Raw genomic sequence first — 55565 nt, forward strand, 5'->3', positions numbered from 1 at the left:
TGAACAAAACAAAAAACGGGCTGAATGCCCAAAGCTCAAAAGTTTAGCGCGGGGTGGAGCAGCCCGGTAGCTCGTCAGGCTCATAACCTGAAGGCCGCAGGTTCAAATCCTGCCCCCGCAACCAAATTATCTAATGAAATCAAATAGAAAGCCCGGCAAGAAATTGCTGGGCTTTCATCTTTTGAGTTTCGTGCGCCACCTGTGCGCCACCGTGAAATAAGTGGGGAAAAGACGATCGGCCGTTGAAGGCTGATCGCCCAATCGCATCAGTCTGACAAAGCCGCTAGCAATTGCAGCTCGGCATTTTCGGCGACAAGGGCGAGCGCCCGCAGGTAACTTTCCGCATCGGCAAGGCTGTCAATCAGATCAATCCCGATCTGCTCGTCCAGCTCCATCCGCCGTGCAGTCAAGCGGATTGCGTGGTCGCCTTGGCAGGCGATTAGGATCGCCGCCCGGATCGTCGGGGCGATCTCGGTAAGGCGGGGCATCGGATCGAAGCCGTTGAGGTTGAGGTCGAGGGGATGCTTTTGCATGGGTTTCTCCGTTGCATGTTGCGAACGGTCGCCCAAAATATACACAGATTGCTCTCACACAATTTGGAAATGATTGGATGCCAGTTGGAAATTTTCCGACGCCAGACACTACCCTTTCAGAATAGCGTCGCTGACATCGTCCAAAGCGCCGTCCCATTCCCTCGACTTCGTTTCCCATGTATCCGCAGCATCACCAACCGGCTGCGAAGTGATGGGGCGCTCAAGGCGTTCGAAAACATCGTATTGCGCGACGGGCATCATGGAGCCTACCCGTCCTCCTATGTAGAGAATTTCGCCAGATATGGCTTCCGCCACACGGGCAGCCTCTCGGATCGCGTTCGTGATCTTGTTGTTCGTCACCTGAATGTGGGAAATGGCCCCACGGCTTTGGCTGTTTCCAGCGTGCGCCACATAGGCATGGCTCCATTCCGCGATCTCTGTCGCTCCGCTGTTGAGTAGCCAGCCTTCAACTCTGGTGATTAGGGATTTCGGAAGTCGGTCAGTTCGGGAACGAATGGAGGCGGAAATTCCCAAAAGTCGGTCCAAGTGACGATGCATGCGCTCCGATGTTGAGTAAGCCTTCGGTCCAGTGGTATCGCCCCAATATACGACGCCCGGTTCTCTATCCTTCCAGCATTCCGCCGCCACAGCCTCGTAATCGTAAGGCAGGCCGTCAAAACAAACGAAGTTCTCTCGGGTTAGAAGGTGCCAATTTGCCTTGATGTCGGTGATCAATCGAGGTAGGGAAATCACGTCCCTTCGCCGGTCTATGAGCCGCCGCAAGGCCATCGCTTGCATTGTGACATGACCATTGACGAGCGTATCGCCAAGCATCGTTGTGTGTAGCGGCCCATCTGGGTTTTCTAGGGCAAGTTTGCTGATGGTGGCAAAAGTCACGTCTCGCCAAACGAGCGTATGGATGACGTTCCAGATCGCGTGCTCTTCATCATCATCGAGCCAATTGCTCCATTGCTTCCGCTTTTGGCGGAATGAATGGAGAGACTTCTTGTCGGTTACATCGCAGTCGCGAAGATCGTATTTATATCCGTTCATGCTGGAAGCATGGATAATTCGGGCAGCGGTGGCAAGCATGCTCACCGGGCTTTTGCACAATCATCCGGCACATGAACGTGCGGCTAATAGGCCGCGCGGGCATTGAGGGCGATGATGCAGAGATCACGATATCGCGCCATTGCTTTCGGGCTGGTGCTGACTGGATTGATCTTCATCGCCTTGAGCCCCTTGATGTCGCCCGCCTTCGCCATCGCGACGATCTCGGCAAGCTTCTTACGGAAGCGCGCATGTGTCGGTGCCGAGAAATCAGGTGCAGCGGGCATCTTGCCGTTCTGCGCGGCTTCGAGGATCGCAGCGCGCTTGCCGCCCTTCGGGGCATCGGCTTTTGCCTTCCGCTTCGCCTTCTCGGCTTGGCGTTTTGCAGGGGTCGTGCCACTGCGTGCAGCGTCGATCATGTCTTTCGGGACGAGAACGGTCATCTTGGCGGGCGTGATGCCGTAAATGAGACATGGCTTGCCGCCGTTCTGGGCGCTGATCTGGGCCGCGATCTCGGCAGCTTTCGCAAGCGTCGGGGCTTCGCGATTAATCTTTTCGAAAGAGCCATTCCGAACGTGCACGTTGAAGTGCGTGGCGGTGGCTATCTTTGCACGGTCGGCAATATCGGCGGGATGGGGTTTCTTTGGCATGGAATTTTCCTTTAGAAAGTGGTGTGTTATTCCCACAATCAAAAAGAGCAACACAGATTCGGTGTCCATGTAATGTCTACTTTTCTTAAGTTAGACATAGACAACTCTTCAATCTTTCGTAGTGAGGATTGAAGGCCGATGAATATGGCGATCAGGAGTAAGTGGTATGAAAATGACTGATATTGTTATTAAACGTTCAAATGAACTGATTGATCCCCAAGCTCAAATACTTGTCGATTTTCTGAAGGAAATGGGACTACCGTTCGAAAACATCATTGCTGATATAGGTCAGAGAAAAATTATAGGCGACAACATCTTTACATTGATTGGGGATCTCCCCGCTGAGGTGAAGAAGGACGCTCGTTATCTTTCTAAATTTGTGGTGGGGGCAGGATTTGGACTGTTCGATTACTCACTTAATGCCGTCTGGAACGAGGTGGTGATCAATCTTCGGAAGAAAGCGGTCGTATATGGCCTTGATATCTTTTTCGATGCGGCCGTGGGTGGCAGTAAGGCACGCGAGCATTATTCTACGGAAGACGATCTTCCTTCTATCAAGGATAGTGTCTTGCTCGACACAAGTCGAAAACTCGAACTGATTTCGGACACGACCTATAAGAAGCTGAAACATATTCTCGATATGCGCAACGATATCGGTATTTCACATCCGAATACCTACACTATCAATGCATACGAGCTACTTGGATATCTGCAAAACTGCATTCAGGACGTTTTGAATGACAATCCGACCGAAGCCGCGCTTCAGGTTCAGGCTTTTATCAAGAATCTGAAGACAACGACGGTCGTTGTCGACAATACTGCAAAACAATCAATTGAAAGAAAAATAACCGAGCTACCGACGCATCTTTGTGGCAGCCTAATGCGGACTGTTTTCGGGATATATGTCGCAGTCGAAACCGACCCAACTGTGCGGAAAAACATCTCGCTCATTGCACCCGCACTCTGGGCGGCTTGTGCAGACGAAGCCAAATACAAGCTAGGGATCGTGCTTGAAGGCTATAACGTCAACTTATTCAAAGATAAGCATACACTTGGTCAGCAGTTTTTTGATATAGTTGGTGGAAACGCATTCAGATCGCCTGGTGAGCGGGTCATCATTGTCGATGAGTTGATCACGGAGCTTCTTGACAAGCATAATGGATGGGACAACTTCCACCATGAACCGCCAATCGCAGCGCAACTTTATTCCTATGTGCCCGATCAGAATTCGATCTTCGACAATCTGGCCCAGCGCCTCTTCAAAGTCGTTCTGATATGCCGCATAGGTCGCGGCGTAAGCTATTGCGAAGGTGTTTCGCCGGGCGGGAGGAAATATTACGACAGCATCCTGGAGCTGGCAGGCGACAAATTCGCTCCTCACGCAATGGCGTCACTTAGCCACTACGAAATTAAAAACCAGTTGCACACCGCACTTTGCCGCAAGCACGCGAAGGTGGCATTGGAAATCGTGAAGAAAAATGTAATCAATGAGCGACTAATCGAGTGCCTTGAATATTTGATTGCTAATATCGAAACGAGTATGTCCTGCGTGGATAGTGGCGATTTTAAGAAGCTATCGACGGGCTACTTTAGCTGGTGACAGTCTGCAAGTAGACGCGTGCTTCGAGCACGTCGCCTTTGCTTTCTCGCCAGATACCGCGTTCAGCGCTGAGAACTTTTTTCTGCTTCTCAGCATACTGACCTTTGGAATATTGTATCTATATGTATAAAACATTGTGAGGAAAAGAAAAAGCCCGCCGTTTCAACTCGGCGAGCTTTTTTAGAAATGAAGCCCGCATGGACGGCTGCTTCTATTGCCATTATGCCTGATGTGTGACCTGTAAGCAAGAATTTAGAGAATTATCAACGAAAGCTGTGCTGTGGTGATCTGGCAACGAGCTGCGGTGTCTAACAATCTGCGGCGATATGATTCAAAACAGCCTCCGGGAAAGCGTAACAGGGAAAAGTTATGCGGAATGTAACGGAATGTAACGGAATGTGCGGTTTTTCAGCGAAAGCGTCACGCTGACCGTCACGGCCATGGCAAAATTGCAATTAAAGAAGCCCGCTTTGACCCGCCGTGATGCACCGCAATACAGCCCCGGTCAGCCAGACGGCGAAGGTGATACGGAATAGCGGTTATGTCGAGCGCCGTGGCATCGGCAAGCTGCCCCCGAGTTGCTTGGCACGTCAATCCGTCCGCCTTGGCGGCGATAGCGCTGGCGAGACGAAACAGGGTCGCTGAGATGGTGGGGTCGCGCCGAAGGCGGTCAAGCCAGCGATCTACCGTTGGGACTTCGGGGTCGGCTGCGGAAAGAGGTTCAGACGTGGCAGGAATGGCAGCGACGGCGATCATGGCAACTCCCGAATTGTGTGGATCGCTTATCAATAGCAGTTTCATCCCCGTGTTTACAGCAAAACAATGCTCCGCCGACGGAGGAAATGGCGGGTTTGCAGCGGTTTTACCCTAAATTCTCGCGTTGCCAGCCGACAGTCCTCCGGTGAAGGCGATCCCTTTCCCGCTGCGCTGCGCATGGCGTGCAGAAGCGTTTTTTATCTCCGGGGCGACGGTGAAGATCGCTGCCGCATTGCTGACATGCGAAATGCTTGTGGGCTTTCAGCGGACGGCAATTATCGCAGAAGCGGGGCGGCATTCCTGCTTTACGTTCATGTGGCATCAGCTTCCCGCAGATGCGGCAGACCGGACGGCGGTCGGCTTTTGCCGCTGCCTCCGTTTCCCGACAAGACGGACATTTCAGCGGCGTCCGGCCGGGAAGCGCTTGCCGCTCGAAAAAGACACCGCATCCCCTGCATTTTATCGTGATTAAGAGCATCAATGGGGCCGTTCCTATGTGGTTTCAATGGTTTGGAGGGGGCGATGAAACACAACCCAAGTGCGTTTTCCGAAAATGGAGAAACATCGAAATATCGGGGGGCAGCGCTCCCGCCTAGGGGATGGGGCTGATAAGGGTACCTATGAACCATTTCCAACCCCCGCTTGCCCCCTTGGGAACGAACCCCATCGTCAGCGCCTTGATGGGAATGGAACGACCACCGCATCACAAGCGTGATCGCTTGCGGGCTGGGCTGCCCGCAGCGCTGAGAGGATTTCGGAATGATTAAACCCACGTTCAATCAGGCCGATTGCCTCCGTTTCCCTGCCTTTGATAATGGGATCAGACAGGACAACTCGCGCAAGGCGAAGGGCGGATACCGCTCCCCTGCCATAGCCGTAGCCGTATATGAATGCCTCCCCGCCAAGACCACAGGGTTGTGAGCTTGCAATCATACCCGCTAGGTCGGTAAGTCCATTTTCACCCCATGGACTGTCGAGGGCCGCATCCACTCCCTGATCACCAATCTCAGCTATTATATCGACAAATGTTTGCGGTAAATCGCTCGCCATTGTCATTACCTCGCTGGCAGATCGGCATGGATGCCGCGCATGGATTGGTCAAGTTCTTTGAAGATGGCAGCCTTGATCGCCTTCGCAGCTGCCATCGGATCAGTGATCCCATGAACGTGAATGTCACCGATCTTGAACGATGCTCCGCTTCCCCCGCCTGCGTTCGGAACTATTCTACCTTGTGTGCTTGGCTGGAAAATTTCAGGGCCTTTCTCGCCGACAAGGAATGAACCTCCCGGCCAGACCGGCCCGCCTTTCGCACGATGTGCGCTCGGCATTGTGAGGCCTGCACTACCCGCGTTGTTCGCTGCCGCCCGGCTTGCTATGTCGGAGCCGCCACCTGACGCCCCACTATCGCCATAGCCGAACCATCCCTTTACCTTATTCACGGCTCCTACAGCCGCCCCTGCGATAGCATCACCGATCTGCGATCCGATACCCTTCGCCCACTCGACCAACCCGGCGAACACATCCTTGATCGCGGTGATCATCCGCATCGCAGCGTCGTAACCGGCCTGCTCCCATTCTGCCTTTTGCTCTTCTGAAAGAACTTCTCGACCGAAGAAACTGCCGATCCACTCGCCGAACGCTTTGAGTGCCGATGTCGCCTTATCCCAACCGGCAGCAATTGCGTCGCCGATCGGGGAAAGCCAGCTAAATAGAGGCTTTGCGGCCTCAATCGCGGGGGAAAGAACCTCTCCGATTGCGCGAGCAACGCCCGACAATACGGAAGTTATGCGATCCCAATACTTGTAAAGCGTCGCCCCCGCCGCTGCGACGGCAGCGACACCGACAGCGATCAATCCCCATGCAGGGGCCGAGACAGCCGCCAGCGCTGATCCTACGGCCGAGAGCGCCGATCCTATTAGAGAGACACCGGGGACAGCGCGCACCATCCCCATCAGCCCGGTCGTGATTGTCTGGAAGGTTGTGAGCTTGATCCCGCTCATTGCTCCAAGCGCTCGCTGTAGTCCGACCGCGCTGCTTGCAGCTGTTGCCGCAGCACCGCCGAACCGGGCGACGCCAAGAGCGCCCGAGATCATCGCACCGCGTAGATTAAGCCCGACGAACTGCAACCCGATCAGGCCGATGCGCAGCGCCGTCAGTCCGGCAACCGTGCCGACAACAGCCTGCGTCAAGCGCGGAAATCTGCCGACCAGATCGGCGATCTTCGTAGCGATCGGGGCGAATGCTTCGGCCGCATCCGCAAGTGCTGGGGTAAGCGCTTGACCGAGCGCGATAGCTATACCCTCGATCGCATTGGAGAGGCGGTTCACGGCATTCTGTGTTGTCTTCGATCTAACGGCGAATTCGCGCTGCACGCTGCCTGCGGTCTGCGCATCATCGCGGATCGCCTCGTAATTCTTACGCAAAAGCTCAAGATCATTGAGGATCGGGCCGAGGCCGCGTGCTTCCTCGCCAAAAATGCGGTTCATCAGCGAAACACGCTCGTGGGCGGGTGCCTTCTGGATGCGTTCCAGCACGTCAAGCCCGGCGCCAAAGGCATCTTTCTGCATATTCTTCGCGAGCTGCTCAGCGTCGATGTTTAGCTCTTCCAACGCCGCCCGCTGTGCCTTTGTCGCGCTTTTCCCTTTGGTCAGTGCGCGAGTGAAATTCAGGAAGGATGTTGCGGCCACGTCAGGCGTTGTGCCTGCCGAGATCATGGCCGAACCGAATGCGAGTGTTTCTTTCGCGCTGAGCCCGGCAGCCTTACCGAACGCGAGAGTGCGCCGGGCAAATTCCAGAAGATCGGGCGCCGAGGATGCAGTTGTATCCGCAAGGGTATTGATTTGATCGCCAAAAAGCTTGGTCTGATCGACCGTCCAGCCCATTGCAGTTTGCATCTTCGCCAGTGCTTCACCGGCGGCATCACCCGCCACGTCCCATGCAACAGCGGTCTGCAAAACCATTTCGGAATAGGCTTCAAGATCATCATTGCCGACGCCTGCCTGCGCCGCCGCCGCCATAGTCGCCGCCACTTCGGACTGTGCCCGGCCGGTTGCAGCGCTTACGCGCTTGACGGCCTGCTCGAAGCCTTTGAGGCCTCTGTCATCAACGCCGGTTACCTTGCGCAGGTCGGCGAGTGCTTCTTCCAGCTCGATCGTCGGGCGAAGGACGGCGCCAACGGCAGCTTTGAATGCGAAAAATCCAGCGGTTGCATCGACCATACGGCCGCGCGCAGCGTCGATCGCACTATTGTTTCGCTCTTGAGCTGCGGCTAGACGAGCAGTGACGCTGGCGCCGCCGGTTGCCGCCTTGTTGATGCCAAGGAGCGCGTCCGACACTTTGCGTGCCGGGGCGCTGACCTGATCGATCAGGCGAACAATGAGCGATGAAGTTAAGGTTTTCGCCATGTAATCCGCTCCTTACCCATGGATGACGATGCTCTTGCTGCGTTCGGCTTCGGCAAAAGCTTTCGCCCAGCCAGTGTCTTTGCCGCCGTCTGCACCGGTGTGAACCGTTCCAATTGATGAACCCATGCCACCGGTCGCGCTGATCGTGGTTCCCACTGGCTGACCGTTTGGCTCCCAACCACCTTCCGGCACTGCAACCATGTTCTCGCGTGCGGCCTTGTCGGCTTCGCGGAAACTGCCAATAGCCTTGGCGGCATCGGCTGGTGAGGCCTTACTAGAAATCAGGACGCTTGTAAGAAACGGCAGATCAGGAGCCATCGCACGAATTACCTTGGCACGATTAGATGCTGACATTTCTTGATTAGTCGGATCCGACGTGGCTGGTTCGTCAGGAGCCAGCTGTTTAGCTGCTAGCAAAGTTGGAGCAATAGCTGCGAGCTTACTGATAATCGCGTTGGCCGAGAGATCCGTTGTATTGAGCAGGTGCTGCGCTAGCGCGGGGTCGCAATCAAAATATCCAGAATGCAGCACATCTTGAAAGCGTTGGATCCCAGGAGGTGTTTTCATGTTCTAAACTCCTAAATGGATAACCCGCGCATGAGAGCGCGGCTTCGGTTGGTCAATTGGCGAGAATGTCGGTGAGCCCGACGTCAAAACGAGATCGCCAGCCCGGCGTTGTTTCGACAATTTCCAGCAGAGCACGCGGATCGCAATCGCGACGACGGGGAACAGACATACCAACCGCAGCGGCAGCGGTAATGACCGCCTCTTCACGACGATTTGCATCGAGTAGCTCGGCGGTCAGCCGGTCGATTTCAGCATCGCGCTGGGCCTCGGTCAGCGCTCCATCCGGCTCGATATCACCAACGAGGCTCAATGCCCGCTCCTTGATAATGTCCTGCATTGCCCAAACGATGGTCTCGGCCACGCGCGGTCCACGTGGCGAGTTGACGAAACCAAGGGCTGTGTCGAGCCTGAGCGGCGACGCTGCTCGGTTTGTGTAGCTGATGTTCGGGCGACCACGCTCGGCGATTTCGTCGATCTCCGCGATGATCGCCGAGCGAACCTCTGCAAGTGTGCACGGCGCGGCTTCAACGCGGTCGAGCGCATCCTCGATCTCGTCGATTTCATTGCGAACGCGGTCGATTTCCTTGAGGAATTCCCCCGATTTCGGCTTTGCTGGCGTCGGCGCATCAGTAAGCTTGACACCGGCACGCTTCGCTTCGCCGATCCAGCTGGCGGCGTTATCGACTACGGCGGCAATTGCTTGAAATGCTTCGGACGCCCGATCGAGGCGCGGCTTGATACGCTCTTCGATCTCGACTGTGATCTTCGCAACAGCCGGAGTGACCGCATCATCGTTTTCCGCCAAGCGCCTTTTCAAGTCATCGAGCGGCATCTTTTCAACGCCGGGCCGAACGGTCTGACCGGCAGTGCGGTCAGCGGCTTCGACGCGGTCGCGGCGCATGTAGGCGTCTTCTAAATCAGCGTTTGCGGCCTTCATCGCTGCGGCTGCGGCACTGCGCTGCTCGTCAAGCGCTACGGCCTTAGCGCGTGCTTTTTTCGGTAGAAAAGTCAAGTGGTCATCATGAAATACGGACATTTGTTGCTCCTTCGAAACATCGAGTGTTGAGCAACAATACCGCGAAAGACCCTGTAAAATCGCGCCGCGAATACCTTGAATTCCGCTTTTAGATAGCAGCGGGTCGGGGGTTAACCCCGTCCCGCTTTCTTGGTCATGTCGATCACCCACTTTCCGCCACGGCCGCCGATCTGGAAGCCGCTGTGATCTTTCTTCGCACAGGCAATTAGCGCGTCCTCAGATATCCGAAGATAGCTAGATGCTTCCTTCACAAACATGAAGCGAGGCTTTCCGTTTGGCATGATTTCTTCAAGATCAACCATAGCGGGATCGATCGGAGCGGGTGGTGGGATAAGGTCGAGCTGGCGGGGCGGCGTCGTGACGCCCGCCCGCCGAGCGAGCTCGGAAAGCGCGGCATTTGCAATCTCTGCCACTTTTTCGGTTGGAAGGCTGGTCAGGTTGCCTGTCATGCCTTCCCCCAAATAATCTGCTCGATCTTCGACCGATCGACGATCCGTTCCGGCTTGACCGTCTTCGGAATAACCGTCATGGCGCCATCAAGCACAGCGAGATACAATTCGCCGCCGAGGTCGTGCATCCTGACGACATCGCGCTCCCCAAGGCGTCCATTCTTATCGATCCAGAACATTCCGAGCGATGGCACATAGACTGGCTCCCCGAAATATGGTGCGGGTTCCGTCAAGCCAAATGAACCGGACGGCTTCTGACTTTCCTCATCGCTATAAACAGCAGCCGCGAGATCGTGGATACTCAAACCGGCAGAGCCGAGGACGCGAACAATTGCATTCGCCGTCGCGACAACTTCCCCGTCGATATCGGATGCGAGGCGCGGGATGGCTTTCGATATCTTCATTGCGAGAGACGGTTCGAGCATCATGCCGCTCCCCTTATCATTACCGCCACCCTACGCAGAATGGAGGCGCGCGCCGCAATGGCAGCGCGCCGTCTTTCTGTCTCTGTAAAGACAAGAGCACGGTCGAGCCCAGCCGGATCGAAGTCGATAATCAAAGCAGTTGATGTCTGGCGGCTGGCCATGTGGCCGCCGCCGACCACAGCCGATTTCGGGAAAGTCGCGTGATCAGGAGTATATACTATAGTGCTCATGCCAGTTTCCCGATCGATAACGAGGCTAATTTTCCCTGCCGTTAGCCAATTGCGGATGGTCTTTTCAGCCTTGTCATTCGCTTCGGCAAAAGCCGCAATGGCGTCCCTTTTTGCCTTCTCTGCTGCGCGCCTCTGGTCGATATTGTTGGCGCACTTCTGGCGCGCGCGCTCCGCATGCCTGCGTTTTCTTTCAGCTTTCTTAAAGGCGTCATACGCGTCATCGGTCAAATCGCAGGCCCCGACCATAGCCAGACCGTATTGCTGACGAAATTCAAGTGTGACGCCGAGAGTGCGGGCAACGTCTTGGCTTGTCATAGCGTGCGACTTGCTCGCAAGCTCTGCCAATCTGGCATGAGGGAAGCCCGGAAACACGTTGGACACGAACTGGCAAGCAAATTGCCTATCACCATTTTGCTCCCACAAAAGGCCAGACAGGAGGCAGCGAACGTAAGGCTCTGCCGCGTCCTCTGCCGCCGCCGGTGCTTCCGCAAAATGAACATTGACAACCGTCATAACATCATTCACGCGAAGGCGTGCTTGCTGCTTCGCCCGATATGCTGTCTTCGCGTCATCAATCCTGACTTCTGCCTCGTCACGATCCGCGAGCGCTTTTTTGATACGGGCCTTAGCCTTCTTGATGGCCTCAGCTCTCATCGCGGCCCTCCATCAGTTTAATGCGGATGATGCGGGCTTCGATGGCGGCTTTCAGATCGTCCACGTCACGACGGGCTTCTTCCCTGTCAACACGCCATGCGGCGAGCTGCGTCACACGTTTGTTGAGCCATCCTTGAACACCGGGCGAGCGACCGGCAATGATTGCACGGGCAGCACGATCAACTTCGCGATGATTGCGAGCAGACGGAAAAGGGAGGGGGCCGCCAGACGGCGGCACCCCCAATTCATAGTACATAATCCACGGATCGTGGAGTTCTTCGAGCGTGAACTTACGAGCGGCGGGCATGTCGTCACCTCGTTAAAGCCGGGAGAATGATCGCGACGGCATTAGCCACGACAAGTGGCCACGCGGTTAAAATGAATGCGCGACGCGCGATCGGATGGACTTTTTTCAGCATGGCTGTCATTATCGGCCTGCCTTTCTATTCGTGTGGTTTGGCATTGAGCCCGTCGCTCTTGCAGGAGCGGCGGGTTTTCCATTTTTGAATTCACTCATGAGGGCTTCGAGCTCCTGCCGAGCATCGGCCTTTGACTGGCGCTTCTTTGGTGGCGTCAGGCCGCGCGGCAGGCTCATGTCGGCGATGTTGTCGACCCCGTATCGGGACATGCGCTCAAGCGCCGAGCGTTTTGCGTGGTCAATTTTCGCCATTACGCGGCTCCCTTCCATGTATTGGTGCGGGAACGATTTGTGAGCCACGCATCGAGCGCAGTGCGGGCGTAGAGAACCTTGCGGGCACTCACCTGAATGAATTCAGGGCCGCCGCCGTAGCAGCGATATTTGGCAAGGGTGGACGGCGAGCTGCGCAGATAGACCGCTGCTTCGTCGCTCGTCAGCATTTCGAGCTTCTGTACGTGATCGGGATCGAGGTTTTTCGGCTTTGCCATTTGTTATTCTCCGCATTGTTGATGTATGTGCGGAGAATTGCGTGATTATTGTTTGTTGTTCTATACCAAGTTGCCCCCATGACTTTGCGGGGCAACTTTCCTATTTCTCGGAAAACCACTTCCTGATGCGCCCTTCTAAGAGGGCTGCGTCATCGTCATGCCCCGGCAATTTTGCGTCGCACCAAGTGGCGGTGGCCAGTGCTATCAGCGCTTCCTTCTGCCCGCGCAGCATCGTGGGAGAGCCGGTTATAACAAAAAATGCCTTGCGCATAGATTGCACAAAGCCCGCTTTCAGGTGGTTGCCGGTGTCGCCCGCAGAGGAAACGTTCCTGTCTTCGATGCCTTCGATATAGCTGTCGATCGACTTGAACAGCGCTTCCGCGTCCTTGAGCGCGGTGAAGTCCAGCGCGTCGACAAGATCAGGGTTGGTCGCACGAACGTTTTCAATCAGGCGAGCGTCTTCCCGGTTTTCGGCAAGGAAGCTCGCCAGGGCGTCTTGCAGCTTACGGGCTGCCTGTATCTTTCCGTCTCGGAAGGGGCGGTCGGCCTTGTTCATATAGATAGACGAGGCATAAGTGAACGCATCGCATGCCGCGTTGATAAGTTCTCCCCGAAGCGTCATGAGCCCGCCGTCAGCGACTTCTGGTCGCGACTTGTCTATCCATCCTCGCTTGTCCATGTCGGCGAGGATCGCATCAACTGCGAATTCTCCTGCCGGTGCATCTTCGCGCGGGAGGTTTCTGACAAATGTCCGAATATCCGGCAATTGTTCGCCCCGTGTTGGGCGGGCTGAAATTTCCTTCCGTGGCATCAGCGCGCCTCCCGCTTCATGGGGATGATTTCCCCGGCCTTGCCTTCGAGCGCGCTTGCGATGGTTCCGGCGGCCGCTTCGGCGGCGGCGCGGACGGGATCGGCGGCCAAATGAGCATATCGCTGTGTCGTCGCCGGGCTGGAATGGCCGAGCAAAGCGCCGACGATATAGAGCGACGATCCCCCCGAAACCGCCACGGACGCGTAGCTGTGCCTCAGATCGTGAATGCGCACGTCTACGAGCCCGGCCATCCGACGGATGCCCCGCCACGGCCGGTTTAGATCAGCTTTCGGGGTTTCAGGATCGGAAGACGGGAATACGTTGGGGCTGTCCGTCTTCGGCAAGCCAGACAGGATTTCCAGGGCAGGGGCCGGAAGGACGATATGCCGCTTGCCGGTCTTGCCGAAGACCGTCAGCAATCCGCGCCGCAGGTCGATGTCGGCCCACTTCGCGTGAAGGATTTCCCGAAGGCGCGCGCCTGAGAAGATCAAGAGCCGGAAGGCGGCGGCGGTACGCTGATCGATGATGGTGGGAGGGACGTTTTTCGGGACGTGTTTGAGTTTCTTGCCGTCGCGGGCAGGAGGCTCGTAGGGGATACCGGTCGTTTCGGCTACGCGGATCGCTTCGCCGAGCCGGGCAAGCTCTTCGGGCGACAGGAAGCGCTCCCGTTTGGTCTCCTTGAAGGCTTTCAGGCCACGAGCCGGGTTCGTCCCTTCGGGGACGTGACCAGCATCTGCGGCCGCCTTGTAGATCGAGCCGACGAATTCAAGGCAGCGGTTTGCAATCGTGGGGCTTTCCTTGCCGACCTTCGTGTGCAGCCGTTTGATTTCGTCACGGGCGATCAAATCGAGCTGTCGAGAGCCGATGGCTGGGCCGACATGCCGCTTGAGCAGCGATCGATAGTTTCTAATCGATCCTGGACGCAATACCGCCTGTTCGGGATGCTCCGTGGCGATCTCGTCCATTGCGTCAAGGTGACCGGTGGCAAATTTCGAGAATGTCGGAACCGACCGGCCTTTCGCCTTTGCTGCCGCAGGATCATCGCCGAGGCGGATGCCAGCGAGCAGGTTTTTCGCAGCCTCGCGTGCTGCTTCCGGCGTCATTTCCGCCGTTGTGCCTATGTTGTAGCGCCGTTTGAGAACATCCCGGCCGCCTGCGCCGGGCCGGTACTCGATGAAATAGGTCATTCGCCCTGTCGGTTCGACGCGAAGGGCAAAGCCCGTCAGAGCGGTGTCATAATAGACCACCCGCTTTTCGGTTGCAGGAATGGCGGCAATTCCTTGCCTCGTGATTTTAATCTTTGGCACCTTTTTCCCCCTGTTCGTGCACCACCGTGCGCCACATGTGCGCCACCGCGAGTGATATGACGTGGAATGATGTGGAACGTAAATAAGCGAAAAATCCCCTTAGATCAAATAGATACTGCATAATTCGGAAAGACGCGGAATAAGCCGGAGAGATATTAAATAAAGCTCATAACCTGAAGGCCGCAGGTTCAAATCCTGCCCCCGCAACCAAAAATAAAAGCTCAAGTTAAAAACTTGAGCTTTTTTTGTGCTCAAAATTATCAAAACAAACCTAAATAAAAACAAAACAAAAGCCCCGGGAAAATCTCGGGGCTTTTTTGTGTTTTAACACCGCCTAAAGAAAGGAAGTGGGAAGGATAGCTTCGTTAGGGGAGGCTCTATACTTCAACCCTAGAATAGTGATGGTTTGGTTGAGTGAAACCAAACTTTACGGCCGACTAATGACATTGCATTTTACGACGCATTATGCGGGCGATAAGTATGCCCATGAGCATTGAACCGACCAAAATATAAACATCTGTTTGCATGAGCCCTAATGCCGGGATTGAGCCACCAGGACAAAAGCCACCAATGCCCCAACCAATGCCGAAAATACCAGAGCCGACGATCAGAGGACGGTCAATCTGCTGCTTTAACGGTAAATGAAAGCTTATATCAAGCAGAGGTGCAGGACGCTTCAGGATAAAGAAATAACCGATTGAGGTAACAATCAAGGCGCCCCCCATGACGAATGCAAGGGATGGATCCCATGTGCCGGTAAAGTCAAAAAAGTTAAGCACTTTGGCCGGATTGATCATGCCTGAGAGAGCAATACCACTGCCGAAGATAAGGCCGATTATCAGAGTTGATAAAATGCGCGCCATTTAAAAGCCTCCCAAGATATGACGGATAATGAAGACGGTGATCGTTGTGGTCAGCATGAAGGTGACTGTTGCGGCAATGGAGCGAACAGAGAGCCGTGAGATGCCGCAAATACCGTGGCCAGATGTGCAGCCCGAACCAATTGTGATGCCAAAGCCCACCATCAGTCCACTGACAATCAGTGCAAAAACAGGAGCATTGCTTTCAAAGGCTGGTGTAAAGCCGAAGCTATAAAATAGAAAAGCCGGAGCAGCGATTGCACCAATAAGAAAGGCTGCACGCCAGCCCCAATCAGAGCTCAATGGGGGCAGAATACCGGCTAAAATACCACTGATACCAGCAATGCGGCCATGAAAATACATGAGCAGACAGGCGGCTAAGCCAATCAGCATACCCCCACCAAGCGATTGAAGCGGAGTAAAGTCGGTCATGATGGAGTGTCTCCAGTTTTGCAAAACAGGCCGTGCATGGTTTGTATGAAGGTCTCAATGCGTGGATCAGCAAGGCGATAGAAAACCTGTTTGCCCTCTTTGCGCCCTTCTATAAGCCCCGCTTGGCGTAGTTCAGCCAATTGTTGCGAAAGACCAGGCTGGCGAATATCCAGTAAATCTTCCAGTTCGCGAACCGAACGCTCGCCATCAACCAGTGCACAGGCGACCATGAGCCGGTCGGGATTGGACAGCTTTTTGAGAAAGGCTGAAGCTTCGGCCACATTTTCTTTCATAAAGGCGGCTTGTTTGGAAAGATCGTCTTGCATCATTTGCCCCATGCTGCGCCTGATAAAAGATCAAGCGGAATTTTGAGATAGCGCACCCCGTTAGCTTCTGGCTCCGGCAGTCGTCCACCATTCGTATTAACCTGCAATGCATGTAAAATCAGTTTTGGCATTGGCAGTGTTTTGTCGCGCTTTTCACGGGCCTCAATGAAATCTGCTTCGTTTAAATAGTGCGCCATGTGAATGTTACAGGCTTTTTGTTCAGCGACGGTTGATTGCCACAATGGTTCTCGTCCGCCAGCCTGATAATCATGACCGGTAAAAAGACGTGTTTCATCTGGCAAGGCCAGTATGGTTTGAATAGAATGCCAGAGAGCTTTGGCACTGCCACCGGGGAAATCAGCGCGTGCGGTGCCGCTATCAGGCATGAATAATGTGTCGTGAATGAAAGCGGCATCGCCGATCAGATAAGTAACGGAGGCGAGTGTATGCCCCGGAGAATGGATAACCTTTGCTTCTAAGTTACCAATTTTAAATGTTTCACTATGGCTAAACAGGTGATCCCATTGTGAACCATCAGCAGGGAAGTCCGGCCAGTTATAAAAGCCTTTCCAGAGTTCTTGCACTTCGCGCACTTTTTCACCGATGGCTGTTGGTGCGCCAGTTTTCTCTTTTAAGTAGGGTGCTGCGGAAAAGTGATCGGCATGGGGATGAGTGTCGAGTATCCATTCAACTGTATAATTATTTTTACGTATGAATTGCAAAAGCTCATCAGCATGATGGGTGGCAGTTTGGCCTGACTTTTCATCATAATCATAAACCGGATCAATGATGGCGCATTTTTTACTTGCCACATCGGCAACAACATATTGCACCGAACCGGTACGCGGATCGTAAAAACCTGTCACTTCCGGAATATGAGAATTCGTCGCCATCGGGCACCTCCTGAATGTCTTATATTTATTAAGTAACAATGATTGCAAAAAAATGCAATCGTTTATTTTAAACTATATGCGGTTTGTAAAATCCGTTCTAAAAGTGCATCAAGACAAAGATTGAGAAAAGAAGAAGAAATAGGGAGCGGATTATCCGCGGACATAATTTGTTATTTACGCTGGATGTGACGGTGCTGCCTGAATGGGTCGATTATAACGGCCATATGGCGGACTATGCTTATGGGCTGGTTTTCTCGGATGCAGGCAATGCCTATCTGGAGCACCATCATTTGGGCGCAACCTATTTAAAGGCGGAAAAGGCCACATTTTATACGCTCGAAAACCGCATCGGTTATTTTAAAGAATGCTATCAGGGCGATATGATCCATGTCAGCGTGCAATTGATTGGTCTTGATAAAAAGCGTGTGCATTTTTTGCTGGAAATGAAAAATATGCACGATGAATTATTGGCTTTGTCAGAGCAATGGCTGATGCATGTGAGCCAAGTCGCAGGTGCGCCAAAGGCGATGTCCATGAGCCAAGATGTTTTTAATTATCTAGCTCATGAGCTTGAGCGGCATAAAACTTTGTCGAAACCACGCTGGCTCAACCGCAGAATGGCTTTAAAAAGCAAATAATACTTTCTTGTCGCAGAGACATGCTATAGCGCCTTAAGCTTGAATAAGTCGGAGAAGATGTGACGTGAATTCGTTTGATGTTGTGATTATCGGAGCTGGTGCGGCTGGCATGATGTGCGCTATTGAGGCGGGCAAACGCGGACGCTCGGTGCTGGTGATTGATCATGCCAAACGCACGGGCGAGAAAATCCGTATCTCCGGCGGTGGTCGTTGCAACTTTACCAACCTGCACGCAAGCCCGAAGAATTTCATTTCACAAAATCCGCATTTTTGTAAATCGGCTCTCAGCCGCTATACGCAAAACCATTTTATCGCGATGATGGATCGTCACGCGATTGCCTATCATGAAAAAACGCTGGGTCAGCTTTTCTGTGATGGCTCAGCGCAACAAATTATTGATATGCTGCTGGATGAGATGAAACGCTTCTCAGTGCAATTGGCACTATCGACAAGCGTTGATGTTATTGAGAAAACCGATGCTGGTTTTCTGGTGAAGTTTGACGATGTGCAGATCAATTGCCGCTCGGTTGTGGTGGCAACGGGCGGTAAATCTATTCCCAAAATGGGCGCAACCGGCTTCGGTTATGATGTGGCGCGCCAATTTGGTTTGCGCTTGGTGGAAACGCGCCCGGGCTTAGTGCCTTTGACATTCGAACCGCATTTGTTGGAACGCTTGAAACCACTTGCCGGTGTGGCGCTGGATGCGAAAATCAGCTGTGGCAAGGTCAGTTTTGAAGAAGCTATGCTTTTCACCCATCGCGGCATTAGCGGGCCGTCTGTTTTGCAGATTTCGTCTTATTGGCGTGAAGGTGACGAGATTGCAATTTCAATGTTGCCGCATGTGGATGTGCTGGATGCTTTGAAACAGCAGCGGACGCAAAATGGCCGTCAGGAATTGCAAACAGCGCTTGCACAGCATCTACCGAAAAAACTGGCACAGACAATTGCCGAAGCGCAGGTAAAATTCGCCAAGCTGGCTGATATGCCGGACAAGGAGTTCCGGCGTATTGAGGCAGCGATTAATGACTGGCGCATTAAGCCAGCAGGCTCTGAAGGTTACCGTACTGCGGAAGTCACCCTTGGTGGTGTGGACACCCGCGATCTTGATTCCAAGACAATGGAAAGCAAGACAGTGAACGGGCTTTATTTCATTGGCGAAGTGGTGGACGTCACCGGTTGGCTCGGCGGCTATAATTTCCAGTGGGCATGGTCATCAGGCTGGTGCGCGGGGCAGGTTGTATAACTGCCCTTAAAAAATTTAGCGGTTCAGCTTTGAATAGCGTTTGATCAGGCGATCACGCTTGAGACGGGAGAGGCGCTGCAACCAAAAAATGCCGTTGAGCTGATCCACTTCATGCTGATGACAAACGGCGTGCAGCCCTTCAGTTTCTTCAAACTGTTCTTGGCCGTTGAGGTCTTGATAGCGCAGGCGAATTTTAGAGTGACGCTCCACATCATCCACCATGCCGGACATGGAAACGCTGCCTTCCTGATGGCGGATCATCTCTTCTGAGGCTTCAATGATTTCAGGATTGATATAAAATTTAGGCCCTGTTTCAGGCGAAAGCTCCAACACGACCACGCGGCTTAAAACACCAATATGTGGCGCGGTGATGCCGATGCCGGGTGCCGCGCGCATGGTTTCCAAAAGATCATTGCACAGCGTTTTTAAAGCTTCATCAAATTGCGTGACGGTTTCAGCTTTTTGTTGCAGGCGTGCATCCGGAAAGCGGACAATCGGGCGTATGGTCATGGTATTATTCTGTTTCTTGTTGTGGCGGCAGAAGTTTGGCTTTGACAAAAACGTCATAGCGCGTGCTTTTGCCTAAAATCTGATGCGAGAATTTACGGATATTTTCCATTGGCGCAGCCCGTAACGGCCATTTCAGCACCACGCGGTTTTGTGCATATTCCAATGCGACTTGCATCAGTTTCTCGGCATCCGGATCAGTGCCGACAATCTCGCGGATCTGGCGCATTTCTTTTTTAACCAATGCGGTATTGCCGCGCGGCGGATGCATAGGATCAACCAATACCACCTGGGGTTTGAGATCAGGCAGCACTTCGCTGGAATCTCCGTGAATAAGTGTCATGCGTGCAATGGTTTCCGCCAGACGTCCACCTTCATTGGCTGCACGCTGCATGCCTTCGGCAAGGAGATTGTGCATCTTTTCGGAGCGTTCAATCAGCGTGACATGTGCACCCAGTGATGCCAGCAAAAAGGCGTCACGCCCAAGACCGGCTGTCGCATCGACAATAAAGGGTGTGATATTGCCGGAAAGTCCTGCGGCCTTTGCCAAGGCCTGACCACGGCCTTCATTGGAGCGAAAGCGGTGACCGACCGCGCCACCGACAAAATCTACAATCAGATCATCATTTTCTGTATCTTGCGACATGGGGCAAATCTTTAAAAAGGGCAGGGCGCGCGGAAGGTGACCATGCCACCATCGGGATGCTGAAAGGTAATTTCTTCTGCATGCAGCATCAAGCGGTCGGCGCGGGTAAGTGCTTCGCCGGTCGCATAAAACGCATCACCCAAAATAACATGGCCGATGGCTTTCATATGAACGCGTAATTGATGGGTGCGGCCGGTAAGCGGTGACAATTGCAACCGTGTTGTATCGGCGCCGCGGGAAAGTACCTGCCAGCGTGATTGCGCAGGCTTGCCATTGGCGTGATCCACATGGTGGCAAGGCTTATTGTCAGGGTCGATACAGAGCGGCAGATCGACAAGGCCACTGTCTTCTTTGACGTTGCCCCAAACTTCCGCCACATAGAATTTCTGGGTGGAACGCTCGGCAAATTGATTGGCAATCAGCGCATGCGCTTTACGGTTTAAAGACATCAGCACAACGCCGGATGTGTCTTTATCCAGCCGGTGAATCATCAGCGCTTCAGGGAATTGTTTTTGCACGCGCGTTGCCAAACTATCTGACAAAGCCGGATGGCGGCCGGGCACAGATAAAAGTCCGCTTGGTTTATCCAGCACCAGAAAATCCCGCTCCTGATGTAAGATCGTGAGATAGGGCTCCAATGGCGGATGATAAGTCGGGGTTGGCATAGATAAAGCGCTCATGCGCCATGCCCTACCATGTTTTGGTGTGGGGCGAGAAGTCTCATTATCAAGACTGGCTCTGTTTGTTTGCGCTTCCGTCACAATTAAGCTCTTATAGATTGAATATATTAAGTTTTAAAATTGATGAGGGCTTTTAAGATATGTTTTATTTGAAATCCGGTTTTAAGATGGTTCTTATCGCTTTATCTTTCGTCGTTTTGACAATCGGAGGGGCTATGTCACAATCTAATGATACCAAACTTTTAAAAGCCGCAGCCGATAATGATCTGAGTACAATCAGCACATTGCTTAAGGCGGGCGTGAAGCCTGATATCCGCAATAATCAAGGGCAAACCGCATTGTTGGTAGCGACACACGCCAATCATGTGGAGGCAGCAAAGCTGTTGATTGATGCCGGTGCAGATGTGAATGTAAAAGATGACATCCACGACAGCCCCTATCTTTATGCCGGAGCACGCGGCCATTTGGACATTTTGAAAATGACCTTAGCTCATGGCGCTGATTTGAAAAGCACGAACCGCTATGGCGGCACGGCTTTAATTCCGGCAGCAGAGCGCGGGCATGTTGAGACGGTGAAAACCTTGATTGAGGCAGGCGTTGATGTGGATCACGTCAATAATCTGGGTTGGACAGCGCTGCTGGAAGCGGTGATCTTGGGCAATGGCGGTGCCAAGCACACAGCGATTGTCAAATTGCTGGTTGATGCTGGCGCTGATATTTCGATTGCGGATAAGGATGGGGTAACTGCATTGCAGCACGCTCAGGCGCGTGGATATCAGGATATTATCGCAATTTTGAAAAAATAGTTTTGAGGCATGTATCAGCAATGGCATGATGATGTGCTTGTCTCAAGTGAAGTGATGCTATGACAACTTGTTCCTGTGAAAGAGGAGAGTGTGAATGTCGAAATTGAATGTCGCTGTTCTGGTCGGAAGTCTGCGCAAAGAATCCTTTAGTTCGCAGGTTGCTAATGGCCTCAAAATTGTTGCACCTGATGATATGGCTTTAACGATTGTCGAGATCGGTGATCTGCCATTTTATAATCCTGATCTGGAGACCGACACACCACCGCAACCATGGGTGCGGTTCCGTGCTGAAATTGCCAAAGCTGATGTAGTGATTTTTGTCACGCCTGAATATAACCGGTCTGTTCCGGCCGCACTGAAAAACGCGTTGGATGTTGGCTCGCGCCCTTATGGAAAAAGCGTTTGGGGCGGCAAACCAGCAGCTGTTGTCAGCAGTTCACCGGGCAATATTTCAGGCTTTGGTGCCAATCACCATCTGCGCCAGTCACTGGTTTTTCTGGATATGCCAACCTTGCAACAGCCTGAAGCCTATCTGGCACAGGTGGATAAGCTCTTGGATACTAAGGCAGGTTTTGTGGCTGATACAGCCAAATTTATGGGAATGTTCATGAAGACATTCGACACATTTGCACGCAAAAATATTGGATAGTGCCAAGTTTGAATAGTTGTAAAAAAAGCCGGTTTTAACCGGCTTTTTGTTTTTATATAATTTATTTGATCTGTGCAGTGATGAAGTCTTTGACGATTTTCACAATGCCGCGTCCAAGCACGTCATCAAGAGCTGTAATAAATTCGTCAACATGCTGGCGCTTGCAGATAAGCGGTGGCTCCAAGCGAATGACGTTGCGGTTATATTCGGTGAAGGCTACGAGGACGCCGTGATCGCGTAAAAGATGCGCACCAATAAAGCCCGGCAGCGAGCCTTTCAGCTTATCATCCAGCATGGAAAGCAATGGCCGCAAAACCATCGGCATGGTTTGGGAAAAGTCATGGAACTCCAGTCCCACCATCATGCCCTTACCACGCACATCTTTTAAAAGAGCAGGGTAGCGCTGTTGCAGTTCGCGCAATTTCTCCAGCAGATAATCACCACTTTCGGCAGCATTATCAATGAGGTGTTCATCATAAAGAATATTGAGCGCTTCAATGGAGGTGACGCAAGCTTCGCCAATACCACCAAAGGTAGCCATGGCATGAATCATAGCTGTTTTTGGCGTGCCATAGGCTTTCATATAAATGTCACGGCGGGCGATCATGGCAGCCATGGCGGTTTTACCGCCGCCCAATGATTTTGCCAGCGCGGTTACATCCGGTATGACATCGTAATGTTCAAATGCGTAAAACTTGCCGGTACGACCAAGGCCGCATTGCACTTCATCGGCAACCCAGATGACGCCATATTGATCACAAAGCGCACGCAGTTTCTGCCAATATTCAGGCTCAGCCTGAATGATGCCGCCGCCACCTTGTACGGTTTCCAAAACAATGACGCCGATTTTCGGATCAGATTTGAAAAGCTCTTCAACGGCTTCAATATTACCGAAAGGAATTTTGACTGTATTGTCGACCAGTTCAAACTCGCCACGATAAAGCGCGCCATCTGTGACAGATAAAACGCCTTTGGTTTTGCCGTGGAAAGAATTTTCCGCATAAACAATTTTGGGCCGGTCAGGGCCTGCTGCGCGTTCAGCCACTTTGATTGCCGCTTCCATGGCTTCGGAACCCGATGAGCCTAAGAAAACCATATCAAGGTCGCCCGGCGAGCAGGCAGCGATGTCATAGGCTAAAGCGGTTGCATATTGCGACATGAAAGCAATGGCGATTTCATGGCGCTGTTCTTCCTGAAACTGGCGGCGGGCTTGCAAAATGCGCGGGTGGTTGTGGCCGAATGCCAAGGAACCGAAACCACCGAAAAAGTCGAGAATTTTACGACCGTTCTGATCGTAATAATACATGCCTTCGGCGCGCTCGATTTTAATTTTATGGAAGCCCAGAAGCTTCATGAAATGGAGCTGGCCGGGATTGAGATGGGCAGTGAACAATTCTGTCATCTGCGCAATGCCCATATCCTTGGCTTGCTCGACACTGAGCAAATCCGGCTTTGGTGTATAATTAGGCTTGGCCGATCCGGCGATATCATTCGTCATGGTAAAAATCCTTATGCAGCCTTTAAAGGCGCCTGATCATGAGGCAGTTTGCCGGATAGTTTGGTGCGATATTCGCTATAAGCAGCGATCAGCATGTCTTCGTCACGATATTGCGGCACCCAGCCAAGTTCGCGTTCGCCTTTGGAAACATCCAACACGCACATTTCGTCTGCGATGAGATATTGCTCCGGATCCATCAAAGGTTTGTTGAGCCAATCGAGGAAATCCAAGGTGCGTTTGACAGCCCATGCCGGTGTTGGCAGCAATATGGATTTGGAGCCTGCATGTTTGACCAGATCCCCCAACAGCTTGCGCACAGGCGGCGGATTAAGCGAACCTAAATTATAAACTTCATTCGGCACGCCGGCTTTATACGCGGCGTAAGCAGCGCTTGCACAATCAAACACGGAAATAAACTGATAAGGATTTTTGCCCGAACCAATCATCGGCACAGGAAGATTGTAATCGATCAGTTTGAAGAGCTTTTCAAGAATGCCCAGACGGCCTGGTCCGATAATGAGGCGAGGGCGGAAAAGTGTAATATTCATACCCTTTGTGCGCCATTCAGCCGCTAGTTCTTCGGTTTTAAGTTTTGACCAGCCATATTCGCCCAATGGCGCAACAGGATGCTCCTCTGTTTGCGGCCAGGAATAAGTGTGGCCATAGACCATGTCTGTGGTGAAATGTACCAAACGGGTGGCGCCAGCCGCAGCCATAGCTTTAATGATGTTTTCTGTGCCGTAATAATTGACCGGAAAGAAGAAATCATGACGTTTGGCACGAACTTGCAGCGGCGAGAGCATTTTGGCTGACAAGTTATAAACCATGTCGTCCGGCTGGATATTCAGCCGTGCAATCGCTTCCGGCTCGGTTACATCCGTATGAATGAACTGCGCTTTATCATAATGCGCTAGATCGCTTTTTACGATATCCGCGACAATGACCTCATGTCCGTCGGCGAGTAAAAGCGGTGCAAGATAACGACCGACGAACCCGTCGCCGCCAAAGATTATATGTCTCATTTTAAACTCCGCTCGTTACCTTTGTAGAAGTTTGCGATGTGGATGCTGATTGCTGGCTATTACCACTACCGCTTTGTGCGATCAAAATGGTGCCGATGCAGATGAAAATAATACCGGCAATTTTTAAAGTGCCTAAGTCTTCGTTGAATAGCCACCATGCTAGCAATGCGACCATCACATAAGCGAGGCTCAAGAACGGATAGGCAAAGGAAAGATCAACTTTTGAAAGCACATAAAGATGTGAAGCCATGGAAATGACAAAGGTTACAAGACCTGCAAAAACCCATGGATTGAAGACGATCTGAAAAATGCGTTGAATGAGTGTTTCGGCCGAAAAACTGATAGAACCAAGCGAAATCATGCCGTATTTGAGCAGCAATTGCGCAGCCGCATTGGTCATTACCGTGAATAAAATAAACGGTATATATTTCATGCTACCCCCAAAAAACATTGATCCGGCTAAAGCCGTCATGTTTAGTTATGTCCGGCTAAAGCCGTCCGGTACCAAAAATCAGAGCAGAAGGCCGGATCCCGTAAAGTTTCCAGTGTCTGCCATTGCGCAAAGCCTTGTTCAAAGCATGCGGCACTCATGTGATGGTCTTTGTATGGATTAACGCGACCGCCGGAATCTATGGTGATTGCGTCCAGACGGTCTAATAATTGCAGCGTTTTAATCCCCTTATTGGGAAAGTCCAGCGTCAAAGTATAGCCTGCTCGCGGAAATGATAAAATCCCGGGTGAAGAGATCGAACCAAACCGCTTGAGCACAGTCAGAAAGGAGGCCTGACCAGCTTCACTGGCCGCCTGCAATAAAGAGGCGATGCCTTTGCGCGCTGTTTCAAAAGGAATTACGCTTTGATGCTGAAACAGACCAGCGCGCCCGTAAAGCCGATTCCAGTGTTTTACGCCATCAAGCGGATAGAAAAAACTATCCATGCCGGTTAAATGCGGAGCACTGTTGCCACTTTTAGCTTTGAAATAAGCATAGTTAAAAGCTGTCAGGCTGAAACAGTTCAGCATGGAAAACGGCATTTCAAACGGGACGGATGGTAAAAATCCACGTTTTTTGACAGTAAAATTGCCATTGTCTGCATGGTTGCCGGCAATCAAGACACCGCGGCCGGTTTTTTTACCGCTAGCCAGCTGATCAAGCCATGCCACCGCATATTCATTTTCAGCATCATTGGCTTCAGCAATGTCAAAATAATGCTCCAAATTATTAAAAGGGGTGATCTTTTCAATAATGTCCAGAGAGCCGGTTTTCATCAGCCGGATACGAGCAGAAATAATGATACCTGTCAGTCCCATGCCGCCAATGGTTGCACGAAAAAGAGCTTCGTTTTCTGAAGATGAACATAGATAAATCTGACCATCAGAGCGCAACAGTTGAAGGCTTTCAACATGGCAGCCGAATGTGCCACGCAAGTGATGGTTTTTGCCGTGCACATCATTGGCGATAGCGCCACCAAGCGTGACGAATTTTGTACCCGGCGTGACAGCCAGAAAAAAACCGGATGGCGCGATGGCAGGTATGATTTCTTCCAGCGTTATGCCGCTTGCAGCTTCTAAAATGCCATTGTTGTGGTCAAAGTCGATGATGCGTGCATGATCGCGCATCGCAATCAGTAATCCCTGATCATTATGGCAACTGTCACCGTAGGAGCGCCCATTGCCGAAGGGCAACAGGCCTCCATCATTGCCGCCCATTGTTTCAGGCGACATGTTAAAGCGTTCAAATGGTAAAGAATTTCGCTTTTGTCGGTGAATGCGTCCAAAACTGTTGAAGTCTTGTTTCATTAGGGCATCCCAGCAATGAGGAAGCAAATGACACCGATAGAAATAACAAGCTGGCTGCGCCAGTCGGTGGCGAGAAAGACGACCGGGTCCTCATCCATTTCACCACGGTGTGCCAGAATCCAGATGCGGACGTTAAGATAAAGCACGATAGGGCCAAGAGGCCATAGAATCCATGGGTGCTGATAATTAATCAGAATACTGTCATTATTCATGTAAAGAGCAAGAACCAAAGCCGCGGTAAAGGCGGATGCAACACCACTTTGGCCGACAATATCGCGGTCTTCAGGACGATAGCCGCGGCCTGCCAGTTTGTCTTTGACCATCAAGGTTGAGTTGGCGAGTTCAACATAGCGTTTCACCAGTGCCAAAGACATGAAGAAGAACATGGAGAATGTCATTAACCAGAATGATTGCTCAATACCGGTTGCAGCCATGCCGCCCAGCAGGCGCAGGCTGTAAAGTCCTGCCAGACATATAACATCTACCAGCATTTTGCGTTTGATAAATAAGGAATAGGCAAATGTTGTCAGAACATAAATCCCAAGAACGGCTGCAAATTCCAGTGGCAGGGAAAAGCAGGTAATCGCCGCAATAAAAAGGAGAATTGTTGAGGTGATGAGGCCGCAAGGAATGGAAATGGCGCCACTTGCTAAAGGGCGGTTACGCTTTTTCAGATGTTTGCGGTCTGATGGCAGGTCGAGCAGATCATTGATAATATAAATGGCCGATGCGGCTGCAGAAAATGCTAAAAAAGCCGCGATGCTGGCTATAAAAAAAGGGCCGTTAAGAAGCTCATGTGCCAGAATGACCGGCACAAAGATCAGAATATTTTTCAACCATTGATGCACTCTGAGCATCTTCAGGAATGTCATCACAGACACTGTCGGAGCCGGAAATAATCTGGCCTGATGTTTCTTTTGATAGCGGGCGGCTGCTCTGTCTGGCGCTACGATAATTACTTGATTTGAAACTGCAAAAACGGCCAGATCATCACGACTGTTGCCTGCGTAATCAAAGCCTTTATCGCCATAATGTTTGACTAATAGCGCTGCCTTACGATGGGATGACACGTTATTGTGGATGTCGGTGGCAAAAACCTTATCAAAAATACCCAGATGTTCAGCCACAGCCAGCGCAAACTTTTGTGCGGACGCTGTAGCCAATACGAGTTTGTGCCCTGCTTGATGTTGATCCAGCAGGAAGTTCAAAAAATCTTGACGATAAGGGAGGGATGCAGCCTCCAGTGTAACCCGTTCGGCAATAGCGGTTTTTAAGAAAGCTTTGCCTTTAATAAGCCAGAAGGGAAGAACAAAAATATAAAATATGTTTTTGCTCAATAGCGCAAAAAGGCTTTCCCAAAGCAGGTCGGAAGCAATCAGGGTGCCATCCAGATCAACGACCAAAGGTACGCCTGTTTTAAAAGGCTGGCTTTCTACCACATCAATGTCCCCCAACACGAATTGTTAAATCCTTTACAGGCTTTCATGCAATTTATCTAGGCAAAAGATATGGTTTGAAGAGCTTGTATTGGTTGCATTGAAGATAAGCTCTTTTGAATTTAACTCATACTAAAGTTTAACAAGCGGTGCTGCTAATGAATATCGTACTGAAATTGCTTCTACTGCAAATTTTCAAATAACGGGAGAAGAAAGAGGAGTGGTGCATTCATCTTTTCACTGGAAAATGCATCGGGAAGTGATAGAGAGACGAAGACAGTGATGAGCGTGGGGGCTATCGAGGCATGCATAGAAATGAACGACTGATTGATACGGTTCTTCGCTTGCAGGAGGGTATGTGGTCAAACGAACTCGTGCATCGGCTTTCTAAGATCGCTGGGGCTTTGGCTATTTTGGTAGCGATGGCTACGACAGTGATCTACTCTGTAACCAAGCCGGATAATAATTGGGATATGATCCCCTACATAGCAACTGCTCTTGAGAACCGATACCCTGATCCTGTTGCACTTCATACAGAAACATGGCGTCAAGTCAGCGCAGTGACGGACGAACATGAGCTAAATGCGCTTCAAAATGGTGGAAATTATCGACAGTCGCAATGGGAAAGCCCTGAGAATTTTGCGTCACAACTACCGATGTATAATGTTAAAGCAGGTTATGTGCAGCTATTGCGGTTGATCGAGCCATATACAGGTTTGGTGTTGGGTGGGCACTTGATCAGTATAACCGCGGCTATTGTCGTCGGTGTCATTATTCTTGGGCTCCTTGCTTATTATAATGCGCTTCAGGCAGGATTATTGGTTGCACCGGCACTGCTGCTTGCAGGCTATGGGCCTATGACGTCTGCGGTATTTCCTGATATTGTTTTAGCTGCATTATCTTTTGCTGCAATTGCTGCATTTATACGTGAACGCGATTGGCTCGCAGCGCTTTTGCTGGTGCTGGCCTTTACGATCCGGCCTGATAATATCATTATGACTTTCGCACTATTGATTGCGGCAGTGCTCTTCGGCTGGCGTAAACTGCCGCTATTGGTCGCTTTCGTAGTCTCGGTGATTGCTGGTCTTTATATTTCGAAATCAGCCGGTCATATCGGCTGGTGGGCTCATCTCTATTTCACTTGTATTGAAATGCAGCCTTCACTAACCGGCTTCAAACCGGATTTTTCAATCATTCTGCTTATCAAAGCATATATTCGAGGTGTTTTACTGGCGCTGTATCTGGAAAGTTGGCCATCCATGCTGCTGGTATCACTGGTTGCGTGGGTTGGAATGGCAAAAGCGGGAATGAAAACACAAATCACCAGATTGAACGGTATAGCATTTGCCATGGTTATCGGAATGCTGGGTAAGTTTGTTTACTTCCCGATGCCCTATGATCGCTTCTTCTTCAATATGATTGTTATTCTGGTATTGGTACTGTCATTGGGGTGGGCGACCAATGCGAATGAGAAATTTTTGAAGAGATAAAAGAACAGCTTTTCACTTAAATCTTTATAGGCGACCGATTTTTATCGATCGCCTATTTTTATTATAAGCAAGCAGATTTTGATGATGTCTGGCAGGAAGGCCGCCAAAAGACACCACGATTATTTCACTGTTGCGGCAATGGCATTAACTGCCCGCAGTGATAAAGCTGCAATTGTAAGGGTCGGGTTTGCGGTCGCTGAGGTTGGGAAAGTTCCAGAACCTAATAAAAATAAATTGCGATGATTAAAGCTACGCAGATCCGCATCCACAACCGCACTTGCAGCATCTGTGCCCATACGCACTGTGCCAATAACATGTCCAGATCCTTTGATGTCCTTGGCATGATTGACATTTGTTGCTTTGAGGGCGGCAAACACTTCATTATGTGCTTTTTCTGCAGCGTCCAATCCTGCACGTGTATAGTCGGAATAATCATAATGAATGCGCGGCAGCGGCACGCCATTGGCATCGCGTTTATCCGGATCAAGTGTGACCCGGTTACTGGCTTCGGGGGATTGCTCCACAAGGGAAGCGAGGCGGATTTGTCGAGAGGTTTTATTTTTGATGGCAGCATCCAGCTCAGTTCCGCGCAAGCCTTGGCTTATTAATTCAGCAGCTGTCGATAATGGTGCACCTGTCGGCCAATTGTGACCGTCATTGCCGATTTCTATCCGGAAAGCGGCGTAGTTTTTGCGAAAATCACCATCACGAAGATTTTCTATTCCTGAAGTGGAAAGCGGACCACGATAAGGCCAGACCGGTTCCGGTGTTTCAGCCCAGCTTAGTTTGCTGGGGTGATCCATCAGATTACGGCCGACTTGGTCGGAGCTGTTAGCAATGCCATTTGCTGCTCCCTCCTGCGCAGAATTTAATAATAAGCGCGGCGTTTCGATTGCATGGGCGGCGACCACCACTACTTTGCCTTTTGCCGTGCCGGTGCTGCCGTCAGCACGGCGGAAATCAACTGAGGCAATCTGGCCGTCTTTGGCGAGGTTTAAGCGTGTCGCAGTGGTTTGTTCATAAATAATAGCACCTGCGGCTTCGGCTTGATCGAGATGAATTGTAGCATCATATTTCGCCTGAACCGGACAAACGGGAATGCAAGAACCGTTGCCACAGCATTCCGGACGGTCGTTTTTCGTGACAGAGTTCCGGCCCTGCGGGGTGGAGCGGACTTGATATTTTGACCCCTCCAGCGCTTTGGTGAAATATTTATCTAAATAGGTTTGCGGGATCATCGGCATTGGAAAACTGCCGGATCTCGGTGAGCCGAGATCATCGTCACTGTCACCGGAAACACCGATTTCTTGCTCAGCTGCCAGATAAAATGGTTCAAGTGCCGCATAATCGAACGGCCAGTCTACCGCATGGCCATAAAGAGATTTCATTTTAAAGTCAGCCGGCACATTCCGCAGTGTGGTGCCCAGCCAATGCCAAGTCGTTCCTCCCACCACTTTGATATAGGTGGACTTGAAATTTTCCGGCCCCATCTGCTGATAATAATCACCGATCCTGTGGGTTAATGGATGCGGTGCGGTAGGGTCGTTCGGATAAGCGGATTCAGGAACCTTGATGGTTGCATTCCAGAATGTTTCAACAGCATCGGAACGGTCGACGCGTTTGCCACTTTCCAGAAAGGCAACTTTGAGGCCTTTTTGCGCCAGTTTTGCACCGGCAAGTGCGCCGGCAATGCCACTCCCGATGATCAGAATATCAACCGAAATATCTTGGGTCATTGGGGAAATCCTTGCTTCTTGATTGGCGGGATTTGAATGAGTGATCTGCAAATCATGCTTCGGGCGGTTCAGCCCAATAGCCTACGGCACCGCCGCAATAGCCCATCGGCTTGGTGTAATCCATCGCTTGCCAGATGAGTGTGTCGGTATAATCCAAAACCTGCAAATCCTCCGGGGTAGGGGATTCGCCCGTATACCAAGCCGTTACAAGGGAGTTGGCTAAATCCTGATTTTTTTGGCCGCTTGCCAAATCAGCAAGCGCTTTTTCTTTGCCGAGGTCGGAATAGATTTTCAGCATTGCGGCCGCGTCATCTTTAGATAGGCCGGTTTGTCTCGTTTCCTTTTCAGAAAGGGCAAGGAATGCATTGACATCAAAGCCGGATGTGAGTGCCCATGCCGGCAGCGGCGCCAGTGAGAGCACGGAGGTTGCCGCAGTCGCTAATAAAAAACCTCTGCGTGTAAGAACTGAGGCTTGTGTTACCGTGGAGTTTGGCATGAGGCTGATCCTTGGCTGTGATGTTGTTTCGTGAGAGTACGCTTACATCTGAGACAAGGCAATAATTATGCTGTTTGTGTATTGTTTTAAGTCTTGAAATTTATCTTTTATATTAAGTTGTCCGAATATAATCGGGTTTTATAAAGTTATTACTTGATTAAAATGGAATAGTTTTTGATTTGTGAAATTTTATAAGGTGTGATTGTTGGCGGATATTCATATTGCTCTTCAAAAAAAGCATAATATGTCTTTTGCTTGTGGGGCGGCAAAGCGTGGCACATTCAAAATGTGAAGCTGCTAATATCTATATTGATTGTTTTTGATAAATATCTGGCGGAGAGAGAGGGATTTGAACCCCCGATGGAGTTGCCCCCATGCCGCATTTCGAGTGCGGGGACAACAAAATAGGTTGATAAAATTCGATTAGATCTCAAGTTAAATAGACTGCAGGAATAAAAAGGCGACTGATTACCTTACTCAGCGGCAATAGCATTGAAAGGGGAGTTATCTTCCTTGTCCTTTAAGGCGGCTTCGATTTTCGATAAAGTTGTCTCAACTGCGCCGGATAAGTGCCAAGCTAATACAGGAGGAACAGCGTTCCCGATCATTCTTTCGGTTTCTCGTAATCTGGCTTTAAAAATAAAGCTATCTGGAAAAGATTGAAAGCGAGCACTTTCACGCATTGAAACGCGTCGAGGTAAACTGTAATGGAAAGGATTATTTCCATGACATTCCGCCCGGACTGTAGGAGCGGGTTTATTTGGATCAAGAACCCGAGCTCCTTGGTCAGTGGTTTTCGCAGCTAAAGACCAAATGTGACTGAATTCTGGATCAATATCTAATTGACATAGATCATCAATAGCCGATTTTGATGAAATCCACTGATCTTTAGTGAATGTCTCTTTTGGTGGATCGAATTCTATCACATCATCAAGAACACCGACTATCAGAACCCGTTCTCTTCCTTGGGGGATGCCAAAATTCGCGGCATTATATAGTCTATATGATACTTTATAGCCAAGGCTTGAAAAGTCTGAAATTACTTTTTCTAGGGAATCTTTATTGTATTTAAACAATAATCCGCGGACATTCTCGGCTATGAACATCTTTGGCTTCATGTTATCAACGGCTTCTACCATTGCCCGGTAGAGACCAGATCTTGCACCTGCAACTCCAGCGCGTTTTCCATTGATTGATATATCTTGACATGGAAAGCCACCAATCAATACATCACACGTGCTTGGCATGCTATCGATGTGATCCCAGATATTTCCTATGTGAATATTATGTTGAAGGTTGTGCTTATAGGTTGCACAAGCATATGCGTTGAGATCATTCGCCCATATGATTTCGAATGGCCGTTTTTTATAAGCGACACCGAGGCTATTAAAACCGCCGAGGAAACCTAAATCCATACCGCCACAACCGCTAAACATCGAAACGACTTTATATTTTCTCATGAATTAAGCCCTTTGTCTGTGTTAATTTGTTGGCGAATATCCTCCTTGTAACGTGGTATGTGTGTCACTTCAATGATGCATTTTTAGCTTGTTCCTCTAAAAAGAGATAATCAGATGGTTTCCATCCATCATAATATTTTTCTGCATAATCATCGGCCATTTCAAGCCAGCGTAAAATACGTTTTTCCGGGCGAGGAATGTCATTTGTTTCCCAGTATTCCTTGAATAGTGCCTCCTCTAATTCGAATGCGGCAGTGCGCATTGCTTCCTCAATCGATTTGAGCGCATGCTGGACATATTTACCCCCTCGCACCTTTCCGGCAACACTACCTGCACTAAAAAGATCTCTAGCTTGAGGACAGAGAACTCCGCGATAAGCCATCATATAGACGACAGGATCTGTATATTTACGCTTATACTTCCGGCTATGCGCTACAATCTGGGGGCACATAAGAGCTGCTTCTGCACGAAGTTTGATTTTATCTTTATCCTCAAGATCCATGTAAACTTTAACGGCTAGAGACATGGATTGTTGTTGATCGTCGACTTCATTATCCTCTAACCACCAAAGCCGTTCGCCTGGTTTAAGGCGGGCACGGGCGTAAGTTCGAACGTGTTCCATCTTTTCATGCATATCTAGATGGCGGAATTGATCATAGGTAATACCTATCGTATCAAATAGATGGCGTTCATTATTGGGGTCTAGATTAATTTCAAAGCGTGGAACATGAGATGTTCTTACATGACAAATGGATGCGCCATAATCGGCTGTCCTAACTTCGGGTATTCCGCCCATCTTCCCATAAATTACATAAATTTTTTCAACGTCTAATGCGCGACGACCTTCTGATACTGAATTCGCTACGCAGCGCCAGTTATTACTTTCTGTCGCTTTGATTTCTGCTCCAAATTTTCCGATGACAATATCGGGGAAGCCTTGATCAATTTTCTCCATAGCATTTTCAAGATCGTAACTATGCAGCACGTTTGCAAAGGTGATTCTTGCAAAATTTTCAAATGCTGCTGGTTTATGATTTGCAGCCGATGCTTTTACGTCGGCATCAAGAATCTCTCTCACCTCATTTAGTATTTTTAAAAACAACTCTTCATTCATATAGGATAATCCATTTTAATAACTGGATTATCCTTCATCATTTTCTCCGATTCGGCCAGCTTATTAAAGGTTGACTATATAATTTAGTGAGCGGAAATTTAAGGCATGAAGTCTAGAAGTTTAATATGATGGCTAAGGCGTTTTATAAGTAAATTTAACAGAGTGTGCTTACAATAAAGAAATTGCAGGTGTAACAGCGCAGCGTCCTAAGTGTGATTAATTTGCAAATTTCTGCGTCTCAATAATAGCTGGCAGCTTGCCATACCATTGATCCGTGTCCTGAATGAAATAGGTCGCAGTCTTTAAATCTGCTCCCGGCGCAGACATGTTTAAGAAAAAATACTTTGCAAACCGGATCGATGATATTTGTAGTGTAAATTTTGAGAAAGAGAGGTGCAGGTTTTGGTCTCTTTGGGGCGTGAACCTCTATAGTTCACTCATCAGAATATAAGGAGCCGCCCCTAATGACGTGCCACCAATGGCTGCGCTTTCTAATTGGTGAGCTGATCATGTTGCTGTAAGAAAAATCATAAATCGAATAATATTTCACAGGCTTTAATTGCAGCAATTACTTCACATTTTAAAATGTGGTCTTGGTTCAAATTAAAATATAAAAATATTTAGTCCCGACAGATCACCTGTGGATAGGATATCTATCGTGATTGGCATCTAATCATGCTAAGATCTGTCAATGCCTGTGGCTGGGCTGCCAACATTTATTGAAATATAAAGACCTTTGCCAATGGTTCTTGGTCATACGCTTTTGGTGAAGGGGCGCAAAGCTACAGAGAACCCATGCGAAAGCGTGATGCCTCTCAAATGCACTGGAAACAAATAAGCATATTTAATCGTAGATTGATCTACGGCTAATTCCGCAGTTTTCTGTTCACTGCATCATTGAGTGATTTCAACGACCGTTCTGCATTGCTGCTTTTTGTCTGCTGGTAGAGATCAAGTAAGACATCTGTGCATTCTAAATCATACCGCGCTTCGCTTTCATAATGCTCTTCCAAATCACGATCAGCGGCTCTTAAATTGGCATTAGGAATTTTGCCGAGGATTTCCATCACGCGTGTTTTGTAATCAATATACTCACTGATCGGTTTGTTACAGATGACCGCTGCTCGTTTTAAAACTGCATACGGATAGAGTGCGAGCTTGAATGAGGTGTCTAAAGCGTCAGCCGATGCCGGTGTGATACTCAAAAAAAGTGCTGGAACGACAGCTGTAAGCATAAAACGGGACATTGGATTTTGGGCTCCCTAAGCAAAAATACGCTGCACAAAAGGGAACCCTTCTCCTACTGCTTGAATAGCTATTTTCAAATGACAGGAAGTCCTTGATTTTGATAGGCAGGCTTAAACGGTCAACAACTAAACCCATGCCGCACGAAAGGGTTCCTTTTCGTCAAGAGGGGAACGGGTATCTTCATCAAGGAATAGCTGAATATTTATTGCTAGTTATCCGGAATGAGTAAGATGAAGAAAATAGGATATGCCCGTGTTTCGACCAGCGACCAAAACCTTGATCTACAGCTCAGTGCGTTGAAGGCCGCAGGGTGCACGAAGGTTTATACCGATCAGGGCGTATCCGGTGCTGAATTTGAACGGGAAGGCCTCAGCAAGGTGCTAAAAGCGTTACAAGCCGGAGATATGCTGGTTGTATGGCGGTTAGATCGTCTTGGGCGGTCATTGGTTGATCTGGTTCGGCTGATATCTGAATTGGGTGAGCGCGAGGTGGAGTTTCATTCCTTAAGTGAAGCCATCGATACGTCCTCATCCGGTGGACGGCTGCTGTTTCACCTGCTTGCTGCGATGGCAGAGTTTGAACGGTCATTGATCAGTGAGCGCACCAAAGCCGGAATGGAAGCTGCCCGTGCACGAGGACAAAGGATCGGGCGTAAGCCTGCCATGACAGCTACACAGCTCCGGAGTGCCCGTATTGCTCTTAAGGATGGTTCTGCTTCTGTGGAGGCGCTCGCCGAGCGCTATAATTTGCATCCACGCACGTTAGTTAGAGCACTGAAGGATGTTGCGTAACAGGATACTGTTATTTGACTTGTAGCGGCTTGCTGACTCATTCCTTTGTGCGGCTTGATAGAAGTGCTGTCCGGAAGGCAGTGCGTGCAGGTGACTCTCTATGGCGTTTTCGGTCAATGTGTAGTTTGAGCCAACAATATTAAACGACCAGCGCCTCATTGAATGATGCACATGCTTGCTTTGGGAAACGGCTAGTTCGCTTGTAGTGCGGGACTGAAATCACTCGATTTACCCCGGAATGTCCCGCATGCACAGAAAGGATAATCTTGCGACCGAGAGCGCCTCTGGTTGAGGCATAGCGAGTCACTGGAGCGCTTACTGAGGTTCCGCGAGGGTTTGCTGTGCCGGAAGATTTTACTTGCCGGTGAGCATTTATGGAGTCTTTAAGTTTAAGCAGATTAACAACTTAAATTTTGGACGAATGTTAAGAAATCGTGCAAAATAATCCGGTGTCCGGTGTCCGGTGACAAAACTGCTATAATAATATGTGGCACCGTTTTTGCCCTTCTTCTGGATTTCAATCATTCATAAGATGAATATCTCGAAGGCTCTGGGTCGTATCCCCAAGTCACGCTATTAACGTCCAAGCTATCCTTTGTTGAGGTAGCAACGTCATGGTTCGAGACATGGAAGGAATAAAGCCCTTAATGCGACCCCGTGTGTAAATTCATGGACAGCTTATAGGCTCTGTCGCCCGTGCTCAGCACAAAAGGACATTAAAAGATTCGGGCTCTGTGTGGTCGCTTTTATAGCGTGGACCACATCCCGATATTTTCTATGAGTTGAGACGTATGCTCATAGAAAATGCAGCGGCAGCACTAAGTGCTGTTGCTAACCGATGGAGATACGAAAGTATCTCGGATACGGCATTATGGAAGGTAAATGGCATCCGCCTTCCGCGTGATTGACGCTAGTTGCTTTAGCTCTCTGTAGACGCAGATTTACATATTATCCTCCCTCCCTTGAAACGGTCGATTCATGATTATGTTTTGACTTTGGCTAATCTGCCAAGGCTTTATGCTTAAGTTTCAAGGGAGGGGGGATAGCTCTATTCCGCAGTAACAAGAAAGCTCAATTTGTAATGTATGATCTTACGTTTGAAAGAGGTGGTTAGTAAAAAAGAAAATAAGAAAGCACTACCCAAGCAGACGTATATAATGAGTGAGTAGGACAATCTTAGCTGTTTCTTAAAAATGTGTGCGTGAGTTTAGGTGATTTCTGTTCAAAAATCAGGTTTGGAGCTTTTTCTGTAAACTTACGGACAAGATAGCGACAACATTCTTCTTATTCCATATAAGAAGCTCATGGGCTATAACCGTGCCAGTTTGTAAAGCTTTAGCCCACTCTTGAGCTACTTTCGCACCTCTAAGTTTACACAATGGAAAGATAAGTTGCAGCTCAGGAGCGGTGCTTACGTTTCCGGATTGCTATGGCACCAGAAACCATCCCCTAAAATAAATCCGGATTTTTCTAGGACTTCGTGAATTCGTATAGTCGTCTGAAAACTCGTGAGGGTAGATTGAACTACCCTAAACGTGAGACGAGGCTGTCAGCGCTCAAGTGTGTGTATCGCTGCAGCATTGATAATGCTTTATGCCCGGAGATTGTGCTGACCTCCATCACGTTTAGACCAAGCTCAAAAAATCTGCTGACAGCTTCGTGACGTAGATCATGGAATTTGAGATCAACGATACCGGATCGCTTCAGAATACGTCGCCATGATTGTTCAAATGCTGAGATCGTCATGCCGAATGGCATAGATTGATCCATGCTGTCGGTATGGTGAAGTGACATGAGCGCTTCATATGCGCGGGTTGATAATGGAACTTCTCGGCTCGTTCCGTTTTTGGTCAGGGCTAATGAGATCACTCGGCGATTATGCGAGATGTCGCTCCATTTGAGTCCCAGAAGCTCACCACGGCGCATCCCGGTCTCAATGGCTACAATGATCAGCGCACGGAAGCATACGACTCTACCGTCATCACAGGCGGCTAATAGGCGCTGTTCTTCTGGTGGAGTAAGGCGTCGCGACCGAGCATTATTGATTATTGGACGCCGGATCATCTTAACGACGTTCTGGGCGAGGGGATAACCCCAATCACGCATGGCGACATCTAGAACGTGGCTAAGAATCGCAAGTTCACGGACGGCTGTAGCGGGTTTGACTGTCCGGAGGCGTTCATCACGGAATGATGCAATGTCTTGCTGCGACAGACCGACTAGCGTCCGGTAAGCGAGATCATGACGTTGAAGCACGCCAAGGCGCTGTATTTCTTGAATGGCACCTCGTTTGATCGGTGATACCTCTTCGGCGTATCGCTTCATTAATTCGCCGAGTGTGGTGCTATCGAGAATGCGCGTATCAGGTGCCGCGCCGAACTTGTCAACTTGGGTTTCCAGTTCACGTGCCCATTTCTCGGCTTCTGATTTACTGTCGAATGATTTACAGCGTGGTTTGATACCTCGTCTGCGCACCTGTGCTTGCCAACGTCCTCTGAGTTTGCGTATCGTTGCCATGTGATCTCCGGTAATGATTGAAGATCACGCGTAGGATGCCCCGCATGGGGAGCCAAGGATTATGCCGGCACGACGAGCGAAAGTGTATCATCTGCATCGTTTAAGTTGATATTATGCATTTGGCTGATCACGTTATAAATATAAACGACTCGTTATTAAGTGAGGTGATTATTTAAGTTTTGAATAGCGCGATTTTTTGTGCAGAAGTGTCTACATTGGTGGAGGACGATGGAGGTGGTCTTATGAGAGTTGATTTGTCTAATCGTGACATTACTAAGCTTTCAGAAAGGTTTTATGACGGTAGTAGTAAGCCGATAACCATTGTTAAGCCGAAGGACAAACCCTTGGAAATTGCTTGGTGGCAGAGCCACCCTAAAAAAGAGGGGGTAAATAGTGCAAGGCATCATGCCGCAATAAAGATGTATCTTGAAATTGCGCTGAGTGCTAAGTCAGGTAGACTTCTAGATAGCTTCCCAGCCCAGTTCGAATGCAGTGATAGAGTATATTTAAGGCCTGACAAGGGAGTTATTAAGAGCTTTCTTGATAAGAGGCTTGTGACGTCCCGCTTAATTGGTTCCCAGCTATTTTTCGACCTCACGGAGACGGGTAAGGCGTATGCACTAATTTCTGCAGAGAGCTATTTGAAAAGGTAAGTATGGGATAGTTTCTCACGCGAGCACTGCATGTATCTATGGCTGATGAGTATGCGGATAAATATTATGAATGATCTCTCAATATGTGTTGAGGCTCATGCGTAGGAAGCTCTGTATGGGGTGCCAAGAATTGAATCGGTTGTTTCTAAATACGATTATTTGCAAAAATCATTATTTAAAGATTTTACAACTTTCTGCAATTTAGGCGGGGACGATGGTTTTTTCAAAAGAGCTAATTAATGAAAGTCTAGGCTGTCTTAGTCAGCAATCTATAAAGCTTGATGAACGGCAAAAGTCATACTTGGCAGGATATCCAGCGCTTTTAGCGTTATTTAAGCAACTTAACTTCGATAAATATGAAGACGTCATAGCTGGAGCGTATGCTGCCTATGGATGGATGCCGACAATTTTAAAGCGCCCACCATCAAAGGAACAAGCGCATGAGCTAAGGGAATTCATTAGATCAGCGATGGTTTCCGAAAAAAGTGTCAGTTTGACGGATTCTATATCTTGTTTGAAATCAATTAATAATTCTGTCGTCGGCACGAGTAAGTTTCTACATTTTTGTTGCCCAGATGTTTTTCCTATTTGGGACTCAAATATTGCGAATGTGTTTGGTTTACGTTCATATCATCACAATCGAGTGCAGACATATGTAGATTATGTAAGCGCCATGCGTGAATGGTGTGATGATGAATATGCTTTTCCTGCAAGCTACGTTGAGGTTTTGGTTTCTAACGGTGTCGAGAATAGTTGGACAAAAATTAGAAAGTTAGAGTTTGCGTTGTATTTGTTGGGGGCGACTGTCGGCAAGGCAATTAAAGGTTAAGCGCCTCTAACGAGCCTCTACATCTGAAACTGTTAGTGGGGAGCCTAGTTTAGTGATATTGAGATTGTATTGGTTGTAGTTAAACATATGCTTTAACTAGATATCTGGCGGAGAGAGAGGGATTTGAACCCCCGATGGAGTTGCCCCCATGCCGCATTTCGAGTGCGGTGCTTTCAACCACTCAGCCATCTCTCCGCAAATCAAGCCGCTTTACCGCTTGAAATACACAATCATTTCAGCGTCTGACGCTTTTAATATCGTGTGGCTCGCTGAATAGCGGGGAACGACGAATTAGACAAGACCTATTTTGCATAGAAAAGGTGAATTTTCTTGACTCTTGTGCAAAATACAACCTATATGCAGCTAACTTGGGCGCAGGTCTTATTGCGCCTATTGTTTTGTTTGGGAAAAATCAGACTTTTTATGATTCTGATTGCTTTCAAATTAATCTTCAAATGTCACGACTGACAAAAAGACAACCCATGTGGGCAACCCCGTGAGAGTTGGTCCGAACACCGAAAGGCAAAAAAATGTTCGCAGTCATTAAAACTGGTGGTAAGCAGTATCGCGTTGCTGCCAATGATCTGATCAAGATCGAAAAAGTTGCTGGCGAAGCCGGTGACACAGTAGAATTCACAGAAATTTTGATGGTTGGCTCCACCATTGGTGCACCAACTGTTGAAGGTGCAGTTGTAACTGCTGAAGTTGTTGAGCAGGGTCGCGCACGCAAGGTTATTGCGTTTAAGAAGCGTCGTCGTCAGAACTCGAAGCGTACACGCGGTCATCGTCAGGAACAGACTACAATTCGTATTTCTGAAATCCTCACCGGTGGCGCAAAGCCAGCTAAAGCTAAAGCAGCGCCTAAGAAGGCAGCAGCTAAAGCAGAAGCAGCTGAATAAGTAACGGATTAAAGGAGAACTCCCATGGCACACAAAAAAGCTGGCGGTTCGTCGCGTAACGGTCGCGATTCAGAATCCAAACGCCTTGGCCTGAAAAAATTCGGTGGCGAGCAGGTTGTTGCTGGCAACATCATTGCACGTCAACGTGGCACCAAATGGCATCCGGGCGTAAACGTCGGTATGGGTAAAGACCATACCCTCTTTGCACTCGTAAACGGTTCCGTGTCTTTCCGCGCGAAAGCCAACGGCCGTATGTTCGTGTCGGTTAATCCGATTGCGGAAGCTGCTGAGTAAGCCGGTACGCTCAAATATAAGCACCGGCGTCCCATCGGACCCGGTGTAAAGGCAAGCTGCCAATAGATCGAAAAGGGAAGATGGGACACCATCTTCCCTTTTTGTTTTTGGAGCTTGAAAGAAATGGTTACTGAACCACCTTTAGATGAAGAATGTTTGTCGGTTGCAGCTCGGGCTTATGCCGATAGTGAAATGACGGACTTCCCTGGCCTGGAATGTCCGACGCTGGTTACTGAACGGCTGCTGTTAAGAACGCCACATGATGAAGATGTGGATGCAATTGCCCATCTCGCCAATAATCCGCGTATTGCTGAAATGCTTACCCGTATGCCGCATCCATATGATGTGGCGGCGGCGCAAGATTTTATAAAACGCGTGCGATCTGGCGAAATGGGCAATTGCATCTACGCGATTACGCAAATGGATACCGGTGTGTTTATGGGAAGCTGCGGCATCCATCCCTCCAAACATGGGGAAGGGCTGGAAATCGGCTATTGGCTTGGCGAGCCTTATTGGGGGCAGGGCTATGCGACAGAGGCCGCACAGGCGCTGATCGATCTGGCTTTTCGTGCCACCAATATTGATGAGCTTTATATCACTTGCCGCACTATCAATGAAGGTTCGCGTAATGTGATCCGTAAATCCGGCTTTTCGTTTTTAATGTATGGAACCGACGATTCTTTATACAGCGGCACCGTCGATGTGGAGCGCTACAGCCTGCATCGGGATCGCTGGATCGAGATGCGTTATCAGGCATAAAACGCGTGTTTACTTGGTGTGACGGTATCAGCCGTCACACCATGAAAACCAACATATTCATTGATAAACAGGTTAAGTCGGGAACATGACAGAAGAAAACAAAACAACAGAAGCAGACGCATTACAGGCACAGCGCGAGCGGATTACCGTGCGCATTCTATGTCCGAATGATGTGCAAAATTATAAAGCAGTGCGTATTCATGCTTTGCAGCATTCGCCGCTAACCTTTGGCTCCAGCTATGCGGAAGAAAGCGCCTACGGCGACGAGGTTTTTGCACATCGTATCCGTCATGAAGGTGGTAATGCGGTTTATGGTGCTTTTGATGGCGATACTTTGCTGGGCACTGCTGGTGTGTTTGTACATGAGAGATCGTCGGAAAAGCACCGTGGTACATTGTGGGGCGTTTATGTTATGCCACAAGCGCGTGGTTTGGGGCTTGGCAGCATCCTGGTTGATCACGTCATTAAATATGCTGAAAAGCATGTTGTTGTGCTGGATGCCAAAGTGGTGGCAAGCAACGACTATGCCAGACAGATTTACCATGATTTGGGCTTTGAAAAATACGGGCTGGAAAAGAAGTCATTTTGCATAGAAGGTCAGTTTCAGGATCAGGAATTGATTTTTATCGACTTCAGCAGCCCGGAATGGCGCTCAAAAGACAATTAAATGGCAGTTTGCAGCATGGAATGCATGCTGCTTATTTGCACAGACGCGGTTTTGCTGTAATTGCCAGAGCCGACAGAAGAGGTATTACAGATGAAATTTCTTGATCAGGCTAAGATTTACATTCGTTCCGGCAACGGCGGCGCTGGCTCGGTATCCTTTCGCCGTGAGAAATTTCTGGAATTCGGCGGCCCTGATGGCGGCGACGGCGGTCGCGGCGGTGATGTCTGGGCAGAAGTCGTTGATGGCCTCAACACGCTGATCGACTATCGTTATATGCAGCATTTCCGCGCCAAAACCGGTATGCACGGTATGGGTCGCAATATGACCGGCGGTAAGGGTGATGACATTATCCTTAAAGTTCCGGTTGGCACCCAGATTTTCGAAGAAGATAATGAAACCCTCATTTGCGATCTGACCGAAATTGGTCAGCGCTATCGCCTTGCCAAAGGCGGTAATGGTGGTTTTGGTAATCTGCATTTCAAAACCTCGACCAATCAGGCACCACGCCGTGCCAATCCGGGTCAGGATGGTTTGGAGCGCACCATCTGGCTGCGTTTGAAACTGATTGCGGATGCTGGTCTTGTTGGTCTGCCAAATGCCGGTAAATCAACTTTTCTGGCAAGTGTTACCGCTGCCAAGCCTAAAATTGCCGATTATCCGTTCACCACTCTGCATCCGAACTTAGGCGTTGCCCGTGTGGATGCGCGTGAATTTGTTATTGCGGATATTCCGGGTCTGATTGAAGGGGCGAGTGAAGGCATTGGCCTTGGTGATCGCTTCTTAGGCCATGTTGAGCGCACCCGCGTTTTGCTGCATCTGGTTTCTGCACAGGAAGAAAATGTCGCTAAAGCTTACACCACCATCCGCAATGAGCTGGAAGCTTATGGCGGCGGCTTGGATGAGAAGCTGGAAATTGTGGCACTTTCACAGATCGACACGCTTGATCCGGAAATCCGTCAGCAAAAAGCGGCTGAGCTTCAAAAAGTGTGCGGCAGAGTGCCCATGCAGATTTCTGCGGTCAGCCGCGAAGGCATTGAAGGTGTCTTGCGCCAACTGATCAGCATTGTCGAAACCAGCCGCAAGGCTGAAAAAGGTATTGTCGAAGACGACGACCTATAAAAACCCAAAACATATAAGAGCCAAAAAACATAAGAGAATGACATGGGCGGGAATGGCGAGAAGGGTCTGGCGGCTCTCAATCAATATAAGCGGATTGTTGTAAAAATCGGTTCTGCTTTATTGGTTGATCGGGCGACCGGTTTGAAGCGCGAGTGGCTGGATAGTCTGGGGCAGGATATCGCCGCTTTATCAGCGCAAGGGGTTGAGGTTCTGGTGGTGTCTTCTGGTGCGATTGCATTGGGGCGCACTATTTTGAAACTGCCCAAAAAGGCGCTGAAGCTGGAAGAAAGTCAGGCAGCCGCTGCTGCCGGTCAGATTGCTCTTGCTAAAGCCTATGCCGATGTGCTGGGCGCGCATGATATTCAGGCGGGTCAGGTTCTGCTCACGCTCTCTGACACAGAAGAGCGTCGCCGCTATCTGAATGCGCGCGCTACCATCGAGACGCTTCTGAAGCTGAAGGCGATCCCGATCATCAACGAAAATGATACGGTTGCCACCAGTGAAATCCGCTATGGTGATAATGATCGTTTGGCGGCACGTGTTGCAACGATGATTGGTGCGGATCTTCTGATCCTGCTTTCTGATATTGATGGTCTTTATTCGGCTCCGCCACACAAAGACCCGAATGCGGAATTTTTGCCGCTTATTGAAAATATCACCCCTGAAATTGAAGCCATGGCAGGGGCTGCGGCTTCTGAATTGTCGCGTGGCGGCATGAAGACGAAGCTTGATGCCGGCAAGATTGCCAATGCTGCCGGTACGGCGATGATTATCACTTCCGGTGCGCGGCTTAATCCGCTGGCAGCAATTGATCGCGGTGAACGTGCCAGTCTGTTCAAGCCGTCTTTGCAACCGGTTAATGCCTGGAAAACATGGATTTCCGGTAATCTGGAACCGGCTGGCCGTCTTTATGTTGATGCCGGTGCTGCGGCTGCACTTAAAAAGGGTAAGTCTTTGTTGCCTGCCGGTGTCACCCGCGTGGAAGGCCAATTCCAGCGTGGCGATACGGTTGCTGTGATGAATGATGGCGGTATTGAAATTGCCCGCGGTCTGATTGCCTATGATGTGCATGACGCGCTTTTGGTGGCAGGCCATAAAAGTGATGAGATCAGTGCGTTGTTGGGCTATGATGGCCGTGCAGCGATGGTGCATCGCAATGATCTGGTGGTGCGTGGGAGCAAATCTGCCTGAGTTGAGAAAAGGCAGACTAAAAGAGGGCTATGGGAATGCTTGATAAAGTCGGGGCTGATATGACAGTTGCACAGGTGATGGCAGAGATTGGTAAGCGCGCACGAGCCGCTGCTGCCCCATTAAGCATCGCTCCGGCAGAGCAGAAGAACAAAGCCCTGTTGGCGATGGCCGACTCAATCATTGCACAAAGTGCAGCGATTTTAGAAGCGAACAAAATTGATGTCGCCAATGCGGAAAGCGCTGGTACTGCCGCTTCTTTCATTGATCGTCTGAAACTTGATGAAGGCCGCTTGAACGGCATTGCCGATGCCATTCGCGCTATTGCCGGTTTGAAAGATCCGGTTGGTGATGTGATTGCTGCGTGGGATCGCCCGAACGGTTTGAACATTGAACGCGTTCGCACCCCGCTTGGGGTGATCGGCGTGATTTATGAAAGCCGCCCGAATGTAACCGCTGATGCAGGGGCGTTATGCCTTAAAGCCGGTAATGCGGTTGTTTTGCGTGGTGGTTCAGATTCAGCCCATTCATCGCGCGCTATTCATGCAGCTCTTGTAAGCGGCTTGGAAAGTGCCGGCCTGCCACGCGATGCTATTCAGATTGTGCCGACCACAGATCGTGCTGCCGTTGGTGAAATGCTGAAAGGCCTGAATGGCAATATTGATGTGATTGTGCCGCGTGGTGGCAAAAGCTTGGTAGAGCGCGTGCAAAATGAAGCGCGTGTGCCGGTTTTTGCTCATCTTGAAGGCATCTGCCATGTGTATATTGATGCCTCTGCCGAACTGGATATGGCGGTTAATGTGGTTGTGAACGCCAAAATGCGCCGCACCGGTATTTGCGGCGCGGCAGAAACTTTGCTGGTTGACCGTAAAGTGGCAGACAGCCATCTGGTGCCAATCTTAGAAGCCTTGAGCGCTAAGGGATGTGAAATCCGCGGTGATGCTGATGTGGTTGCCCGCTTTGCAAATGCCAAGTCTGCGAGTGATGCCGATTGGTCAACCGAATATCTGGATGCGATTCTTTCGGTGAAGCTTGTTGATGGTGTGGGGGATGCGATTGGCCATATCGGGCAATATTCATCCCATCACACTGAAGCAATTATTGCGCAGGACGAGAAAGCCGTTGAGCGTTTCTTTAATGAGATCGATTCAGCCATTCTTGTGCATAATGCCTCGACCCAATTTGCCGATGGCGGCGAGTTTGGCATGGGCGGCGAAATCGGCATTGCCACGGGCAAAATGCATGCGCGCGGGCCGGTGGGTGTTGAGCAGCTAACCTCGTTTAAATATCGCGTCCACGGCAACGGCCAGACGCGAGCTTAACGGCTAAGTCCCCGATGGTGAACGCCTCCGGATTTTCCACGCTGAAAGAACTTTATCCTGATGTGAGCCTGTGTGATTTGCGCATGCCGCATGTGGAAAAGGGCATGAGCGTGGGATTATTCGGCGGTTCGTTCAATCCACCGCATGCCGGACATGTGCTGGTCGCGGAAATTGCATTGCGTCGCTTAAAGCTTGATCAGCTCTGGTGGATGGTGACGCCCGGAAGCCCGCTTAAAAATGCGCGTGATTTGGCACCGTTAAAAGATCGCTTGCGTGCGAGTCGTCAATTGGCCCGTGATCCGCGCATAAAAATAACCGCATTAGAGGCGGCGCATAAAGTGCGCTTTACCGCCGACACATTGGCGCTGATTAAAGCCGCCAATCCGCATGTCAATTTTGTCTGGATTATGGGGGCGGATAATCTGGGGCAGTTTCACCGCTGGGATCGCTGGCGTCAGATTGCTGATCAGTTTCCAATCGCTGTGATTGATCGCCCCAATGCGAGCCTCACATCACTGACATCGCGGATGGCACAAACTTATGCGCCTTTCCGGTTGAATGAACGGGATGCAGCAAGCCTTGCCAAACGCCCCGCACCCGCATGGGTGTTTTTACACGGGCCCCGTTCCAGACTTTCTTCCACAACTTTACGTGAGCAATAAAAAACCGGCACAGTTGGTCTGCGCCGGTATTTTTATTGCAGTCGCTTAAAAGCTAAAGCAAAGGCTATTAAGCGATCGACTGGCCGGTTTTTGCCCAGTCAGCCAGAAATGTTTCCAGGCCTTTGTCGGTCAGCGGATGCTTGACCAGAGCTTTCAGGGTTGCTGGTGGTGCAGTGACCACGTCAGCGCCGATGAGAGCTGCTTCTTTAACGTGGTTTACGGTGCGAACCGATGCCGCCAGAATTTGGGTGTTGAAATCATAATTGTCGAAGATCGAACGGATTTCAGCAATCAGTTCCATACCGTTGAGGCCGATATCATCAATACGGCCGATGAACGGGGAAACATAAGTGGCACCGGCCTTTGCAGCCAGCAGCGCCTGATTGGCGGAGAAGCAAAGGGTCACGTTGGTCTGGTGGCCGTCTGAAGTCAGCGCCTTACAAGCTTTCAAACCATCAAGGGTCAGCGGCAGCTTGATGCAGATATTGTCTGCGATCTTAGCAATAACAGCTGCTTCTTTCATGATGGTTGCATAGTCGGTTGCTGCAACTTCAGCTGAAACCGGACCATCAACAATGCTGCAGATTTCTTTGGTGACTTCAAGAATATCGCGGCCTGATTTAAGAATCAGCGACGGGTTGGTTGTAACACCGTCAACCAGACCTAAATCATTCAGTTCACGGATATCATTGACATCGGCGGTATCTACGAAGAATTTCATAACAGGTTTCCTTCATCCGGATGGGAGCTTTTATAAGCATATTGCGCAAAGGTGACTTTTCTTTAACGCAAAGCCGCGCCAAGGTCACGCTCATGATGCAAGATTCGTTTTTTTCTCCAGACCAAGGCCAAGATCAGGCACCGCACAAGCAGGCTAGGATCGTGCCGGTGCTGGTGCCTTTGCCGTCTGAACGGCCTTATTCCTATTTGGTTCCCGATGGCATGTCGGTGCAGCCGGGCTCTGTGGTGCGTGTGCCGCTGGGGCCAAGACTGGTGCCTGGCATTGTTGTTGACGGCGCAGTGGACAAGGTTGATCCGAAAAAACTGAAAAGCATCGCTGAGGTTTTTGACTGCCCATTGATCCATCCTGACATCATCAAATTTATGCTGTGGGCCGCTGATTATACGCTGTCACCTCCGGGCATGGTGGCGCGGATGATTTTGCGCGTTCCGACTGCCTTTGATCCGGAACCGCCGATTGCGGGCTTGCGTTATACAGGCGGTGAGCCGGAACGCTTAACCTCAGCGCGTTTAAGGGTGCTGGAACATGCGGGCAATGGCTTGGCATGGACACGCACCGGCCTTGCCCATGTGGCTGGCGTTTCCGCAACGGTTATTGATGGTTTGAAGGCGCAAGGGCTGTTTGAGGATGTTTTCATTCCGGCTCCGCCTGTTGTAGCGCCGCCTGATACTAATTTTGCCCGTGCCTCGCTTTCCGAAGATCAGCGTGATGCAGCTGACAGACTGGTGGAAGCGATTGATGCTAAACGCTTTTCTGTCTCTCTGATCGACGGTGTGACGGGCTCGGGTAAAACGGAAGTTTATTTTGAGGCGGTGGCACGCGCCTTGGAGCAGGGGCGGCAAGTGCTGATCCTGCTGCCGGAAATTGCGCTGACACAGCAGTTTCTGGATCGCTTCCATGACCGATTCGGCTCGAAACCTGCCGAATGGCACTCAGACCTTGCGCCGCGCAGCCGTGAGCGTGTGTGGCGGCAAGTGGCAGAAGGCACAGTGAAGATTGTCGCCGGTGCGCGTTCAGCGCTGTTTTTGCCGTTTCAGGATTTGGGCCTGATCGTTGTCGATGAAGAACATGATCCGGCCTATAAACAGGAAGACCGCGTTTTTTATAATGCGCGGGATATGGCGGTGGTGCGCGGCCATATTGGCGGCTTTCCGGTGGTGCTTGCCTCTGCAACACCGTCGATTGAAAGTCAGGTGAATGCCGATCAGGGGCGTTATACGCGAATCAAACTCTATAGCCGTTATGCGGATGCGGCTCTGCCGACGCTTAAAACCATCGACATGCGGCGTTCACCGCCGCCACCCGGTCGCTTTTTGTCGCCTGCTTTAACGGAAGTGATGGGCAAAACCATTGAACGTGGCGAGCAGGCGCTGCTTTTCCTTAATCGTCGTGGTTATGCGCCTCTGACATTATGTCGCGTCTGCGGTCATCGCTTCCAATGCCCGAGCTGTTCAAGCTGGCTGGTCGAGCACCGCTTCCGCGGCCAGTTGATGTGCCACCAGTGCGGCTATCATGAGCCGGTGCCGGAAGCTTGTCCGGAATGCGGTACGCTTGACCATCTGGTCGCTTGCGGTCCGGGTGTGGAGCGCATTGCTGAAGAGGCCGAAGCGCTCTTTCCGAAAGCGCGAATCATTGTGCTTTCTTCCGATATGGCAGGGGGCGTTAAACGCTTACGGTTAGAGCTGGAGGCAATTTCCAAGGGCGAAGCCGATATTGTGATCGGCACGCAATTGGTCGCTAAGGGGCATAACTTCCCCAATATGACGCTTGTGGGCGTGGTGGATGCCGATCTGGGGCTTGCCAATGGGGATCCGCGCGCGGCTGAACGCACCTTCCAATTGCTTAATCAGGTGACAGGGCGTGCAGGGCGAACGGGTAAGAAAAGTCTCGGACTTTTGCAGACTTATCAACCGGATCATCCGGTGATGCAGGCAATAATCAGTGGAGATGTGGAAGCTTTTTACGAGCGCGAGATTGATGAACGTGAACGAAATGGTCTGCCGCCGTTTGGTCGTTTGGCTTCATTGATTATTTCTGGCGAGAACCGTGTGGAAGCAGAGAATCACGCGCGCGCTTTAAGGCGTGCTGCGCCGCATTCGTCTGAATTGTCTGTTATGGGGCCGGCTGAAGCGCCTTTGGCCTTTGTGCGTGGCCGTTATCGCTATCGTTTGTTGATCCATGGCAGCAAGCGTGCCGACATTCAGGCCTATATGAGGGCATTGCTAGAAAGAGCGCCAAAGATTAAAGGAAACCTGCGGGTGCAGGTCGATATTGATCCGCAGAGTTTTTTATAAAGTATCGGACAGTAACAATCAGCTTTTCGATGCTACTTTATGCTTATTGAGAAAAGTCAGACAGGGATATCAAAATGGAGTTCTATCTGCCGTCAAGTAACGGGGAATGGATGGCATGGACAAGTGCCCTCATTACCTCATTATTCGGGCTGGTAATGTTTTTTGCGCCCGCCTTTACGCTGAAATTACTGCGTCTGGATTTGTCGGGTGGCCGTAAGGAGGGCTTGGCAACAATCCGGTCAACGATGGCCGGGTTTTATTTAGGGGTAGGACTTGGCTGTTTAATCTTCGCACAGCCGTTTTTATGGCTTGTAATCGGCGCCGCTTGGGGCTTTACATTATTTGGTCGTTTTATTTCAATTATGTCGGACAAAACCAGTTCAATCTATAATTGGAGTTTTGCGATTCTAGAGTTTTTCTTGGCTGCCGGACCGCTGCTTTTTGCCTTCGGTTTGGTGCAATAAAGGTAGTTTGTAAGCATTGAGCTGCAAAATATACCAAAATTGCTGCCAAGGTTATAGAAAAGTGGGGTATTCGCGTGTTGCGAGTCCCGCTGGTCTATGCTAGACGGCATTCAAAATTCAGTGCGGCTACTTATGTAGTCAAAGGTTTCTCCGGAAACATTCAATCAGATCGTAATTTGGCTAAACAAAAAGCCAAAATTATGATTGCAACGTAGAGAGCTGGTATTTCGTGACAGAAACGTCTTCGCTCATTTCAGGTGTCGCTCAGCGTTATGCAGGATCGTTATTCGATTTGGCACTCGACACCAATTCCGTTGCCGCTGTGGAAAAAGATCTTGGTCGCTTTGAAGCACTTCTGGAAGGAAGTGAAGATCTGCGCCGTTTGATTAACAGTCCGGTATTTACCTCTGAAGATCAGCTGCGCGCTATTTCCAATGTCGCCGATAAGGCAGGCATCAAGGGGCTGGTCGGAAATCTGTTGCGTGTTGTGGCACGCAATCGTCGTTTATTCGTGATGCCGGGCATTATTGCAGCTTTCCGCAATATTGCTGCTGAGCATCGCGGTGAAGTTTCTGCTGATGTTGTGTCTGCTTACGAGCTGACCACCGCACAGCAAAATGAATTGAAGGCAACGCTGAAGAGTGTTGCCGGCAAGGACGTGGCAATCAATGTCACTGTCGATCCGTCGATTCTCGGCGGGCTTATCGTCAAGATGGGTTCGCGCCAGATTGACACTTCTCTTCGCACTAAACTATCTTCTCTCAAGCTTGCACTGAAAGAGGTCGGCTGATGGACATCCGCGCCGCGGAAATTTCCGCAATCCTGAAAGAGCAAATCAAGAACTTTGGCAAGGAGGCTGAGGTCTCCGAAGTCGGTCAGGTTCTGTCCGTCGGTGACGGTATTGCACGCGTCTACGGTCTGGACAATGTTCAGGCCGGTGAAATGGTCGAATTCCCTGGTGGCATTCGCGGCATGGCGCTCAACCTTGAAAGCGACAATGTCGGTGTTGTTATCTTCGGATCCGACCGTGACATCAAGGAAGGCGATACTGTTAAGCGTACGGGCGCGATCGTTGACGTACCGGTTGGTCCGGGTCTTCTTGGTCGTGTTGTTGACGCTCTTGGTAATCCAATCGATGGTAAAGGTCCGATTGTTGCGACCGAACGCCGTCGTGTTGACGTTAAAGCTCCTGGTATCATCCCGCGTAAGTCGGTGCATGAGCCAATGTCGACCGGTCTGAAGGCGATTGACGCCCTTATCCCTGTTGGTCGTGGTCAGCGCGAGCTGGTCATTGGTGACCGTCAGACAGGTAAAACCGCTATCATTCTCGACAGCTTCCTTAACCAGAAGCCGATCCATGATAATGGTCCGGACAAAGATAAACTGTTCTGCATTTACGTAGCTGTTGGTCAGAAGCGTTCAACTGTTGCCCAGTTTGTTAAAGTTCTCGAAGAACGCGGCGCACTGGAATATTCGGTTGTGATCGCAGCGACTGCTTCTGATCCTGCACCGATGCAGTTCCTTGCACCATTTGCAGGTTGCGCTATCGGTGAATATTTCCGTGACAACGGCCAGCACGCTCTGATCGGTTATGATGACCTTTCCAAGCAGGCTGTTGCTTACCGTCAGATGTCCCTGTTGCTGCGTCGTCCTCCGGGCCGTGAAGCATATCCTGGTGACGTTTTCTATCTGCACTCACGTCTGCTTGAGCGCGCTGCAAAGCTGAATGATGAAAACGGTGCCGGTTCTTTGACTGCTCTGCCAGTTATTGAAACACAGGGTAACGACGTTTCTGCCTTTATTCCGACCAACGTGATTTCGATTACTGATGGTCAGATCTTCTTGGAAACGAACCTGTTCTACCAGGGTATCCGTCCTGCTGTGAACGTAGGTCTGTCTGTTTCCCGCGTTGGTTCTGCGGCCCAGGTCAAAGCGATGAAACAGGTTGCCGGCTCCATTAAAGGTGAGCTCGCACAGTACCGCGAAATGGCAGCATTCGCCCAGTTCGGTTCCGATCTTGATGCTGCAACCCAGCGTCTTTTGAACCGTGGTGCACGTCTGACCGAACTTCTGAAGCAGCCGCAGTTCTCGCCGCTGAAAACAGAAGAACAGGTTGCAGTGATTTATGCCGGTGTTAACGGCTATCTCGATGCAATTGCTGTTAATCAGGTTGGCAAATTCGAACAGGGTCTTCTGTCCTCACTGCGCACCGAGCACAAAGATGTGCTTGAAGCGATCCGTGATGAGAAAGCTCTTACCGATGACATCAAGGCAAAGCTCAAGGCAGCGGTTGACGCTTACGCCAAGTCCTTTGCTTGAACTTTGTGACGGGATGAACGGATGCCTTCACTAAAGGATCTGAGAAACCGTATCGCCTCGGTCAAGGCGACGCAGAAAATTACCAAAGCGATGCAAATGGTCGCTGCGGCTAAACTGCGCCGTGCCCAGGAAGCAGCGGAAGCAGCCCGCCCTTACTCACAGCGTATGAGTGCCGTTTTGGCAAACATTGCTGAGAATGTAAGCGGTGATGATGCTCCGCAGCTGATGACCGGAACCGGAAAGGACGACGTGCATTTGCTCGTCGTCGCTACGGCGGAACGAGGCCTTTGCGGTGGCTTTAACTCACAGATCGCACGTCATGCGCGCGATCATGCAAGAAAGCTCCTTAGCCAGGGCAAAACGGTCAAGATTTTGACAGTGGGTAAAAAAGGCGCGGATATTCTGCGTCGTGAATTTGCTGCCAACATTATCGACCATGTCAATCTGCGCGAAGTCAAACAGCTTGCTTTCATCCATGCGGACGATATCGGCCACAAGGTCATCAAGCTGTTTGAAGAAGGTGCGTTTGACGTTTGCACACTGTTCTATTCTGAATTCAAGTCGGTCATCGCTCAGGTGCCAACTGCATTGCAGCTCATTCCGGCCTCTGCGCCGCAGAGCAGCGAAGCGACCGGTTCCGATGGCGCGATTTATGAATACGAACCTGATCCTGCGGCTATCCTCAGCACGCTGATCCCGCGTAATATTTCGGTCCAGATTTTCCGTGCATTGCTGGAAAATGTGGCGGGCGAAATGGGCGCGAAGATGAGTGCTATGGATAATGCGACGCGTAATGCCGGTGATATGATCAACAAATTGTCGATCACATATAACCGTCAGCGTCAGGCCCAGATCACTAAGGAACTGATCGAAATCATTTCGGGCGCGGAAGCGCTCTAATCGGAAGGTAAGGATCGATGGCTAAAGCAGCGACCCCGAAAACTACCGCCGCAGCAAAGGCGGCGCCGGAAGATAAGGCGGCCAAGGCTCCGGCTAAGGCTTCTGCCAAGTCTACCGCAACGAAAGCAGCCGCCACTGGTGCTGTCGGACGTATCAAGCAGGTGATTGGTGCGGTTGTTGACGTTCAGTTCGAAGATGGTCAGCTGCCGCTGATTCTCAACGCGCTGGAAACAGATAACCTCGGTGCCCGTCTCGTGCTTGAAGTTGCACAGCACTTGGGCGAAAACACTGTTCGTACCATTGCGATGGACTCGACAGAAGGTCTCGTCCGCGGACAGCAGGTAACCGACACCGGTGCACCTATTATGGTTCCGGTTGGTGAAGAAACACTCGGCCGTATCATGAACGTGATCGGTGAGCCTGTTGACGAAGCCGGCCCGATTAAAACAGTTGCACGTCGTGCAATTCACCAGGAAGCGCCTGAATATATCGAACAGTCGACAGAATCCGAGATTCTCGTCACCGGTATTAAGGTTGTTGACCTGTTGGCGCCATACGCCAAGGGTGGTAAAATTGGTCTCTTCGGTGGTGCCGGCGTTGGTAAAACCGTTCTGATCATGGAATTGATCAACAACGTGGCTAAAGCCCACGGTGGTTACTCTGTATTCGCTGGTGTTGGTGAGCGTACCCGTGAAGGGAACGACCTTTACCACGAAATGATCGAATCCGGCGTGAACAAGATGGGTGGCGGTGAAGGTTCCAAAGCTGCACTCGTTTACGGTCAGATGAACGAACCACCGGGTGCTCGTGCACGTGTTGCTCTCTCCGGTTTGACAATTGCGGAAAACTTCCGTGATGAAGGTCAGGACGTTCTGTTCTTCGTGGACAACATCTTCCGCTTCACACAGGCTGGTTCCGAAGTGTCGGCGCTGTTGGGTCGTATTCCTTCTGCTGTTGGTTATCAGCCAACACTGGCAACTGACATGGGTCAGATGCAGGAACGCATTACCACAACAACCAAGGGTTCGATTACCTCCGTTCAGGCGATTTACGTCCCTGCGGATGACTTGACCGACCCTGCACCGGCAACATCCTTTGCGCATTTGGATGCAACGACCGTTCTTAACCGTTCGATCGCTGAAAAGGGTATTTACCCTGCTGTTGATCCGCTCGATTCAACTTCCCGTATGCTTGACCCAATGATCGTTGGTGAAGAGCATTATGAAGTTGCTCGTCAGGTTCAGTCCATCCTGCAGCGCTACAAGTCCCTTCAGGACATCATCGCCATTCTTGGTATGGATGAATTGTCTGAAGAAGATAAGCTGACCGTTGCGCGCGCTCGTAAGATCGAACGCTTCCTCAGCCAGCCATTCTTCGTGGCTGAAATCTTCACCGGTTCTCCTGGTAAGCTGGTTGATCTTGCTGACACCATCAAAGGCTTTAAAGGCCTTTGCGCAGGTGATTACGATCACCTCCCAGAACCTGCTTTCTATATGGTCGGATCTATTGAAGAAGCGATCGAAAAAGCAGAGCGTATGGCAGCAGAAGCAGCCTAATAAGTTGAAGTCCCGGCAGGTAGCGACCTGCTGGGACTTCCAGTCTGTTTAGCAATCTGAGTGAGAACCCATGTCTGTAGCTTTCCAATTCGAACTGGTGTCGCCTGAGCGACTTCTGCTTTCGACGCAGGTAACGGAAGTCGTCATTCCGGGCAGCGAAGGCTATTTGACCGCGCTTGCCGGACATTCACCGTTGATGACAACAATCATGCCAGGCATTGTCAGTGTTAAAACA

At 50.3% G+C, this 55565-nt stretch carries 60 protein-coding genes and 2 tRNA genes (1 of these 62 running past the window's edge); 27 read left to right on the forward strand and 35 right to left on the reverse strand.

Annotated elements, in window-relative coordinates:
• The first annotated feature begins 47 nt into the window (after positions 1–47).
• Positions 48–124 (forward strand) — tRNA-Met (locus ABDZ76_RS12385).
• 142 nt (positions 125–266) lie between these two features.
• Here ABDZ76_RS12385 and ABDZ76_RS12390 read toward each other — a convergent pair.
• The 3 genes from ABDZ76_RS12390 to ABDZ76_RS12400 form a co-directional block, all read right to left on the reverse strand.
• Complete coding sequence (locus ABDZ76_RS12390; protein WP_343805958.1) at positions 267–533, reverse strand: hypothetical protein; 267 nt, start codon at positions 531–533, stop codon at positions 267–269.
• A 108-nt stretch (positions 534–641) separates the two neighbouring features.
• Positions 642–1625: a hypothetical protein gene (locus ABDZ76_RS12395; protein WP_343805960.1), complete on the reverse strand. Its 984-nt coding sequence runs from the start codon at positions 1623–1625 to the stop codon at positions 642–644.
• A 44-nt stretch (positions 1626–1669) separates the two neighbouring features.
• Complete coding sequence (locus ABDZ76_RS12400) at positions 1670–2233, reverse strand: hypothetical protein (RefSeq protein WP_343805962.1); 564 nt, start codon at positions 2231–2233, stop codon at positions 1670–1672.
• A 166-nt stretch (positions 2234–2399) separates the two neighbouring features.
• On the opposite strand from ABDZ76_RS12400, the gene ABDZ76_RS12405 reads away from it, so the two are divergent.
• The 3 genes from ABDZ76_RS12405 to ABDZ76_RS12415 all read left to right on the forward strand — a co-directional run bounded on the left by ABDZ76_RS12405 (position 2400) and on the right by ABDZ76_RS12415 (position 5061).
• Positions 2400–3833 (forward strand): hypothetical protein, encoded by a 1434-nt coding sequence (locus ABDZ76_RS12405; RefSeq protein WP_343805964.1) that lies wholly within the window; start codon positions 2400–2402, stop codon positions 3831–3833.
• Positions 3834–4231: 398 nt separating this feature from the next.
• The gene (locus ABDZ76_RS12410; RefSeq protein ID WP_343805965.1) at positions 4232–4369 is read left to right on the forward strand and encodes a hypothetical protein; all 138 of its coding nucleotides are present in this window, start codon (positions 4232–4234) and stop codon (positions 4367–4369) included.
• Positions 4370–4734: 365 nt separating this feature from the next.
• The gene (locus tag ABDZ76_RS12415; RefSeq protein ID WP_343805967.1) at positions 4735–5061 is read left to right on the forward strand and encodes a hypothetical protein; all 327 of its coding nucleotides are present in this window, start codon (positions 4735–4737) and stop codon (positions 5059–5061) included.
• Positions 5062–5258: 197 nt separating this feature from the next.
• Here ABDZ76_RS12415 and ABDZ76_RS12420 read toward each other — a convergent pair whose 3' ends face one another.
• The 16 genes from ABDZ76_RS12420 to ABDZ76_RS12495 form a co-directional block, all read right to left on the reverse strand.
• Positions 5259–5639, reverse strand: a complete 381-nt coding sequence (locus ABDZ76_RS12420; RefSeq protein WP_343805969.1) for a hypothetical protein — start codon at positions 5637–5639, stop codon at positions 5259–5261.
• Positions 5640–5644: 5 nt separating this feature from the next.
• Positions 5645–7993, reverse strand: coding sequence for a phage tail tape measure protein (locus ABDZ76_RS12425; RefSeq protein ID WP_343805971.1), 2349 nt, complete (start codon positions 7991–7993; stop codon positions 5645–5647).
• Positions 7994–8005: 12 nt separating this feature from the next.
• Entirely contained in the window at positions 8006–8524 is a 519-nt protein-coding gene (locus tag ABDZ76_RS12430; RefSeq protein ID WP_343805973.1) for a hypothetical protein, read from the reverse strand.
• An 88-nt stretch (positions 8525–8612) separates the two neighbouring features.
• A complete protein-coding gene (locus ABDZ76_RS12435; protein ID WP_343805975.1) occupies positions 8613–9596 on the reverse strand; it encodes a hypothetical protein in 984 nt (327 codons plus the stop codon).
• Between the two features lie 110 nt (positions 9597–9706).
• Positions 9707–10045, reverse strand: a complete 339-nt coding sequence (locus ABDZ76_RS12440) for a hypothetical protein (protein WP_343805977.1) — start codon at positions 10043–10045, stop codon at positions 9707–9709.
• Positions 10042–10473 carry a hypothetical protein gene (locus ABDZ76_RS12445; RefSeq protein ID WP_343805979.1) on the reverse strand — a complete coding sequence of 144 codons (432 nt, stop codon included), beginning with the start codon at positions 10471–10473 and terminating at the stop codon, positions 10042–10044. The genes ABDZ76_RS12440 and ABDZ76_RS12445 overlap by 4 nt, the downstream gene beginning before the upstream one ends.
• Positions 10470–11354: a hypothetical protein gene (locus ABDZ76_RS12450; protein WP_343805981.1), complete on the reverse strand. Its 885-nt coding sequence runs from the start codon at positions 11352–11354 to the stop codon at positions 10470–10472. Before ABDZ76_RS12450 ends, ABDZ76_RS12445 begins: the two co-directional genes overlap by 4 nt.
• Complete coding sequence (locus tag ABDZ76_RS12455; protein WP_343805983.1) at positions 11344–11661, reverse strand: hypothetical protein; 318 nt, start codon at positions 11659–11661, stop codon at positions 11344–11346. The genes ABDZ76_RS12450 and ABDZ76_RS12455 overlap by 11 nt, the downstream gene beginning before the upstream one ends.
• Positions 11662–11781: 120 nt before the next feature.
• Complete coding sequence (locus ABDZ76_RS12460; protein ID WP_343805985.1) at positions 11782–12024, reverse strand: hypothetical protein; 243 nt, start codon at positions 12022–12024, stop codon at positions 11782–11784.
• On the reverse strand, positions 12024–12260 hold the full coding sequence (locus ABDZ76_RS12465; RefSeq protein WP_343805987.1) for a helix-turn-helix transcriptional regulator: 237 nt from the start codon (positions 12258–12260) through the stop codon (positions 12024–12026). Before ABDZ76_RS12465 ends, ABDZ76_RS12460 begins: the two co-directional genes overlap by 1 nt.
• A 100-nt stretch (positions 12261–12360) precedes the next feature.
• The gene (locus ABDZ76_RS12470; protein WP_343805989.1) at positions 12361–13071 is read right to left on the reverse strand and encodes a hypothetical protein; all 711 of its coding nucleotides are present in this window, start codon (positions 13069–13071) and stop codon (positions 12361–12363) included.
• The gene (locus ABDZ76_RS12475) at positions 13071–14378 is read right to left on the reverse strand and encodes a tyrosine-type recombinase/integrase (protein ID WP_343805991.1); all 1308 of its coding nucleotides are present in this window, start codon (positions 14376–14378) and stop codon (positions 13071–13073) included. The genes ABDZ76_RS12470 and ABDZ76_RS12475 overlap by 1 nt, the downstream gene beginning before the upstream one ends.
• 437 nt (positions 14379–14815) lie before the next feature.
• A complete protein-coding gene (locus ABDZ76_RS12480) occupies positions 14816–15241 on the reverse strand; it encodes a DUF6691 family protein (protein WP_343805993.1) in 426 nt (141 codons plus the stop codon).
• On the reverse strand, positions 15242–15670 hold the full coding sequence (locus tag ABDZ76_RS12485; RefSeq protein WP_343805995.1) for a YeeE/YedE family protein: 429 nt from the start codon (positions 15668–15670) through the stop codon (positions 15242–15244).
• Positions 15667–15996 (reverse strand): ArsR/SmtB family transcription factor, encoded by a 330-nt coding sequence (locus ABDZ76_RS12490; protein WP_343806260.1) that lies wholly within the window; start codon positions 15994–15996, stop codon positions 15667–15669. The genes ABDZ76_RS12485 and ABDZ76_RS12490 overlap by 4 nt, the downstream gene beginning before the upstream one ends.
• Complete coding sequence (locus tag ABDZ76_RS12495) at positions 15996–16889, reverse strand: MBL fold metallo-hydrolase (protein ID WP_343805997.1); 894 nt, start codon at positions 16887–16889, stop codon at positions 15996–15998. The genes ABDZ76_RS12490 and ABDZ76_RS12495 overlap by 1 nt, the downstream gene beginning before the upstream one ends.
• Positions 16890–17056: 167 nt before the next feature.
• Here ABDZ76_RS12495 and ABDZ76_RS12500 point away from each other — a divergent pair, with 167 nt between their 5' ends.
• Positions 17057–17527: a thioesterase family protein gene (locus tag ABDZ76_RS12500; RefSeq protein WP_343805999.1), complete on the forward strand. Its 471-nt coding sequence runs from the start codon at positions 17057–17059 to the stop codon at positions 17525–17527.
• Positions 17528–17591: 64 nt separating this feature from the next.
• Positions 17592–18770 (forward strand): BaiN/RdsA family NAD(P)/FAD-dependent oxidoreductase, encoded by a 1179-nt coding sequence (locus ABDZ76_RS12505; RefSeq protein WP_343806001.1) that lies wholly within the window; start codon positions 17592–17594, stop codon positions 18768–18770.
• Positions 18771–18785: 15 nt separating this feature from the next.
• On the opposite strand, the gene ABDZ76_RS12510 is transcribed toward ABDZ76_RS12505, so the two are convergent.
• From ABDZ76_RS12510 to ABDZ76_RS12520, 3 genes are read right to left on the reverse strand one after another with little or no spacing between them, the layout of a single operon-like run.
• Positions 18786–19280 carry a peptide deformylase gene (locus tag ABDZ76_RS12510; RefSeq protein WP_343806003.1) on the reverse strand — a complete coding sequence of 165 codons (495 nt, stop codon included), beginning with the start codon at positions 19278–19280 and terminating at the stop codon, positions 18786–18788.
• A 4-nt stretch (positions 19281–19284) separates the two neighbouring features.
• A complete protein-coding gene (locus tag ABDZ76_RS12515; RefSeq protein ID WP_343806005.1) occupies positions 19285–19923 on the reverse strand; it encodes a class I SAM-dependent methyltransferase in 639 nt (212 codons plus the stop codon).
• A gap of 11 nt (positions 19924–19934) precedes the next feature.
• Positions 19935–20603, reverse strand: coding sequence for a pseudouridine synthase (locus ABDZ76_RS12520; RefSeq protein WP_343806007.1), 669 nt, complete (start codon positions 20601–20603; stop codon positions 19935–19937).
• 215 nt (positions 20604–20818) lie between these two features.
• On the opposite strand from ABDZ76_RS12520, the gene ABDZ76_RS12525 reads away from it, so the two are divergent.
• Both ABDZ76_RS12525 and ABDZ76_RS12530 read left to right on the forward strand, forming a co-directional pair.
• On the forward strand, positions 20819–21409 hold the full coding sequence (locus tag ABDZ76_RS12525; RefSeq protein ID WP_343806009.1) for an ankyrin repeat domain-containing protein: 591 nt from the start codon (positions 20819–20821) through the stop codon (positions 21407–21409).
• A 94-nt stretch (positions 21410–21503) separates the two neighbouring features.
• Positions 21504–22058, forward strand: a complete 555-nt coding sequence (locus ABDZ76_RS12530) for an NADPH-dependent FMN reductase (protein ID WP_343806011.1) — start codon at positions 21504–21506, stop codon at positions 22056–22058.
• A gap of 61 nt (positions 22059–22119) precedes the next feature.
• On the opposite strand, the gene ABDZ76_RS12535 is transcribed toward ABDZ76_RS12530, so the two are convergent.
• The 5 genes from ABDZ76_RS12535 to ABDZ76_RS12555 are packed head-to-tail and all read right to left on the reverse strand — an operon-like array spanning position 22120 to position 27829.
• The gene (locus ABDZ76_RS12535) at positions 22120–23556 is read right to left on the reverse strand and encodes an aspartate aminotransferase family protein (RefSeq protein WP_343806013.1); all 1437 of its coding nucleotides are present in this window, start codon (positions 23554–23556) and stop codon (positions 22120–22122) included.
• Between the two features lie 11 nt (positions 23557–23567).
• Positions 23568–24578, reverse strand: a complete 1011-nt coding sequence (locus ABDZ76_RS12540; RefSeq protein WP_343806015.1) for an NAD-dependent epimerase/dehydratase family protein — start codon at positions 24576–24578, stop codon at positions 23568–23570.
• A 1-nt stretch (position 24579) separates the two neighbouring features.
• Positions 24580–25011 carry an EamA family transporter gene (locus ABDZ76_RS12545; RefSeq protein ID WP_343806017.1) on the reverse strand — a complete coding sequence of 144 codons (432 nt, stop codon included), beginning with the start codon at positions 25009–25011 and terminating at the stop codon, positions 24580–24582.
• A gap of 41 nt (positions 25012–25052) precedes the next feature.
• Positions 25053–26375, reverse strand: coding sequence for an FAD-binding oxidoreductase (locus ABDZ76_RS12550; protein WP_343806020.1), 1323 nt, complete (start codon positions 26373–26375; stop codon positions 25053–25055).
• Positions 26375–27829, reverse strand: a complete 1455-nt coding sequence (locus ABDZ76_RS12555; protein ID WP_343806262.1) for a UbiA family prenyltransferase — start codon at positions 27827–27829, stop codon at positions 26375–26377. The genes ABDZ76_RS12550 and ABDZ76_RS12555 overlap by 1 nt, the downstream gene beginning before the upstream one ends.
• A gap of 287 nt (positions 27830–28116) precedes the next feature.
• On the opposite strand from ABDZ76_RS12555, the gene ABDZ76_RS12560 reads away from it, so the two are divergent.
• Positions 28117–29301 (forward strand): hypothetical protein, encoded by a 1185-nt coding sequence (locus ABDZ76_RS12560; RefSeq protein ID WP_343806022.1) that lies wholly within the window; start codon positions 28117–28119, stop codon positions 29299–29301.
• 119 nt (positions 29302–29420) lie between these two features.
• On the opposite strand, the gene ABDZ76_RS12565 is transcribed toward ABDZ76_RS12560, so the two are convergent.
• From ABDZ76_RS12565 to ABDZ76_RS12585, 5 genes are all read right to left on the reverse strand, one after another.
• Entirely contained in the window at positions 29421–31037 is a 1617-nt protein-coding gene (locus ABDZ76_RS12565) for a GMC family oxidoreductase (RefSeq protein WP_343806024.1), read from the reverse strand.
• Positions 31038–31089: 52 nt separating this feature from the next.
• Positions 31090–31533 (reverse strand): sugar dehydrogenase complex small subunit, encoded by a 444-nt coding sequence (locus tag ABDZ76_RS12570; protein WP_343806026.1) that lies wholly within the window; start codon positions 31531–31533, stop codon positions 31090–31092.
• A 473-nt stretch (positions 31534–32006) separates the two neighbouring features.
• A complete protein-coding gene (locus tag ABDZ76_RS12575; protein WP_343806028.1) occupies positions 32007–32993 on the reverse strand; it encodes a DNA cytosine methyltransferase in 987 nt (328 codons plus the stop codon).
• Between the two features lie 64 nt (positions 32994–33057).
• Positions 33058–34107: a hypothetical protein gene (locus ABDZ76_RS12580; RefSeq protein ID WP_343806030.1), complete on the reverse strand. Its 1050-nt coding sequence runs from the start codon at positions 34105–34107 to the stop codon at positions 33058–33060.
• 866 nt (positions 34108–34973) lie between these two features.
• Complete coding sequence (locus ABDZ76_RS12585; RefSeq protein ID WP_343806032.1) at positions 34974–35354, reverse strand: hypothetical protein; 381 nt, start codon at positions 35352–35354, stop codon at positions 34974–34976.
• Positions 35355–35585: 231 nt separating this feature from the next.
• Here ABDZ76_RS12585 and ABDZ76_RS12590 point away from each other — a divergent pair, with 231 nt between their 5' ends.
• Positions 35586–36146, forward strand: coding sequence for a recombinase family protein (locus ABDZ76_RS12590; RefSeq protein ID WP_343806034.1), 561 nt, complete (start codon positions 35586–35588; stop codon positions 36144–36146).
• Between the two features lie 1524 nt (positions 36147–37670).
• Here ABDZ76_RS12590 and ABDZ76_RS12595 read toward each other — a convergent pair.
• Positions 37671–38663, reverse strand: a complete 993-nt coding sequence (locus ABDZ76_RS12595) for a site-specific integrase (RefSeq protein ID WP_343806036.1) — start codon at positions 38661–38663, stop codon at positions 37671–37673.
• 242 nt (positions 38664–38905) lie between these two features.
• On the opposite strand from ABDZ76_RS12595, the gene ABDZ76_RS12600 reads away from it, so the two are divergent.
• Positions 38906–39316, forward strand: a complete 411-nt coding sequence (locus tag ABDZ76_RS12600; protein WP_343806038.1) for a hypothetical protein — start codon at positions 38906–38908, stop codon at positions 39314–39316.
• Positions 39317–39530: 214 nt separating this feature from the next.
• Entirely contained in the window at positions 39531–40145 is a 615-nt protein-coding gene (locus ABDZ76_RS12605; RefSeq protein ID WP_343806040.1) for a hypothetical protein, read from the forward strand.
• A 105-nt stretch (positions 40146–40250) separates the two neighbouring features.
• On the opposite strand, the gene ABDZ76_RS12610 is transcribed toward ABDZ76_RS12605, so the two are convergent.
• Positions 40251–40340 (reverse strand) — tRNA-Ser (locus ABDZ76_RS12610).
• A 335-nt stretch (positions 40341–40675) separates the two neighbouring features.
• On the opposite strand from ABDZ76_RS12610, the gene rplU reads away from it, so the two are divergent.
• From rplU to ABDZ76_RS12650, 8 genes are all read left to right on the forward strand, one after another.
• A complete protein-coding gene (rplU, locus tag ABDZ76_RS12615) occupies positions 40676–41044 on the forward strand; it encodes a 50S ribosomal protein L21 (RefSeq protein ID WP_184222627.1) in 369 nt (122 codons plus the stop codon).
• Positions 41045–41068: 24 nt separating this feature from the next.
• Positions 41069–41338 (forward strand): 50S ribosomal protein L27, encoded by a 270-nt coding sequence (rpmA, locus tag ABDZ76_RS12620; RefSeq protein ID WP_343806043.1) that lies wholly within the window; start codon positions 41069–41071, stop codon positions 41336–41338.
• A 123-nt stretch (positions 41339–41461) separates the two neighbouring features.
• Positions 41462–42097 carry a GNAT family N-acetyltransferase gene (locus tag ABDZ76_RS12625; protein ID WP_374844629.1) on the forward strand — a complete coding sequence of 212 codons (636 nt, stop codon included), beginning with the start codon at positions 41462–41464 and terminating at the stop codon, positions 42095–42097.
• 85 nt (positions 42098–42182) lie between these two features.
• Positions 42183–42764, forward strand: coding sequence for a GNAT family N-acetyltransferase (locus ABDZ76_RS12630; RefSeq protein WP_343806045.1), 582 nt, complete (start codon positions 42183–42185; stop codon positions 42762–42764).
• 90 nt (positions 42765–42854) lie between these two features.
• Positions 42855–43883, forward strand: coding sequence for a GTPase ObgE (gene obgE / locus ABDZ76_RS12635; protein WP_343806047.1), 1029 nt, complete (start codon positions 42855–42857; stop codon positions 43881–43883).
• Positions 43884–43925: 42 nt separating this feature from the next.
• A complete protein-coding gene (gene proB / locus ABDZ76_RS12640) occupies positions 43926–45074 on the forward strand; it encodes a glutamate 5-kinase (protein ID WP_343806049.1) in 1149 nt (382 codons plus the stop codon).
• Between the two features lie 35 nt (positions 45075–45109).
• Positions 45110–46393 (forward strand): glutamate-5-semialdehyde dehydrogenase, encoded by a 1284-nt coding sequence (locus ABDZ76_RS12645; RefSeq protein WP_343806051.1) that lies wholly within the window; start codon positions 45110–45112, stop codon positions 46391–46393.
• A 14-nt stretch (positions 46394–46407) separates the two neighbouring features.
• The gene (locus tag ABDZ76_RS12650; RefSeq protein ID WP_374844630.1) at positions 46408–47055 is read left to right on the forward strand and encodes a nicotinate-nucleotide adenylyltransferase; all 648 of its coding nucleotides are present in this window, start codon (positions 46408–46410) and stop codon (positions 47053–47055) included.
• Positions 47056–47122: 67 nt separating this feature from the next.
• Here ABDZ76_RS12650 and fsa read toward each other — a convergent pair whose 3' ends face one another.
• A complete protein-coding gene (gene fsa / locus ABDZ76_RS12655) occupies positions 47123–47776 on the reverse strand; it encodes a fructose-6-phosphate aldolase (protein ID WP_184222613.1) in 654 nt (217 codons plus the stop codon).
• 95 nt (positions 47777–47871) lie between these two features.
• Here fsa and ABDZ76_RS12660 point away from each other — a divergent pair, with 95 nt between their 5' ends.
• The 7 genes from ABDZ76_RS12660 to ABDZ76_RS12690 form a co-directional block, all read left to right on the forward strand.
• The gene (locus ABDZ76_RS12660; protein WP_343806268.1) at positions 47872–50091 is read left to right on the forward strand and encodes a primosomal protein N'; all 2220 of its coding nucleotides are present in this window, start codon (positions 47872–47874) and stop codon (positions 50089–50091) included.
• Positions 50092–50165: 74 nt separating this feature from the next.
• Positions 50166–50555, forward strand: coding sequence for an AGROH133_08824 family phage infection protein (locus ABDZ76_RS12665; protein WP_343806054.1), 390 nt, complete (start codon positions 50166–50168; stop codon positions 50553–50555).
• 229 nt (positions 50556–50784) lie between these two features.
• A complete protein-coding gene (locus tag ABDZ76_RS12670) occupies positions 50785–51345 on the forward strand; it encodes a F0F1 ATP synthase subunit delta (protein ID WP_343806056.1) in 561 nt (186 codons plus the stop codon).
• On the forward strand, positions 51345–52874 hold the full coding sequence (atpA, locus tag ABDZ76_RS12675; RefSeq protein WP_184222605.1) for a F0F1 ATP synthase subunit alpha: 1530 nt from the start codon (positions 51345–51347) through the stop codon (positions 52872–52874). The genes ABDZ76_RS12670 and atpA overlap by 1 nt, the downstream gene beginning before the upstream one ends.
• A 21-nt stretch (positions 52875–52895) precedes the next feature.
• Positions 52896–53774: a F0F1 ATP synthase subunit gamma gene (locus ABDZ76_RS12680; RefSeq protein WP_343806059.1), complete on the forward strand. Its 879-nt coding sequence runs from the start codon at positions 52896–52898 to the stop codon at positions 53772–53774.
• 17 nt (positions 53775–53791) lie between these two features.
• Positions 53792–55330 (forward strand): F0F1 ATP synthase subunit beta, encoded by a 1539-nt coding sequence (atpD, locus tag ABDZ76_RS12685; RefSeq protein ID WP_343806062.1) that lies wholly within the window; start codon positions 53792–53794, stop codon positions 55328–55330.
• A gap of 70 nt (positions 55331–55400) precedes the next feature.
• A protein-coding gene (locus ABDZ76_RS12690; RefSeq protein ID WP_343806064.1) for a F0F1 ATP synthase subunit epsilon crosses the window boundary here: on the forward strand, positions 55401–55565 show its start. Its footprint extends 243 nt past the window's final position; the window shows 165 of its 408 coding nt (coding positions 1–165); its start codon is at positions 55401–55403; the stop codon falls past the right edge of the window.

This window comes from Paenochrobactrum glaciei, from assembly GCF_039522165.1.
GTDB classification, from domain to species: Bacteria; Pseudomonadota; Alphaproteobacteria; order Rhizobiales; family Rhizobiaceae; genus Paenochrobactrum; species Paenochrobactrum glaciei.

Excerpts from the sequence above, each read along its gene's own strand:
- ABDZ76_RS12535 (WP_343806013.1), bottom strand. The coding sequence starts at position 23,556 with ATGACGAATGATATCGCCGGATCGGCCAAGCCTAATTATACACCAAAG.
- ABDZ76_RS12605 (WP_343806040.1), top strand. The coding sequence starts at position 39,531 with ATGGTTTTTTCAAAAGAGCTAATTAATGAAAGTCTAGGCTGTCTTAGT.
- ABDZ76_RS12525 (WP_343806009.1), top strand. The coding sequence starts at position 20,819 with ATGTCACAATCTAATGATACCAAACTTTTAAAAGCCGCAGCCGATAAT.
- ABDZ76_RS12660 (WP_343806268.1), top strand. The coding sequence starts at position 47,872 with ATGCAAGATTCGTTTTTTTCTCCAGACCAAGGCCAAGATCAGGCACCG.
- rpmA (WP_343806043.1), top strand. The coding sequence starts at position 41,069 with ATGGCACACAAAAAAGCTGGCGGTTCGTCGCGTAACGGTCGCGATTCA.
- ABDZ76_RS12665 (WP_343806054.1), top strand. The coding sequence starts at position 50,166 with ATGGAGTTCTATCTGCCGTCAAGTAACGGGGAATGGATGGCATGGACA.
- ABDZ76_RS12425 (WP_343805971.1), bottom strand. The coding sequence starts at position 7,993 with ATGGCGAAAACCTTAACTTCATCGCTCATTGTTCGCCTGATCGATCAG.
- ABDZ76_RS12650 (WP_374844630.1), top strand. The coding sequence starts at position 46,408 with ATGGTGAACGCCTCCGGATTTTCCACGCTGAAAGAACTTTATCCTGAT.
- ABDZ76_RS12595 (WP_343806036.1), bottom strand. The coding sequence starts at position 38,663 with ATGGCAACGATACGCAAACTCAGAGGACGTTGGCAAGCACAGGTGCGC.
- ABDZ76_RS12440 (WP_343805977.1), bottom strand. The coding sequence starts at position 10,045 with ATGACAGGCAACCTGACCAGCCTTCCAACCGAAAAAGTGGCAGAGATT.
- ABDZ76_RS12390 (WP_343805958.1), bottom strand. The coding sequence starts at position 533 with ATGCAAAAGCATCCCCTCGACCTCAACCTCAACGGCTTCGATCCGATG.
- atpD (WP_343806062.1), top strand. The coding sequence starts at position 53,792 with ATGGCTAAAGCAGCGACCCCGAAAACTACCGCCGCAGCAAAGGCGGCG.
- ABDZ76_RS12570 (WP_343806026.1), bottom strand. The coding sequence starts at position 31,533 with ATGCCAAACTCCACGGTAACACAAGCCTCAGTTCTTACACGCAGAGGT.
- ABDZ76_RS12450 (WP_343805981.1), bottom strand. The coding sequence starts at position 11,354 with ATGAGAGCTGAGGCCATCAAGAAGGCTAAGGCCCGTATCAAAAAAGCG.
- ABDZ76_RS12405 (WP_343805964.1), top strand. The coding sequence starts at position 2,400 with ATGAAAATGACTGATATTGTTATTAAACGTTCAAATGAACTGATTGAT.
- atpA (WP_184222605.1), top strand. The coding sequence starts at position 51,345 with ATGGACATCCGCGCCGCGGAAATTTCCGCAATCCTGAAAGAGCAAATC.
- obgE (WP_343806047.1), top strand. The coding sequence starts at position 42,855 with ATGAAATTTCTTGATCAGGCTAAGATTTACATTCGTTCCGGCAACGGC.
- ABDZ76_RS12460 (WP_343805985.1), bottom strand. The coding sequence starts at position 12,024 with ATGGCGAAAATTGACCACGCAAAACGCTCGGCGCTTGAGCGCATGTCC.
- ABDZ76_RS12445 (WP_343805979.1), bottom strand. The coding sequence starts at position 10,473 with ATGATGCTCGAACCGTCTCTCGCAATGAAGATATCGAAAGCCATCCCG.
- ABDZ76_RS12625 (WP_374844629.1), top strand. The coding sequence starts at position 41,462 with ATGGTTACTGAACCACCTTTAGATGAAGAATGTTTGTCGGTTGCAGCT.
- ABDZ76_RS12480 (WP_343805993.1), bottom strand. The coding sequence starts at position 15,241 with ATGGCGCGCATTTTATCAACTCTGATAATCGGCCTTATCTTCGGCAGT.
- ABDZ76_RS12470 (WP_343805989.1), bottom strand. The coding sequence starts at position 13,071 with ATGCCACGGAAGGAAATTTCAGCCCGCCCAACACGGGGCGAACAATTG.
- ABDZ76_RS12435 (WP_343805975.1), bottom strand. The coding sequence starts at position 9,596 with ATGTCCGTATTTCATGATGACCACTTGACTTTTCTACCGAAAAAAGCA.
- ABDZ76_RS12600 (WP_343806038.1), top strand. The coding sequence starts at position 38,906 with ATGAGAGTTGATTTGTCTAATCGTGACATTACTAAGCTTTCAGAAAGG.
- ABDZ76_RS12550 (WP_343806020.1), bottom strand. The coding sequence starts at position 26,375 with ATGAAACAAGACTTCAACAGTTTTGGACGCATTCACCGACAAAAGCGA.
- ABDZ76_RS12680 (WP_343806059.1), top strand. The coding sequence starts at position 52,896 with ATGCCTTCACTAAAGGATCTGAGAAACCGTATCGCCTCGGTCAAGGCG.
- ABDZ76_RS12580 (WP_343806030.1), bottom strand. The coding sequence starts at position 34,107 with ATGAATGAAGAGTTGTTTTTAAAAATACTAAATGAGGTGAGAGAGATT.
- ABDZ76_RS12395 (WP_343805960.1), bottom strand. The coding sequence starts at position 1,625 with ATGCTTGCCACCGCTGCCCGAATTATCCATGCTTCCAGCATGAACGGA.
- ABDZ76_RS12575 (WP_343806028.1), bottom strand. The coding sequence starts at position 32,993 with ATGAGAAAATATAAAGTCGTTTCGATGTTTAGCGGTTGTGGCGGTATG.
- ABDZ76_RS12560 (WP_343806022.1), top strand. The coding sequence starts at position 28,117 with ATGCATAGAAATGAACGACTGATTGATACGGTTCTTCGCTTGCAGGAG.
- fsa (WP_184222613.1), bottom strand. The coding sequence starts at position 47,776 with ATGAAATTCTTCGTAGATACCGCCGATGTCAATGATATCCGTGAACTG.
- ABDZ76_RS12630 (WP_343806045.1), top strand. The coding sequence starts at position 42,183 with ATGACAGAAGAAAACAAAACAACAGAAGCAGACGCATTACAGGCACAG.
- ABDZ76_RS12545 (WP_343806017.1), bottom strand. The coding sequence starts at position 25,011 with ATGAAATATATACCGTTTATTTTATTCACGGTAATGACCAATGCGGCT.
- ABDZ76_RS12520 (WP_343806007.1), bottom strand. The coding sequence starts at position 20,603 with ATGAGCGCTTTATCTATGCCAACCCCGACTTATCATCCGCCATTGGAG.
- ABDZ76_RS12495 (WP_343805997.1), bottom strand. The coding sequence starts at position 16,889 with ATGGCGACGAATTCTCATATTCCGGAAGTGACAGGTTTTTACGATCCG.
- rplU (WP_184222627.1), top strand. The coding sequence starts at position 40,676 with ATGTTCGCAGTCATTAAAACTGGTGGTAAGCAGTATCGCGTTGCTGCC.
- ABDZ76_RS12485 (WP_343805995.1), bottom strand. The coding sequence starts at position 15,670 with ATGACCGACTTTACTCCGCTTCAATCGCTTGGTGGGGGTATGCTGATT.
- proB (WP_343806049.1), top strand. The coding sequence starts at position 43,926 with ATGGGCGGGAATGGCGAGAAGGGTCTGGCGGCTCTCAATCAATATAAG.
- ABDZ76_RS12645 (WP_343806051.1), top strand. The coding sequence starts at position 45,110 with ATGCTTGATAAAGTCGGGGCTGATATGACAGTTGCACAGGTGATGGCA.
- ABDZ76_RS12455 (WP_343805983.1), bottom strand. The coding sequence starts at position 11,661 with ATGCCCGCCGCTCGTAAGTTCACGCTCGAAGAACTCCACGATCCGTGG.
- ABDZ76_RS12540 (WP_343806015.1), bottom strand. The coding sequence starts at position 24,578 with ATGAGACATATAATCTTTGGCGGCGACGGGTTCGTCGGTCGTTATCTT.
- ABDZ76_RS12490 (WP_343806260.1), bottom strand. The coding sequence starts at position 15,996 with ATGCAAGACGATCTTTCCAAACAAGCCGCCTTTATGAAAGAAAATGTG.
- ABDZ76_RS12510 (WP_343806003.1), bottom strand. The coding sequence starts at position 19,280 with ATGACCATACGCCCGATTGTCCGCTTTCCGGATGCACGCCTGCAACAA.
- ABDZ76_RS12420 (WP_343805969.1), bottom strand. The coding sequence starts at position 5,639 with ATGGCGAGCGATTTACCGCAAACATTTGTCGATATAATAGCTGAGATT.
- ABDZ76_RS12465 (WP_343805987.1), bottom strand. The coding sequence starts at position 12,260 with ATGGCAAAGCCGAAAAACCTCGATCCCGATCACGTACAGAAGCTCGAA.
- ABDZ76_RS12585 (WP_343806032.1), bottom strand. The coding sequence starts at position 35,354 with ATGTCCCGTTTTATGCTTACAGCTGTCGTTCCAGCACTTTTTTTGAGT.
- ABDZ76_RS12565 (WP_343806024.1), bottom strand. The coding sequence starts at position 31,037 with ATGACCCAAGATATTTCGGTTGATATTCTGATCATCGGGAGTGGCATT.
- ABDZ76_RS12400 (WP_343805962.1), bottom strand. The coding sequence starts at position 2,233 with ATGCCAAAGAAACCCCATCCCGCCGATATTGCCGACCGTGCAAAGATA.
- ABDZ76_RS12530 (WP_343806011.1), top strand. The coding sequence starts at position 21,504 with ATGTCGAAATTGAATGTCGCTGTTCTGGTCGGAAGTCTGCGCAAAGAA.
- ABDZ76_RS12590 (WP_343806034.1), top strand. The coding sequence starts at position 35,586 with ATGAAGAAAATAGGATATGCCCGTGTTTCGACCAGCGACCAAAACCTT.
- ABDZ76_RS12515 (WP_343806005.1), bottom strand. The coding sequence starts at position 19,923 with ATGTCGCAAGATACAGAAAATGATGATCTGATTGTAGATTTTGTCGGT.